Source organism: Paludisphaera rhizosphaerae (assembly GCF_011065895.1).
Lineage (GTDB): Bacteria > Planctomycetota > Planctomycetia > Isosphaerales > Isosphaeraceae > Paludisphaera > Paludisphaera rhizosphaerae.
In genome coordinates, this window is record NZ_JAALCR010000016.1 from 1 (window position 1) to 57671 (window position 57671).

Sequence of the window (57671 nt, forward strand, 5' to 3'; positions counted from 1 at the left end):
GGAGAGCGATAGCCAGGTGCCGGCTGTTCCTCACCGAGCACCTCCCAGACGCTCCAATCCCTTCACCATTCGCTACGCGAGAGCGTGTGAGGACGGGGTGGACCTCATTGGCGCGAGCCTCGACGAGACTCACCGATCTGTTCTCCGCGGGAGAAAACGCCGGCGACGGCCCGGGCGGCTCTCGCGAACATCCGCACGGGGAACGTCACGACCAGGATCAGCCGGATCAGCCAGACGAGCCGACGCAGGCCGCGCTGGGTTTTCTTGGTCTCCAACTCGTCGTCGCCGGTCCGCTCCGCGGGCGTCCGGCCCTGATCGTCCCGCAGGTCGGGGTCTGCCCCTCGGACGCGAAGGATCTCCGCCACGACCGAATTACCGCGGGCGATCGCCAGATGGAGGGGCGTCTGCAACCGCGCGTCGACTGCGTTGACGTCGGCGCCTCGATCCAGGAGCAGTTCGACGATGTCGGGGCTCGCTCGATAGGCCGCCCGATGCAAAGGCGTCTGTTCGGCTTCCACCTTGCCGCCGATGTGCCATCCTGCCCACGCCAGCAATGACGTGAGGGGCGCTCCCGTGGACGAGAGCCGCTCTTCCCTGGCGAGGCCTTTCCGGGTGCGGACGTCGACGGGGATGCCGCGATCCAGGAGCAGGGCCGCCGCGGCCTTGGAATGATCGTTGGCGGCGGAGTGCAGCGGCGTAAATCCCCGGAGGTCGCGGGCGTGCAGGTCGGCCCCCCGACGGATCAGCGCTTCGATCGCCTCGACCTTGTTGTCGCTGGCGGCCATGTGCAAAGGCCTCCAGCCGTCTGGCTCGGCCGCGTCGATGTCGGCTCCCGCGTCGATAAGGGCCCCGATCGCGGCTATGTCGCCGGCTTCGGCGGCCCTGTGCAGGGCGGTCCAGCCAGAAGCGTCGGCGGCCTCAAGCTCGGCGCCGGCTGCGACCAGCGCCTTGATCAGATCGACGCGACCTTCCTTCGCCGCCTCATGCAACGCCGTTGCGCTCTCCTCGTCCTTTGCACGGGCGAACTCCTCGTCCGTGAGGTCGGGGTCGACGTCGGGCAGCAATTTGCGCAAGGCCGCACGGGTCCGCTCGATCGACGAATCTCCGAGCGACTCGACCACGACCACATCCGGTTCGTCGATCGCCTTCGGCGGGAGGCCGATCTCCGATGCGATGGCCGTGAACCGCTCGGGGTCGGTGAACAGGGTGGCCGCGGACCAAGTCCTGGCCTGGACGGGGATGAATCGCCCACGCTCTCCGGCGTCCCTCAGAGCCGCATTGGCCGCCGCGGCCAGTTCGGCGTACCCGTGAGGGTTCCAATGAGCGGTCATGAATCGATAGAGCCGGTTTCGGTGCACGAACTGGACCGGGAAGTCGTCCTCGCGGCCGTCACTGGGCTGATAGACGGCCTCGGGGGCGAATGCGCCGCGGCTCGTGGCCGCGAACTCGTGGATCAACTCGTCGTAGGACATCGTCCTCTCGTCCTCATCCTGGACGAGGTGATGGAGCAGCCCCGCGGCATCGAAGGCGGCGCGGGCGCCCCAAGTGGGATCGGGGGTCTGGATGCGCTCGCACGATTCGCGGAGACTGGCGCCGGCCTTCCGCCCCTCGTCGGCGTCGACGAGTCCCGCCCCAACGATGCGCTCGACGACCGCCGAAGCTCGCTCGAATTCGGCGGCGCGATCGGTCGCGGCCGCCTCGTAGGATTCCAGTCGACCGATGATCTGCTCGAGCTGGTCCCGATCCTGCTCCGCCAGGGAAGAGGCCTGCTGGAGAGCCCTGAGAGTCTCCCAGGCCCGCTCCGAAAGCCGAGGATCGGGGCTGATCTGGGCGAACCTCTCAAGCATGAGCAGGCTGCCGCCGTCGAGTCGCTCCTCGCCGCGCGCGTTCAGGACGCCGATCGCATGATCGAGGACTTCCGGTCGTCGCTCCTCGGTGAGTTCCCAACGGATGCTCCAACCCACGACGGGGTGGGCGATCAATCGGAGGAACCGCTCGTCCGTCTCCGGCGGCTTCAACTCGGCGAGTAAGTCAACGGCCGAGTCGGCTACCAGACGATCCTCATGGCCGAGTAAGTCGAAGAGTCGGTTGGCGTCGGATTGGTCGAGGATGAGCGGTTCCGAAGCCCCGCCTCCCTTCGTCGCCTCCGCAAGGTGTTGGAGTTCCTCCAGGACCGAATGCAGGAGTTCTCCGTCTTCACTGCCCAGCAATTTGAGCAGGCAACTGAACGCTCGAGGACGATCGATCACCCCGAGGGCGGTCGAGGCGTACAGCCGCGTCCGTTCCACCTGCGCGCCGCAACCTTCCGCGATTGCTAGCAAACGAGGAGCGGCCTGATCCCGATTCCGGCGGAGCACGCCCCTCTCGGCCCGCGATACGCGAAACCTGGGCTCCTCGTCGTACTCCTCGTCTTCATCCGGGGCCGGCGCGGCGGCGATCCGCTCGAACATCCCCTCGATCAAAATCCGCTCGCCTTCGATCGCCGCGGCACGCGCGGCCACGATGGAGGCCTGATCTTCAGTCACCTGGAGTCGCATCTTCGTCGTCACTTGGTCTGAGGAGCCCAGTCGAACAAGGAGCTTGATCCAAGGGCCGTTGAGGGAGGCGTGCACGGCCGGATCACATCCCTGATCTTGCGCGAAGTCCGAGTGGCATGGCTACACGAGAGTGGCCATGCTGCCGCGTCAGGCTCTTTCGCGATCCCGAAGGGCAGGTGATGATGAGAACGGGGAATAGGACGGGGCGATGCGCTTTTGAGGAGGAATTGCCGTGGGTCGATCAGCTTGGCTCGTGGTCGCTGCGGTCGCCGCGGTGGTGTTGGCGGCGGGGGCGGGGATTGCGGACGGCGGGGGGCTGACGCTGCATCTCCGGTCGCGGGTCGTGGACGGGGACGGCAGGGGGGCGGTCCTCAAGCGGGAGGAGGACTGGGACCCGAAGAAGACGGCGATCATCGTCTGCGACATGTGGGACGACCACTGGTGCAAGTCGGCGGCGAGGCGCGTGGGGGAGATGGCGGGGCCGCTGGACGAGATGCTCAAGGCGGCGCGGGCTCGGGGGATCTTCGTGATCCACGCACCCAGCACGACCACGGAGTTCTACAAGGATACGCCTCAGCGGAAGCGGGCGCAGTCCGCGCCGTACGCGCCCACGCCGGCTCCGTTGGCCTCGTCGCCGCGATGGGGCACAGCCTGGTGCTGGCCTGACGGCAAGCATGAGGGCGTCCTGCCGATCGACGACTCCGACATGGGCTGCGACTGCGCCCAGAAGTGCGAGATCCGGTCCCCCTGGACGCGGCAGACCGCCGCCATCGAGATCGCCGAGGGAGACGCGATCACCGACGACGGTCAGGAGACCTGGAACCTGCTGGCCAGCCGGGGGATCGACAACGTCATCCTCTGCGGAGTGCACTTGAACATGTGCGTGCTCGGCCGACCGTTCGCCATCCGCCAGATGGCCACGCTCGGGAAGAAAGTCGCCCTGATCCGCGACCTGACCGACACGATGTACAACCCCGAACGCCCGCCTGGCGTCAGCCACTTCGCCGGCACCGACCTCGTCGTCGGCCACGTCGAGCGCTACTGGTGCCCGTCCTTCCTCAGCACCGACATCACCGGCAAGCCGCGCTTCCGATTCGCGGGGGACCGTCGGACGGAAGATTGACCTGAGCCGGGTGGAGCGATCGGCGGACCTCCTCTGCTGCCGCTTTCTCGCCTGGCGGCCCGGCGAGAGGAAGAGTCCGAGATCGACCTACGATCCGGCCTCCTGATCAACGGGTTGTCGGGGAGCAGCGTCCCCGCCGAAGGCTTGTCCGTGGAGTTTACTCGGACGAGGCGAGGATGATCATCGACCGGGCTCGGACGAGATAGGTCGACATGACGGCGATCTCAGGGCCTTCGTCGACTTCGACGTAGTCGTCGGGGGAAGCAAGCGCTGTGTCGACCACGCGTCGCCAGGGGCGTCCTGAGGGCGAGGCCGGGATATGAAACCGCTCGTCGCGATCGTCCGCGTTCATGGCCACGAAGAAATCGCGGTCGATCACCCCGGGCCGGTCGCAGCGGCGGCCGTCGAGGGCGAAGGCGAGCATGCGACTGCTGGGAGAGAAGTCTGGCTGAACGGGTAGAACACCGTGCCAGAAGATCTCGGGAGGGCTTCCCGACGCCTGCCCAAAGAAGCTCCGGCGTCGGAAGACGGGATGAGCCTTGCGCAGGGCGATCATCTTGCGGACGAAGCGGAGGAAGTCCTGATTGGCGTCGGCGAGGCTCCAGTCGACCCAACTGACGGGGTTGTCCTGGCACCAGGCGTTGTTGTTGCCTTGCTGGGTCCGCAGAATCTCATCGCCGCCGAGGATCATGGGAACGCCCTGCGAGATCAGGAGCGTCGCCATGAGGTTTCTGACCTGGCGACGCCGGATCTCAAGAACCGCCGGGTCGTCGGTCGGTCCTTCGACGCCGCAATTCCAGGAGAAGTTCGCGTCGTTGCCGTCGCGGTTCCCTTCGCCGTTGGCCTCGTTGTGCTTGTGGTCGTAGGAGACGAGGTCGAGCAGGGTGAAGCCGTCGTGGCAGGTGATGAAGTTGATCGAGTGCAATGGGCTGCGGCCCGTGTAGAGGTCGTCGGAGCCGCAGATTCGCGTCGCCAGGGCCGAGGTCATCCCCGGATCCCCCCTCCAGAAGCGCCTGATGTCGTCGCGATAGCGGCCGTTCCAGTCAGACCAGCGGGCGCCGCCTGGGAAGGTCCCCACCTGATAGAGACCCCCCGCATCCCAGGGCTCGGCGATCAGCTTGGTCCCATAGAGCAACGAATCCTCGGAGATCCGGTTGATCGTGGGAGGGTCGACCAAGACGTCCCCTCGACGGTCCCGGCCCAGGACCGACGCGAGGTCGAACCGGAAGCCGTCGACGCCCGCCTCGGCGACCCAGTTCCGCAGGCACCACAGCAGGAAGTTCCTGACGATGGGGTGGTCCGTGTTGAAGCTGTTGCCGCAACCGGAGAAGTTCAGGTAGCCTCCCCGCTCGTCGAGGATGTAATAGAGCCGGTTGTCGAAGCCTCGAAAGCTGTAGGTCGGTCCGTCGTCTCCGCCCTCCGCTGTGTGGTTGAAAACGATGTCGAGATAGACCTCGACTTCGTGCTCATGGAAGGCGTCGACCATCGCGCCGAATTCCTTCCACGCCTCGGAAGGGCCCGCCTTGACGGCGTAGTTCGCCTTGGGGGCGGAAAAGGCGATCGTGTTATATCCCCAGAAGTTCAGCAACCGCTCGCCGGTGAAGGGGTTGACGTAACTGCAGTCCGTCTCGTCGAATTCGTCGACGGGGAGCAGTTCGACGGCGGTCACTCCAAGCTCGTGCAGGTAGTCGATCTTCTCCGCGAGCCCAGCGAAGGTCCCCGGATCGGCGACGCCCGAGTTGGGGTGGATGGTGAAACCCCGGACGTGCAACTCGTAGACGATCGTATCCTCGAGCGGGGTTCCTGGGCCGACCACCGGCTCGCGCTCGGTCATCGCCTCGTTGATGAGGCTGCGCCTGGGGTTGGGCGAGCGGTCGCCCCAGTCGCCCCGGCAAGACACAGCGCGAGAGTAGGGGTCCAGCAGGATGACGCCGGAGTCGAAGCGATAGCCGTGGTTGTCGGGCCCGTCGACCCGGTAGCCGTAGCAGAACTCATCGGGGAGGCCGTCGATTCGGACGTGCCAGTGGTCCCCGGTTCGGTTGAGACGGGGGTCGAGTTGGACCTCGGTTTCGAACCCGACCGTTTGGGGATCTCCCAGCACGAGCCAGACCGCCGTGGCGTGGCGACAGACCACGGCGAAGTTCACGCCCCCCAGTTCCGTGATCGCCCCGAGCGGCAGCGGCCGGCCCCGCTTGACCGTGAGAACGCAGTCTCGGAAGACGTATTCGGCCTCAACGCCCTCGCCGGAGGTGATGCTGGAAATCGCCGTGGTCCTGTGAAAGGGGGACGGCCCGGGAGCATCACGGGGAGGGAGGCGACGGGTCGGGCCAAGAAGAACGCCGAACCATCACGCCCGACGGTGTGTCGGGTGGATCGTTCGGCGAGTGCGAACCAAGAGGGAAACGATCGAGGGAGAGGTCGATGCGGCGATAGATGACTCTTCTGTGGACGCCGCGACGGCTTCTGGGCGAATCAACGCTCGTTCGCGGTCCGGTCGGCGGTGCGGCCGTTGCGAGACGAGTTGGCGTAGGCGGCCGTCAGAGCCCCCAGCAGTGCGGCTCGGCGACCGGCACGGGCCGACTTCCCTCCGCGGCGGACGCGGGCGACAGCCCCGGCCCACTCGAAACCCGTCTGCGAGGTGGTCGACTTCTTACAATTATCGTCGCTCATCGAACAAACGCTCCCGAAAGCAGACACACCGCCGGAAACCCTCCGACGCTGCTCCACCCACTCCCTTGGTCCGCAGAGAATCCCAATTCCCCGCGGCTTGCCATGCCTGGCGAGACGCCGCCGTCGCACTCTGACTCGAACGTCGGTCGTCGACCTTTCCGCCCGTGAGTGCTCTCACGAGAAGGAACGTCAGGGAGCCGCTGGATCGCACGAATCCATGCGGAGGGGCCCCGCCGTCGGCGAACCGTAACAGAATCGGACGAAACCGGCAAAGACTTCAGCCGGGCGACCTCATAAAGGGCCTGAGAACTCGCGTCGAAGCGAGCCGAAGAGGCCGAATTCGGCGTTTCGACGACTCCACGCAAAGGAAATCTATCAGTCCTCTCGAAACGAGTCCAGGAAAAATGACGGATCCGTCGGTGTTTTCCGGGAGTCCGCATCACGCCATTCAAAGTGGCCTATTCTGGTGTCTCAACCAAGAACTTCCATAAGCCGATTCAGCAGGTTCCAGATCGTCGCCGCCGGAGCGGGAACGATGTCCTCAACCTGTCGAAGATCGGCCCCAAGCTGCTGGACGAGCATCATCAGCGTGCTGAATCCGTTGAAAACGCCGTGCATGGTGATCGCCGTCAACAGGCTGCCTGTTCGTTGATACACAACCCCCAGAATCATCGCGAAGAAGAACAGGGGAATGGGGGCGGGCCACTGGGCGATGTGCAGCGCCGCGAACAACGCCGAAGTCAAAACAACGGCCGGCCAGCAGACCTCGTTCAGCTCGTCCGTGTCGGAATCCTCGGGGGGCACGAATGGATTCCGGAACACTCGCGAGAGCCAGCCTTGCAAGACGCCTCGGAAGAGAGTCTCCTCTGCGATCGGGGCCAGGACGACGGCCGATACGAAGGCGAGAATCGCCGTTGCGGGCGAGAAGTGATCCTTCATCATCTTCTCGACGGGGTGCGACTCAGGACTGAAGAATCGCACCGCCAGGAACTGGACGATGTAGACGACCGGCGTGGCGATGAGCGCGGCGATGAATCCCGTCAGAATCTGCTCGGGCAACCTTCGGGTCGTGAGGCCGAGAGCTTCCAGGCCGACCCGGGAGCACCTGCGAAAGAACCAGGGGAAGGCCGACAGGAAGATCAGGATGTGGCAGGTGTTCAGGGTCATCAGGTCTCGAGCGGCCGCCGCTGTCTCGTTGGAGGCGTCGTCGGCGTGGCGGTCGGTCTCCTTCGCGACCTCCGCCTTCGGTTCAGCCGCGGGGTCGGATGCTTCGGTCTCCTTCGCGACCTCCGCCTTCGGTTCAGCCGCGGGTTCGGATGCTGGCGCTGCATCTTCCTTGGCATCGGCCGCGGCTGGAGGAGCTTCATCCCCGGCCTTCTCCACAGCCTTGCCATGATAGGCCTTGAGGGCCTCCTCAACCCGAATCCCGAGCAACTCGCGACAGGCCAGGGTCGCGGCCTGACTCGTAACGATGTAAAGAGCGATAATCGTCAAGATGGCTCCCAGCCCCCAGACCGCCGGTTGGAGACGGACAAAGGGGGGGCGAGGCAGGATAGGGAGATTGAGGGCCAGGCGCAGAACGGCCCACATCGAGTAGAGCAGCATCCCAGCGAGCATCGAGAGGAGGAGAATCGAGACGACGCTGAGGAGTCCCTGCTGGACGTGCAGAGCGACGGCGAGGGGAATGTACCCCTGATAAAGAGGGGGCGTCATGAGACCTCGCGAGAAGGGGGGGCGGTTCCACTCGTTCGATCGTAGCAGGCCCGCGGCGTGTCGGCCACCTTGAGAACTCGCCCCAAGGCTTCTAGAATCGGCGGATCGTCGACGTCGCCGCGAGGGCTCGCGGGGTCGACGGTGTCTCGGGAGCCTCGCGGAACGATGCTGGACGTGCAAGGGCAGTTGGAAATCCTGCGCCGGGGGGTCGAGCAGATCGTCCCCGAAGGCGAGTTCGTCAAGAAGCTGGAACGCTCGGTCCGCGAAAACCGCCCGCTGCGCGTGAAGTACGGCATCGACCCGACGGGCATCGACGTGCACCTCGGCCATACGGTCCCGCTCCGCAAGCTGCGGCAGTTTCAGGACCTCGGTCACACGGCCGTCATCATCATCGGCAACTACACGGCCCTGGTGGGCGACCCATCGGGACGGGACGAGACCCGATCGGCTCTGACGAAGGACCAGGTCGCGGAGAACGCCCGCGATTACCTCAAGCAGGTCGGTCGAATCATCGACCTGGAGAGGGCCGAGGTCCACCACAACGGCGACTGGTTCGGCAAGTGGGAGTTCCTGGACGTCCTCGACCTCATGCGGCGGATGACGTTGGGCCAGATCTCGGCTCGCGAGGACTTCGCCAAACGAATCGCCGCCGAGAAGCCCGTCTATCTTCACGAGTGCCTCTACCCGCTGATGCAGGGCTGGGACTCGGTCGAGATCAACGCCGACGTCGAACTCGGCGGCACGGAGCAACTCTTCAGCCTGATGGTCGCCCGCCAGCTCCAGCCCTTGCGAGAGCAGGATCCGCAGGTCGCCATGACGATGCCGATCCTCGTCGGCACGGATGGGACCCGTCGGATGGGGAAGAGCCTGGGGAATTACATCGGCGTGGCGGAATCGGCCCAGGACCAGTTCGGCAAGGTGATGAGCGTCCCCGACGAGCCGATGGCTCAGTATTTCACGCTGCTCACCGACCTGCCCGAAGCCCGAATCAAGGAACTCCTCGCTCCGGGGACCAACCCGAGAGACGCCAAGGAAGTGCTCGGCAAGGCGGTCGTCGCCCAGTATCACGGGGATGAGGCCGCCGAGGAAGCCGCCGCCGCCTTCCGCCGCCGCTCGGCCGGCGAGGATCCCCTGGAGATCCCCATCGCTTACCTCTCGGCCGACAAGCTCGACGCCGATGGGCGGATCCTGGCCCCGAACCTCATCAAGGAACTCGGCCTGGAGTCGAGCACGTCCAACGCCCGTCGGGTCATTGAAGGGGGAGGCGTCAATGTCGGCCCTCGGCGCGAGCCGATCTCCGACGTCAGGGCGATGGTCTCGGTGAGCGACGGTCTGATCGTGCGGGTCGGCAAGCGTAAGATCGCCGAGATCCGCCTCGTCTGAATTCAAAAGGCGACCTCCGTCGCCTCCAACGTCTCCTGCGAAGGGTGCAGTGTATGGCCGAGCACGGGATCGGGATCATTGGGTGCGGCATGATCGCGGAGTACCACGTCCGCGCGGTCAACGAAATCGACGGGGCCCGCGTCGTCGGTGCGTGCGACACGTCCGCCGCCCGTACCAAGGCTGAGAAGATCGCCGGGATGGCCGGCCACGACTGCCAGATCTACGACGACATCGCCCAGATGCTCGCGAATCCCGAGATCGACGTCGTCTGCGTCTGCACCCCCAGCGGGGCGCACATGGAGCCCTCCGTCCAGGCCGCCAGGGCGGGGAAGCACATCATCGTCGAGAAGCCGCTGGAGATTGATCTCAACCGCTGCGACGCGATCATCAACGCCTGCGACGAGGCCGGCGTGCGCCTCTGCGCGATCTTCCCCTCACGGTTCGCGCCAGCCAATCGACGTATCAAGGAGGCGATCGACTCCGGACGGTTCGGCAGACTCACCCTGGGCGACACCCACGTCAAGTGGTGGCGGACCCAGGAGTACTACGACTCCGGCGGCTGGCGCGGGACCTGGAAGCTCGACGGCGGCGGCGCCTTGATGAACCAGGCGATCCACAACGTCGACCTGATCTACTGGCTGATGGGAGACGTCGAGTCCGTCTTCGCCCACGCCGCGACGCTCGCCCACGTCCGCATCGAGGTCGAGGACACCATCGTCGCCACCGTTCGCTACAAGAGCGGAGCGCTGGGGACGATCCAGGCCGCCACGAGCGCCTATCCGGGGCTGGCGAAGCGGATCGAGGTCCACGGCGATCGGGGCTCGGCCCGTGTGGAGCAGGACGACCTGACGATGTGGGATTTCCAGGAGAAGATCCCCAGCGACAACATCATCCAGGCCGCCATCGCCGGCCGGTCGTCGGGGAACTCGGGCGCCAGCGACCCCCGCGGAATCAGCCACCTGGGACATCGCGAGCAGATCGAGGACTTCTTGAGGGCCATCGACGAGAACCGCGCCCCCTTCGTCGACGGTCGCGACGGCCGCAAGTCGGTCGAAATCATCCGCGCCATCTATCGCTCGGCCCGTGAAGGCAAGGCCATCACCTTGCCGCTCGCCGACGACCCGCCGTCGTTCTGACCGACCGCGGCGCGCCTTGACGGGTCCGAGGATCCCGGCCATACTCCCCCGGGACCTCGCGCCCATGGTCAAGGAGCGACCGAAGATGGCCCGGAATAAGATCAAACGGCCCTGGCTAGACTACCTCGTTTACCTCGTCGTCCGGGGCCTGGTCTTCACGGTCCAGTCGCTCTCCATCAGGCAATCCTACGCCCTGGCGCGAGGGATTGCCTGGATCATGTACACGGTCGACAAGCGACACCGAGTCGTCGGCCTGGAGAACCTGCGCATGGCGTACGGCGACGCCATGACCGAGGCCGAACGCGACGAGGTCGTCCGGGGCGTCTATCGGCACTTCTGCATGATGCTGATGGAGATCTTCCACACGCCCAAACGGATCAACCTCGAGAACTACCGGCAATATGCCAGGCTGACGGGGCACGGTCCGGTGCTCGACAGGATGATCTCCGGCGAGCCGATGATCCTGCTAACCGGCCACTACGGCAACTGGGAGATCGCCGGCTACCTGTTCGGCCTCTTCGGTTTCCCCACCTGGTCGGTGGCGCGGACCCTCGACAACCCCTACCTGGAGCGCTACCTCCGGACCTTCCGCGAGAGCACCGGCCAGAAGATGATCCCCAAGGCGGGCGGCTACGACCAGATCGTGGATGTGCTCCAGACCAGCAGGACGCTCTCGATGCTTGCCGACCAGGACGCCGGCCAGCGAGGGATGTTCGTCGACTTCTTCGGTCGACCGGCCTCGACCCACAAGGCGATCGCGCTGCTCGCCATCGAGCATCAGGCTCCGGTGGTCGTCGGCGTGGCCCGGCGCATCGGACCTGGGTTCCGCTACGAGCTGCGGTGCGCTCAGATCATCGAGCCGGGCGAATTCACCGGCGGTTCCGACGACGCCCGGCTGCTGACCCAGCGTTACACGAGCGCGCTCGAAGAGTTGATCCGCCAGGATCCCACGCAGTACCTCTGGTTGCACCGGCGATGGAAGCACCAGCCCGCCCCTCGCAAGAAGGGAGCGAGGCCGGAGGCGGCTCGAACCGAGGCCGCCGCCGGCTGAGAACGAGAACTCATTTCTCGAACATCTGCTCCACGGGAACGATCCGCACGCTGACATCCTTGAGCGGGAAGACCTCGATGAGCTTGTCCTGGTCGAGGATCTCCTGCGGCGTTCCCTGTGTGTCGTAGACGATCGGCGAGGGCTTGCCCGACGTCAGCAGCCCGCGCAACTCCTCTGCATTCCCGGCCACGATCGCGACCTTCATGCCGCTCGGCTTCAGATGCCTGCGCACGGCCGCGTTGACCTGGTCGACAGTCAGCTTCGGCAGTCGATCGGCCAGTTCGGTGACGAGGTCCTTGCGGCCGTAAAGGGTTCCTTCGATCGCGTAGCCGAGCCTTCGCGAGAGGGTCTGGACCCAGAGCTTGCTGTAATTCAGCAGGAACGAGCGAGTGGCCTCGAACTCCTCGGGGGTCATTCCCTTCTCGATCAGCCGATCCACCTCCCAGAGCGCCGCGCGAAGAGCGAACACCGCCTTGTCGGTCGGCACGGGGCGGATCCAGATCGAGAAATACTGCCGCGAGCGGTGATTGTTGGGGATCGGGAAGGTCGACTGGCCCTCCTGAATGAAGTCCTCGATGTAGGAATAGTCGCCGTAGTTGAGGCCCCGCTTTCCTCGGAGGTCCTGCATCAATCGGCCGTTGAAGGTGCGGTGCTCTCCCAGGAACGAATTGGCGACGGCCAGCGCATAAAAGTCGTCGTCAGTCCGCGTGACGTCGATCGGAAAGCCGATGGAGATGGCCGTGGCCTCAGCCGGCTTGGTGACGATCGTCACCTCCAGGCCCCTGGGAGGGCCGACCGGTGGAATCGTCGTCGGCTGAAGTTCCGAGACGCGAACCAGCGGGGAAAGGCCGTTCTCGATCAGCTTGACGGTCTCGGCGTTCGCCGCGCCGGCGAGTCCCAGAAACAGGCGGTCGCGCGTGTAATGCGTCCGGTGGAAGTCCTTCACGTCGTCGAGCGTGATCGCCTTCAGCCCCGCCACCAGCCCCTCGTCGGGTCGACCGTAGGGGTGGTTCTCGTACAGAGCGGACTGGAGCGTCCACTTCCCGAGCGCTTCGTCGTTGTCGCCTCGGAGAGTCTTGGTCAGGTGGTCCAGTGCTTCCTCACGGAGCCGATCAAAATCCTCGGGGGCGAACCGAGGCGAGGCGATCATCTCGGTCGCCAGGGGGATGTAGGAGCCCAGGTTGTCCTTGTGGACGTCGCCGCTGAACACGGAGACTTCTTTCAGGCAGTTGCCGTTCAACTCAGCGGCGATTGGAAAGAAGCGGTCGAGCACCTCTTCGTATTTGAGGGTCTTCGTGCCTCCCTGAGCCACCATCGCGGCGGTGAGGGCGGCAAGGCCTTCTTTCCCCTTGGGGTCGTCGGCCGAACCTACGCGGAAGACGAGGCGAAGCGATACGAGTGGACCCGACGAGGGAACCAGAACGACTCGCGCATCCGCGGGACCGTCGGCAAGGGCGGGAATCCCCACCGCTGAAGCGAGGAGCGAGGCGGCGATCGTCAGGCCGGACCTCAAGTACGACGTGTTGATCATTTGGATTCCCTCGTCTCCAGCGTGACGACCGTCTCGTTCGTCGCCGTGAAGTACTTCGATGCGACGCGTTGAAGGTCGGCCGGGGTCAGACGATCGTAGGCGGCGTACAGTTCGTTGAGCGCTTCGGGTCGGCCGTTGATCGCGATCGACTCCCCAACCGCCCTCGCCACGGAATCGGGACTGTCCAACTCGCCGGCGAAGGCGTAGCGGAGGTGCGACTTGATCGCGTTGAGACGATCCTCGGCGACCGGCTTCTCGGCGGCCTCCTTCAGCGCGTCCCGAATTCGTCGGCCGATCTCCGGCATGAATTCCACCTTTCGGCCGCGCGCCAGGATCGTGAAGAGATGAGGGTCGCGGTGTGGATCGATGAACGCGGTCAGCGTCTCGGCCTTCTGCTCGTCGAGGACTAGCGAGCGGTACAGCGGGCTGGTCTCGCCGAAGACGGCTTGCTGCAGCGCCCTGAGCGCAGGCACATCCGGATTGGCGGGATCAGAGGCTGGGGTGTGGTAGGTCAGTGCCAGGATCGGCAGCGTCGGCAGGGGCCAGGTCAACTCGGCCTTTCGAGGGCCGTCCTGCTCCGGCTCCTGGGGGATCTCGACGCTCTTGCCTCCTCGGGGCCAGGTCCCATAGGCGGTCTTCACGAGGTCGACGAGGACGTCGTGATCCACCTGGCCGGCGACGACGATCGTGCAGTTTTCCGGTCGATACCAGCGATCGAAGAAGACCTTGCTGTAGGCGTACTGATTCGGCATGTCCTTGATGTCAGCCAGGAAGCCGATCGTCGTGTGCTTGTAAGTGTGCGCCGTGAAGGCCGTGTCCGAGAGCGCCTCTTCCAGCTTGAGGAACGGAGAAGAGGAGCTTTTGTTGTACTCGCCGAGCACGGCGCGGGCTTCCTTCTGGAAGTCGGCCTCGTCGTACTTGAGGTTTCGGAAGCGGTCGGACTCGATCTCGACGGCCTTCGCCAGGGCCGTCGCCGGGATCGTCATGTGGTAGCACGTCCAGTCGTCGGTCGTGAACGCGTTGGAGTCGGCGCCGAGCGATTTGAGGACGTCGTTGTAGGCGTCCTGCGAGTACTTGTCGGTTCCGCGAAACATCATGTGTTCAAAGAAGTGGGCGAACCCGGACAGCCCCTTCTCAACCTCGTTCCGCGAGCCGGTGCGGACGACCGTGTAATAGGCGATGATCCCCGGCGAATCAAAGGGGATGCTGACAACCCCGAGGCCGTTCTCCAGCGTCGTCTTACGGATGGGGTAAGGGAACACCGGCGGTCGGCCGTCTTCAGCCCTGACCGTTGTGAATGCGCCGGCGAATCCGAAAACGGCGACCGCGCAAAGGAGCAAGCGTTTCATCGAATAAGGCACTCCTGCCTGGTCACTGGGATTCGAACGTTCGTTCGGGTCCGTCCGAGCCCATTCGCACCCGGAACGTCTTGCCGTCCGCGGGGACGGCGACGCGGATGTAGCGCCCACCGGCGGGGTCGGTGTTGGCGATAAGGGACGGGTCGGTGTTTTGATCCGCCGCCGTCTGGGCGTTCTTGTGCAATTGGTAGGCCGCCTGAACGGAGGGGATCGCCTTGATCCGGCGTACGGTCTCGGCCGCCCCCCCCTTGCGAGGGCCGTTGTCCATGATGGTGACGACCGGGGCGATCGTGCGAAGGAAGTCGGGATTGTTGGAGATGTCCATCCCGTGGTGGGTCACCTGGAACAGGTCGATCTTGCCGACGAGGTCCACCGGGCAGACCAAGCTCTTCTCGATGTTCCAGGTCAGGTCGCCGCAGTCGAGGAATTCGAAGGCCCCCTGGCGGAGCTTCAGCACGACGCTGCGCGCGTTGTCGGATTCGTCGACCGGATGATCGGGAGCCGCCGACTCGCACGAAGCATTCGCGGGAGCGCCGGTTGGAGCAGGAAGGACCTTACCGGACGCCGCGAGAACAACCGCGGTCGTCGTACCTCTCAGGGGGAGCGAATCGCCCGCTTTCAAGACGGACCGCTTCCCCTTGGACGCGTCACGATAGGCGACGCCGAGGGGGTCCTGCGACTTCGGGCCGTCGGGAAACTCCGCGCCGGCTTCGCCGTCTTCGGGGAGGCCCCGATCCCAGAATCGGCCGATCGCGGCGCGCTTCGCTAACCCGGCGACGCCGCCGTAATGGTCCATGTGCCAGTGCGTCGTCACCAGGTGGTCGATGCGATCGCAGCCGGCGTCCTTGAGCGCCTTCACGATCCTCTCGGGATCGCGGTCGTTCTGGCCAGGCCAACCGCTGTCCACAAGAATCGTCTCGCGTTCCGGGGTGACGACGAGGGTGGCCGCTCCTCCCAGGACGTCGACAAAGTAAATCTCAAGATCGGCGGCGGCCGCTCGACCCGAATCGAGGCAAGCGCATCCCGCCAGGACAGCGACCACCAAGGCACGTCCGAACCTCTGAATTTCACCTGTCCAGCCCAGATTCCTCATCTTCGCTCTCCCCCGAAGGTCCAGCACCCAACCGCTGGTCGCTCGTCCCGACGCGATCGTTGATCGTGACCCGGGGAAGAGAGGAAGGCAAGTATTCAGGATCGTAAAGTTTGGTGCGGTGGGCAGGTGTCTCTGTGTGCCTGTGATGGTTTGGGTGCTTGGGTTGATGGCGAGATTGAAGGAAAAAGTCGTCATCGCGTTGATTGGAGGCACATGCGGGACGCCGCGATGCCTGAAATCGCCGACTACGATCATCGTCGACTTGATTTTCGCAAATTCGACTCAACGAATGTCATGGAGAGATATAGAGTGAGGCCAGATTCATTGAGTTCTCTTCCAATACGCGGCGACTTAGATTTGGAAGCAAGGACGGGGATCTCTTTGAGAAATCCGTGGCGGATTCGTGTCGCCAGTCGATCCGAAGCACGGTTCTCAAAACGTCGCGTTGTGGATTAACGAAGTTATCGTAGTGAGATGATCCTGCTCATCCCCTTCGGGGTCGATCCGGGGCGTCTGGCGCCTAGTAGCGCGGGGGAATCGGGAACATGAACGGTATTACAATCCTCACCGTCACCAAGGATGCAGACTGGCTGGTAGGCATGAGACCCGCGCTGCATGCGGCCGGTCGAGGGCGGCTTGTCGTGGCGGACTCTGTCCAAGAGGCCGATCGGCTGCTGGAATTCGCGAAGCCGCGGTTCATCGTCGTCGACTGGGAGAACTCTCGTTGTCCCTCCGAAGAGCTTGCGGCTCTGCTGTGGAAGAACTCGATTCAGTCTCGGCCCGCTCTCGTGATGATCGTGGCCCACGACTATCGAGTGGACGAGGCGACGCAGCTTTTCCAGCTCGGCGTCGACGAGTACATCAGCGCCTCGGATCATGGCGATGCGCTGGTGACGATTCTCAAATCCCACAAGCCCCGAAACGCCGGCGCAGACCAGGCTGATCGGGCTCACGCAAGCGTCAACGAAGCGGCCAACGGACGCCTCGGCGCGTTCGACCCCGTGGGTCTGCTGCACTAAGCGCGATCCGACGAACCAAACTCAACAAGAAGGCCCGGCCGAAATCGGCCGGGCCTTCTTGTTTGAGTGACGGTCTCCGATCGAGGCGTCAGTGCCCGCCGCCTGCTGGCGCACCCGTGGGGATGGGGCCGGAATGGACGGAGGCGGGTGAGCGGTCGAGGCCCAGTGGGGCTCGCCCAGCCTTCACTTCATCGAGCCGTCGGCCGTACTTCTCGTACAGTTCGGTGTGTCGGCTTTCCGGCGTGACAGGCTTGCCGTCGATGAAGAGCAGTTGAACGCCGGTCGTCGGTTGCAGCACATGGCCTGAGGTCACGACGACGTTGGCGCGCTTGCCCGGTTCGAGCGTCCCCAACTGGTCGGCGATCCCCAGAATCTGTGCCGGGTAGAGCGTGACCGCCTTCAACCCTTCCTCCTCGGGGAGTCCGAACGCAACGGCGGTCGCCGCCTCGTAGGGAAGCAGCCGAGAGTTGCGCGGAGAGGATGCACCCGGCGCGGACCGGATGGCGAAGGGGACGCCGGCAGCCTGCAACTTGGCCGGGTTGGCGTAGGGGGCGTCATACGGGTCGTACTCCCTCGCCGGGAAGTTCAACGTGCCGGCGACGATGACCGGAACGCCCGCCTTCTTGATCTCGTCGGCGACCTTCCAGGCGTCGCCGGCTCCTGAAAGAGCCGCCTTGAGCTTGAGTTCCTTGATGAGCGCCAGGGCGTCCAGGATCTCAACCCGGTCCTCGGCGTGGAGGATCACCAGCTTCTCGCCCTTGGCGTAGGGGGCGAGAGCCTCCATCCTCGGGTCGACCTTGGGCGTGGACAGGTTCTTGGAGCGGGCCTCGGCGACGACCTCGCTATATCGCTTGGCCTTGAGGAACTGCTGCTTCAAGGCCTCCAGCAACTCCTTGCGGCGTGCGTTCGGGTCGGCGTTGTCGCCGCCGCCGGGACCTCCCGGGCCACCCTGCCTGGGCTGGCTGCCAAGCGGCCGGTGAACGTGGCGCGGGATGTTGACCGAGAGCGCGGCCGGGTCGATGAACGCCATCTCACGGGGCACCCAGCCGTTGAAGTTGGCGACGGCCGCCTGGCCGGAGATCGTCCCGCCGGAGGGCTCGACGAGCCCGGCGAGCACGCCGTTGGCCCGCGTGACGGCCACGTGGGCGCTGTCGGTCCTGAGGGCGGAGGCGGCGTGCAACTCGGGCTCGTAGCGACCGGCGTCGGCGAAATCGAGCGTCTCGTTGAGGCTGCCGATTTCCGCCAGCCCGACGCTCGTCCCCGCATCGATCAGACCCGGCCAGATGTCGAGTCCGCGCACGTCGATGGTTTGCGCCTCGGGCGGAATGGGAGTTCCGGCCGGTCCGACCGCGGCTATCTTGCCGCCGACGATGGCGAGCACGCCTCCCGGAATCGCGGGTCCGCTGACGGGATGCAGCGTACCGCCGACGAGTGCGTAGGCGTCCTTGGGCTGGGGCGTGAAAGTCAGGCTCGGATTGCGGGAAGCCTCGGGGGCCTGCGGCATCCGCGAGTGATCGCCGGGCCGCGAGACGAACTTGCCGTCGACGAGAGGCTGGCGCTGAAAGTAGACCTCACCTTCGATGATCGACATCTCGCATCGTGAGAAGGCATCGAACGGATGCCCGTTGAAGATGGCGACGTCGCCGTCCTTGCCGACCTCCAGCGAGCCGATCTGGTCCTCTCGACCCAGTTCGAGCGCCGGGTTCAGCGTGACGAACGCGAGAGCCTGCTCCTCGCTCGCACCGCCGTACTTCACCATCTTGGCGGCTTCGTGGTAGAGGTGGCGGATCAGCTCTTCGCTGTCGCTCTTGATGCTGACGGCCACGCCTGCGCGACTCATCAGCATCGCGTTGAACGGGATGGCGTCGTAGGCCTCGATCTTGTAGGCCCACCAGTCGGAGAATGTCGATGCGTGCGCGCCGTGGGCGGCGATCTCCGGAGCGACCTTGTACCCCTCCAGGACGTGCTGAAGCGACTGCACGCGGACGCCGTAGCGCTCGGTCGTCCGGAGCAGCATCAGGATCTCGTCCGCCCGATAGCAGTGGCTGTTGATCTTGATGGAACCGTCAAGGATCCGTTCCAGGGCTTCCAGTCGGAAATCGCGGCGAGGAGGCGGGCCGGCCTTCTCGCCCTCGGTCGCCACCTTCTCGTTGTAGAGCCGCCAGGCTTTCTTGTAGGCGAGCGCTTCCTCGAAGGCGCCCGCGATGACGGCCTCGACGCCCATTCGGGTGTTCGGGAACCGGCCCGTCGACCGCGTGACGTTCTCGCCGAGGGCGAATTTCACCCCCTGCATCCCTTCCCGGATGATGAGGTCGCGGCCGGGCAGGCCGTACTTGAGCTTGATGACGGCGTCCTGACCGCCGATCGTGTTCGCCGACCCGTGGAGTACGCGAGCGGTCGTCGTCCCACCGGCGAGGGCTCGGAAGATCGAGACGTCGTCGCCCGTGATGACGTCCTTCACGCGGACGTCTGGGACGACGGACAGAGTCCCCTCGTTGACGGCTCCCTGCACGGCGATGTGCGAGTGGGTGTCGATGGCTCCGGGGGCTGCGACCATCCCCTCACCGTCGATCACCGCGATGCCCTCGGCGGCGGTCACGTCGGGGCCGATCGCCTTGATCTTGCCCTTCTCGATCAGGATCGAGCCCTTGGGGATCGTCCCCTTCGTTCCCGTCAGGATGACGACGTTCTTGATGAGGACGTCGCCGCCCGTCTTGATCTGGGGCTTGCGGTTGGAATCCAACTCGGCCGCGACGTCGACGAACGGCGGGGGAGGGGGCTCCTTCGCCTTCTCATCCTTCTTCTCTTCGGGCTTCTTGTCGTCGGCCTTTTCGTCCTTGGCCGGTTCGTCCTTCTTCTCCTCTGGCTTGGCCTCAGTGGCCTCTTCGGCTTCGCCGGCCGGACGGGGGCGACCGCCGCGGGCTCCTGGACCGCCGGGACCGCCGGGGCCTCCGGGGCCGCGTCGGCCGAGCATCCGTCCCTCGCCGCCCGCGGGCTGTTCGTCGGCCTTGACCTCGAACTTGCGGCCGTTGATGAAGGTGTACTTGACCTTGGCCTTCTCGTCCTGGAACGGGGCTGAGAAGACGACGACGTGAGCGAGTTTGCCAGGCTCCAGCGTTCCCAACCGGCGATCGAGGCCCACGAGCTTCGCGGCCTCGACGGTCAAGGCCGCGAGCGCCTGGTCGGCGGTAAGGCCCTGAGCGATGAGCGCCCGGAGACGGGCGGGGACGTTCTCGATTCGGTCGACGCCCTCGGTTCCGATTGCGAACGGCACGCCCTCCTTGGCGAGCAGGGCGGCGGTGGCGACCTGAGCCTTCCAGTGGTCGAGGTACTCGGCATGGACTCGGAGTGGATCGTCGCGCTGAGCGTCGGGACGCTTGCGATACTCGTCCTCAGTGGGGACCTTGGGTTCCTCGGGGAAGTCGAGTCGCAGGACGACGGGGGTCTTTTCCGCCTTCAGTCGGTCGACGACCTTGTAAGCTTCGCGTCCGCCGACGATCACGGCCGTCGTGCCGAACTCCTGGGCCAGGTCGAGGGCACGGTGGATTTCATCGCGAGTCTCAGCCTGCCACCACACGGGGATCGACTTGGCGCGGGCGTTGGCGAGAACGTCGAGCGCCGGGTCGTCGGGCACGGGCTCCCCGCCGTGGGCCTTCTCATAAGCCATCCGTTTCTGATGGTGTTCGGCATCGCTCATCGCCTGCCGGAGGTGGGACACCGAACCCATGAGGACGCGTGGGTAAGGATTCTCCGAGGCCCCATCACGGCCGCCGAAGCCTCGTCCGCGAAAGCCGGCCGGAGGGGCGCCGGGCGTGTTCTGGCCTGTTCCCGCGGAGGGCTCCTGCGGCGGAGCCACCTGGATGTGCAGCGCGACGGGCGACTTGAGCAGCGCGTCGCGACGGGGGAGGCCGGAAAGGCTCACCACGGCGCTGCGGCCGGTCGCGATCGCACCCGCCGGCGCGGTGAGCATGTCCGTGAAGCCCAGGCGACGTCGCGGGTCGGCCAGCGCGTCGTTGAGGTCGAGGGCGTCGGCGACCTGGAATTCAGGCGTCAGTCCCTTGCGGTTGTCAGTCGGGGTGACGGCGAGGGTCGTCTCCGAGAGATCGACGGGGCGGCCCCGACCGGTGGTCGATCGTTCGACGCCCGCCTTCTGGCCGGCCGTTGTGTAGACGTCGATGAAGCCCGGGTAGACGATCAGACCCTTGCCGTCGACGATCTCGGCGTCGAACGGGACGGTCACCTCGGCGGCGGGACCGGCGGCTTCGATCAGGCCGCCTCGGATCACCAGCACGCCGTCGTCGACCACTTTGCCAGGGGCGATGAAGAGCTTGGCGCCTTTCACGGCGAAGGCGGCGGGGTAGTTCGGGTCGTCGTCGGCAAGCGACGCGGGAGCGATCGTCGAGAGCAGGAGGATCGGCAGAAGCAGTAATCGACCGACGCGGAAATGCGGACTCGATCGCGGACGAGAGGCCCCGATAGATGGGTCGTTCATGGATGTCCTCTTCAGAAATGCGGCTCGGGACGTCGTTCCCTGGCGATCGCAGCATCATAGTCGAACCCGCCCGCTCGACGCCATCGTTCAGGGTTTTCGATCAGCCCCAGGATGCGCCGGTGGAATCGAGTCGGGCGGAGCGTTGCTCACGTCCGCCGGGCGCGGCAGACTTGTCGAAAGCGTCCGCGTGGGCCGGGGATTTCCGTGGCCCAGGGCGTCGAGCCATCCTCAGGAGTCTGTCCGCCATGAGAAGACGTTCGATCCGAACTCTCGCCGCAGTCCTGATCCTCGTCGCCGCAGCCTCGGCGATTCGGGCGCAGACTCCGGCCGACTTCGCGCAGACAGGCGCGTACATCGCCTCGCTCCAGAACAAGGACGGCGGCTTCGGCTCCGCGCCGGGACAAGCCTCGACGCTGGGCTCGACAAGTTCGGCCCTGCGGATTCTGAAGTACGTCGGCGGTTCGGTCCCGGACGTCCTCAACTGCATCAAGTACGTGAAGTCCTGCCAGGTCGACGGCGGCTTCGCCCCGACGCCCGGCGGCAAGGCGGACTCGCTGACGACTTCGACAGGTCTGCTCGCCGCGGCTGAACTCAAGATCGTCGACAAGCCGCTCGTCGACTCCGCCATCGCCTACTTTCATGAGCATGCGAAGGAGGATGAGCAGGTCCGGATGGCGGTCGCCGCGATGGAGGCCGTCGACAGCCTATCGCCGGACTCCCCGCGTTGGATGGAGCAGATCCAGAAGCTGGGGAACCCTGACGGAACGTTCCGCGAGGGGCCCGGCCAGGCGTTCGCGGCCGGAACCGTCGCGGCGACCTTGCTTCGCGCGGGGGGCAGCCTGGTCAATCGCGACGCCGCCGTTTCCGCGATGAAGGCCGGACAGCAGGCCGACGGCGGTTGGTCCAAGGACGGCGGCCCATCGGATCTTGGCAGCTCGTATCGAATCATGCGGGCGCTTTACATGCTCAAGGAGAAGCCCGATCTCGACCGCCTTCGGTCGTTCATCGCCCGCTGCCGCAAGTCGGACGGGACCTATTCGACTACGCCCGACGGGCAGGGCAATCTCGGTGGGACGTACTTCGCATCGATCCTCACCAACTGGTCGCGCAAGCTCGACGGCGAGCCGCCCATCGTCGAGACCGCCGGGTTCGTTCCGCTCTTCAACGGCCGAGACCTCACGGGCTGGGAAGGCGACACGACTGTCTGGTCAGCGCGTGACGGCATGATCGTCGGCAAGTCGAACGGTTTGAAGAACAACGTCTTCCTGGCGACGAAGGAATCGTACCGCGACTTCGTCCTTTCGCTCAGCTTTCGGGTGATCGACGGGAAGGGGAACACGGGCGTCCAGTTTCGGAGCGTGCGGATCCCGGGCACAGAGATGTCCGGCTACCAGGCCGACATCGGCGAGGGGTACTGGGGGAGCCTCTATGACGAGTCGAGGCGCAAGAAGACGCTTGTGACGGCTTCGAAGGAGGCGCTTGAGAAGCTCAACAAGAAGGACTGGAACCAGTACGTCATCCGGGCGTTCGGCGACAAGATCACGACTTACCTCAACGGCGTCACCTCGGTCTCCTACACCGAGACCGACCCGACGGTGGCCCGCGACGGCCTGATCGCCTTGCAGGTCCACTCCGGCGGGCCGATGGAGGTGCAGTTCAAGGACGTGATGATTCAACGCGTCCCGTCGCCTGGCGTCTGGGCCGATCCGAAGGCGGCCGGCTTCCACCTCCGAACCGTCGCGACGCCTGAAGGCGATCGTAAGTACACGGTCTACGTGCCCCAGGGTTACGACGAATCGAAGACTTACCCCGGGGTCCTCTTTCTCCACGGCGCCGGCGAGCGTGGCGAGGATGGGACGATCCCCTCGCAGGTCGGCCTCGGGCCGGCGATCGTCCATCGCGGCGGAATCCCGGCGGTCGTGGTGTTTCCTCAGGCCCGGAAGACCTGGCAGTCGGACTCCGACGACGCCAAGGCCGCGCTCCAGGCGCTCGACGACGTGATGAAGGCTTACAAGGTCGACCCCGCGAGGATCGTCGTGACGGGTCTCTCTATGGGGGGGATGGGGACATGGAGCATTGGCGGCCAGAACCCTCAAAAGTTCGCTGCAGCCGTGCCGATCTGCGGGCCTGGCAAGCCTGAGGACGTCGTCAATCTTCTGAAGACCCCCATGCGGGCGTTTGTCGGCGACGACGACTCGCCCAAGCTTCACCTCGGCCTGCGAATGAATATCGAGGCCTTTCGTAACGCGGGGGGGCACCCTGGTTACACCGAGTATCGCAACGTCCCGCACAACAGCTGGGACCGCGCCTACAACGATCCCGAAACGATCGACTGGATGCTCACGCAGAAGCGACCCTGACGGGACCCCGGGAGGGCCTGCGAGGTCAGGGATTGACCTCGCGGCCCGACCAGCGGCCGAGGGAATCGGCCTCATACTTCCAGCGATGCTGAGGGGAGCCCTGAAGCTCCAGATGATCGACTTCGATCGCCGTGAGGATCATCAGGCAGAACGAGTCAACGGGGCGGGACGGGTCGGGCGCGGTGGTGGGGAAGCGGATCGAGAGGTTGCGTGGTTCTCCGGGCGTCGGCCAGGTGAAGCTGAGTCGCGTCTCATCGCTCAACTCAGCCCAGAGGTCTTCCCGCGCCTGACGCAGTTCGGGCTCAATCGATGCCTCGTCGACGAGGGCCAGGTAGCCTGCGAGGCGGAACTGTTCGCGGGTCTCCGGGAAGTACCAGCAGATCTCGCCGTAAGGATGGGCCTCGATTTCGGCGTGCTTGGCGCTTCGGCCGTCGGTGGTGAAGATCAGCTTCCGGGCGTCGTCGAGAAAGCCGCGGAAGACTACGGTGCGGATCGCGGGCCGGCCGTCGGAGCGAACCGTCGCCAACTGCACGAGTCGAAGCTCGGGGCGGTTCCGGTTGCGGTGCAGCGCCAGGTCGAGAGAAGGCCGCCAGATCTCCGCGGGCATGGGCCGACCCTCCTCAGCGAGGGGATGTGACGATCGAGGCCCGTCTGAGCAAGATCAGACGGGTGACCAACCTTCGGCAAGGCCGCCGCCGGCCGCCGGGTCGGCCGCGGCTTTCATTGCATCGTGGACGACCGTTTCCAGGACGTTGATGTACTCCAGGAAGCGGCGTCGGCCTCTCTCCGTGACCCGGCAGAGCGTTTGGGGCCGTTTCTTGTGGAAGCCCTTCCAGATCTCGACGAAGCCGGCCTCATGAAGGATCTGCAGGTGCCGGCTGAGATTGCCGTCGGTGAGCTGGCAGAGATCCTTCAGGTCTCCGAAGACGAGCCCGCGCGAGTGCGTCACCAGCGAGGTCATGATCCCCAGCCGCGCCTTTTCGTGGAAGATCCGTTCCAGCCCTTCGTAGGCGAATCGGCCGGTCGGCTCGTCGGGCCGGACGTCAGGCTGCGTCATGGGAGTCGCTCTCCAGGGTCCGATGGAGGATGGCGGCCGCCAGGAATTGCCCCACACTGAAGGGAAGTCCCATGGCGATCGGGTTCATGGCCCATTCGCCCTGAGCGGCGGCCAGAGTCGCCAGCCCGGTCAACCCATAGAAGACCGCAACCAGCAGCATCGGACGGGGCAGCAATCGCGACGTGGCGAAAATGCCCAGACTGTAAAAGATCTGCCAGAGACCCGGCAGAATCCAGACCAGCGTTGGGCAAGACCTCGCGATGACGAGGGTCGTCAGTCCTCCCGCCGCCAGGCACGGGGAAAACTGCTCCATCGCCAGAGCCGTCTGCTCGCGGGTGAGCGAGGAGTCGGAGGATCTCGCGTGGATCAGCATCTCGGCCACCGCCGATGCGCCGCTGACGACCGCCGCCCCGATCCAGAGCGTCAGGTACGCCGGATAGTTCTGCACCGGGTCCTTAACGGCTATCGCCTGCACCGTCGCGGCCGTCAGCGCCACGGCGCCGGAGAACGCTGCGGGGACCGCGCGATAACCTCGGAACACCTCGGTCCGCGCCATCTGCGTGCGGATCTCAGTGATCTGCACTAACGCTTCTTCGAGTTCCATTGGGCCTCTTCCGAGGGGCGCCCTCGACGTTCTCTTGCACCGGCCGCACCAGCGGCAGGGCTTTGGATTGTAAAGCCGGTTTGGCCTTGCGCCAAGAGCGTCGATGTGGGGCGACCCGGCGATCCGAAGCCGCCCCACTCGAACGGTGCTTACTTGGTGCCCAGGTTTTCGAACAGATAGAGTCCGCTCTTGCCGGGGCAGACGAGATCGATGTCGCCGTCGCCGTCGATGTCCACGGCGTCGACCTGGAGACCGGTCCCGGCCGTGCCGGCGGGGAAGTCCTTGAGAGCCCGACGATCGGGACCCTTTTCAGGAGCGTTCTTGGCCGGTTCGCCCTGGAAGATGACGTGCTTGGTCCAGGCCTTGGCCTTGGGGTCGAACTTGTACCAGGCGACGAGGGAGCCGTCGGTCGCGCCCGGCTCGATCTCGTGGGCGTAGACGCGCTTGCCGCTGATCAGTTCCTCGGCCTTGCCATCGCCGTCGACGTCCGCCCAGAGTTGGGTGTGGACGGAGGCGACGCGCTCGTCGATCGGCATCTTGGTCCAGACGGTCTTACCATCCGGGCCGGTCGACTGCTTGGCCCAGAAGAGGCCGAAGTTGTGGCCCATGCCGTAGACCAACTCAACCTTGCCGTCGCCGTCGAGGTCCTTCGCGGTGATCTGGATGCCGGTGGCGCCGAGGTTCCAGTCGGGGTGCCAGGCCCAGGTGTCGTTGGCGGGGTCGGAAGGCGCTTCAAACCAGCCCTTGGGGGTGAGCAGATCCGTGCGGCCGTCAAGGTTGACGTCGCCCGTGCCGACGCCGTGTCCCGCCGCGGCCGTTCCGAAGTCGTGCTTCTTGAATTCGACGCCCTTGCCGTCGGCCTTCTTCTTGACCTCGTACCAGACGACGACGTTGGTCGAGTTGGGCAGAATGTCGGGAACGCCGTCGCCCGAGAGGTCGACGGCGGCCGCGGCCTCGCTGGGGCCGGGCGTATCGATGAGGTGGTAGGTCCACTTCTCGCCGAGCTTGCCGGGGTTTTCGACCCAGCCGACGTCCTTCGAGAAGTACGCCGCGGTGACGAAGTCCTTGTCGCCATCGCCGTCGGCGTCGATCGGGATCACAGCGAAGTCGTTGAGGTAGGTCCCGGTTCGTGTGACCTCGCGAATCGGGTACTGGGTCCATTCCGGGGCCTTGTACCAGAAGCCGCCGGAGACGATGTCGAGCTTGCAGTCGCCGTCGACGTCCAACGCGCCGGCCGCTTCGAACTCACTGGTCGCGCCGATCGTGTGCTTCTTCCACTTGGGCTCATCGGCGGCGGCGGGCCACGACGCCCAGGCGGCGACGACGGCCGCCAACAGGATCCGTTGCATGAAGATCTCCCTGGCTGGAATGAAGGAAGGGGGCGGGTTCAGACGGTCGGCAGGACCCACGGCTTGCGGTATTCCTTCGTGAGGAACTGGTTCGCCTCGACGTGGTTGGTGATTCGTTCGGCGGCTGGATCCCAGGCGAGCTTCTCCCCCGTCCAGAGCGAGATGTTGCCCAACTCGCCGACGGTGGTCAGACGGTGGCCGTACTCGAAGTTGCAGGAGCAGGTCGCTCGGGTCCGGATGGCGTCGAGCCACTCGCGATGATGACCGACCGAACGGGGAAGGGTTTTGGGCACTTCGGCGATCGTCTTCCCCTTCACCGGGAAGATCTCATGGTGGGTGTAATTGGTAACGAGAGTCGCCTCGGTCCCCTGGAACATCACGCCCGACGGCTTCCCGTCGAAACCGTGGTCGCTGGCGTCGGTCTGGCTCCAGGCGAGGACGAAATGGTCGTCCCCCTTCTGGTATTCGTAGGAGACTTCCAGCGTGTCTGGGGTTTCAGCGTTGTCGTTCGAGGCGTAACGCCCGCCGGTGGCGCAGATGGTCCTGGGGGCGTCGACCTCCATCGACCAGTGGACGAGGTCGATCAGATGGCAGCAAAAGTCGGTAAGGATGCCGCCGCCGTAATCCCAGAACCAGCGCCAGTTGAAGGTGAAGCGGTTGGAATTGAACGGCCGCTCGGGGGCGGGGCCGAGCCAGAAATCATAATCGCAGCCGGGGGGCGGAGAGGCGTCGGCGGGGCGGCCCATGCTCTCTCGCGATGCGGCCATCCAGGCTCGGGTCTTGGTGATCTTGCCGAGGGCTCCCGAACGGACGATCTCAACCACCCGGTGGTAATTCTCGGTGGCGTGGATGAGGTTCCCCATCTGCGTGACCCGCTTGTACTTGGCAGCGGCGTCTGCGACCGCCCGTCCTTCGGCCACGCGATGGGAGAGCGGCTTCTCGCAGTAGACGTCCTTGCCCGCCTGGCAGGCCATGATGGTCGGGATCGCGTGCCAGTGGTCGGGCGTCGCGATCACGACGGCGTCAATGTCCTTGCGGTCGAGAACCTTGCGGAAGTCGCCGTAAGTTTCAGGCTTGCCGCCAGCCGCCTCCTTGGCGCGTCGAACGTGAGGTTCGTAGACGTCGCAGACCGCGGCGACCCGAACGTCGGGGAACTCCTTGAAGATGTTCAGAAGGCCGGACCCCATTCCTCCGACCCCGATGAACCCTAACGTGATCGCCTCGTTGGGCGAACCGCTGGGCTTGGGCGCCGCCGGCTCCTCCTGAGCGCTGCTCGACCGTGGAGCCAGACCCGCGGTCGCGGCTCCAAAGGCCGAATAGGCCAGCAACTCCCGCCTTGTCCATCGTTCGGTCATCACCCTCGCCTCCGAGATCGATGGTCCGCCCAGCCCACGCCTGGACCACGGCGGCACCTCAAGCTTCGTACCAGACCCCGGAGCGTTTCTCAAGCATCAACCGAGACACGCGTAAAGTCAGGTGCGCGCTAGACCTTCGCGGCCGTCGAGGATCGGCGAAGACCGAGGCCTTGAAACACCCAAAGACCCCGTGCAACTTTCTGGAGGGGGTTGGCGGGTACGGTACAACCCTCAGGCGCACGAGGCTGCTGAGAGAGTGAGAGAGGAGAGGAGTAGGAATAGCGACTCGTGGACGAAAATCCGAGGAACTATTCTCTTTACCAAGTCGCGATCGACTGGATATGCTACCTCTCCATCATTCGAAAGGCAGCTGAGAAACACCGACAAGCGCCTCGCGGGGCATCTCCTCTTCCCCTGCGACCGCGTTTTGGTCGTCGATGCTCGTATTGTTCATTCACCGAGTGCAGCGAGTCCAGATCACCCCTAAGAAAAACGGGGGGGGCGGAGAGTCGTTGAATGCCCCTTCTTGACGAGCCTCGCGTGGAATCCTACCTATTCCAGTGATGATGCGTCGCATTCTATGGGTGGGGGCCAGCCCTCGTCAAGCGTTCTCATTCAGATTCTCGCCGATTCGGTGCGTCCGTGATTGTTTTGGGCAACACGAAGCATTAACGACGACGCCAGAGAGATCGGGCGTTTTAAGGCAAGGCGGCTTTCATATCGGTGTTATTGGAGTGTGTGCATGTGGCGATTTGCAGCCTGGATGTTCGGTCTGATCTGGGCGGCGGCTTGCGTGGGCGGCTGCTCCGAGGCTTCCGACGTTCCTGCCAGCGCGGGACTCAAGGCGACCGTCTCGGGCGTCGTCGCGGTGAATGGTAAAGCCGTGACGGGAGGAACCCTGGTTTTCAAACCGAACCACGCCGACCCGAGCACGCCGACAGCGACGGCGACGGTCCAGAGCGATGGCAAATATACCGTCGAAACCTTCTCCGGCCCCTGCGAAGTCAGCTATGAAGGGCCCGGCTTCAAGAAAGACGCCGCCGTCGGCAAGGGGACTCGAACGATCTTTCTCGAAGAAGGCGAGAACACGTCCGACCTCGATTTCTGATTCTCGAGACCGTCAGATCCTTCCGCGATCGATCCTTGCGTCCGTTCTCCGCCACCCGTTTTGAGGAACCTCGATGAGACTGAGATTTGCAGCCGCCCTTCTCGGGGCCATGCTTCCCCTGGCCGTTCCCGCCGCCTTCGCGATGGCCGACGACCGCCCGGCCGACGCGATCCTGAAGGATCTGGACGCTCTCGAACGTCCCAAGCTCGACCCGGAGCAGCGTCGGGACGAGGCCGCTGTCGCCGCCTACTACCAGGCCGGCCAGAAGTACAGCCAGGAACGCTCGCGGCTGACCGTCGAACTCTTGAAGTCTCAGGCCGACCATCCCCGACTCCCCGGCCTCCTCATGGAGCGGTGGGGGAATCCCATGATTTCGTTGACGGTCACCCCGGAAGCCCTGATCAAGGAGGTCGATCAGGTTCTGGCGACCTTCAACGACGAGCAACTCAAACGGGCCGGCAATTTCGTCAAGGCTCGCGCCGCGCTTCAGATTCACAAGGACGATCCTGCCGCCGCGCTCGCGGCCGTCGACGAGTTCATCAACGCTGTTCCTCAGGATCAGCGGGCCGCCGGGCTGCTCTACGCGATCAGCCGCGGCCTGAAGGACGAGGCGAAACAGGCCGAGATCGAGGACCGAATCCTCAAGGACTTCCCCAACGCCTCGGTCGTCAGGTCGATCCAGGGCGTTCGGAAGCAGCGCGAGTCGATCGGCAAGCCCTTCGCTCTTGAGTTCACCGATGCGATCAACGGGAGCAACGTCTCGATTGCGGGCCTCAAGGGGAAGGTCGTGGTGATCGACTTCTGGGCCACCTGGTGCGGCCCTTGCGTCGCCGAGATGCCCCGCATGAAGAAGCTCTACGCCGAGTACAAGGACAAGGGCGTCGAGTTCCTCGGCGTCAGCCTCGATCAGCCCGAAGACAAGGGCGGCCTGAAGGCGCTCAAGGAATACGTCGCCAAGAACGAGATCGCCTGGCCGCAGTACTACCAGGGGAACTACTGGCAGAGCGAATTCAGCTCGTCATGGGGAATCAACGCGATTCCGGCTCTCTTCGTCGTCGACAAGGACGGGAACCTCGCCTCCGTCGAGGCTCGCCACCGGCTTGAGGCGTTGATTCCCGAACTCCTGGCCAAGGGAACGACCCCGACTCCCTGACTTTCGGCCGATCAACGAGCGGCGATATTTGAAGTTCATTTGAGGAAGTTATGCTTGGGGAGGCCGAATCGATATGCTACGATGTCTCCCCAGGCTGACTTCCTCCCTCTCCCTTCTCAGCTTTGGCTCAGGGCTCTGCTCGGGGTCGGGATTGATATCCTTCGAGCTGAGACGCTGCCGTCTGCTCGCCGCCTTCTCTCACTTTGACAAGGCCCGCACCGTTCTTGACCATCCTGGCGGCTCTCCGTCGTTCTTCATGCGACTCAGACCGCTGATCTTAGGCAACCCCGTCTATCTTCACGAACCGCGTCACGAGCTTGACCTCGGCGTGCGGCGCTCGTCGAGTTCGTCCTATCCCATCGTCCGTCCCCGTTGGAGAGGCTAGAGATGAGTATCGTTCCCTCGGTTCGACGCCCGGCTCCCCGTCGGGAGGCGTTCACCCTGATCGAATTGCTCGTGGTCATCGCGATTATCGCCGTGCTGATCGCTCTATTGCTGCCGGCCGTGCAGTCGGCCCGCGAAGCCGCACGTCGCGCTCAGTGCGTCAACAACATGAAGCAGCTCGGCCTCGGCATCATGAACTTTGAGAGCACCTTCGGCACCCTGCCGGCGGTGAACGCCGTCTATCGCATCGCGGCCGGCGCCCCGCTCATCATGGACAACACGGGCGGCATCTCCACCACGATTCCCGTGATCACCAGCCAGGTCGGCGGCTGGGCCATCCAGACCGTGGATTACATCGAGCAAGGCAACCTGCTGAACGATATCAAGGCGTCCCAAGCTTCGACCGACGTCGTGCCGCGTATGAACACGGTCTATACGACTTCGGTGGCGGTCTATCTCTGCCCGTCGGACGGCAACAATACGAAGGGCTACAACGTCACCAGCGGGACGATCACGAACAACTACAAGATGATCAACTACATTGCCTCCACGGGCAATGACGAATGGGCTCAGACGCTCAACGGGACGACTCTTCAGTTCGGCAACGCTCGCAACGGCATGTTTCCCCGCATGAACCGCGGCGGTACCACGAGCCCGCCGCCCTTCGTGACGATTGCCAGCGTCACCGACGGCATGAGCAACACGATCGCTCTGGGCGAACGTCCCGTCATCACCGGACAGGAATACAAGTCGGTGTGGTACTACGGCTACATGGAGGCTGTGGGAAGCCTCGCCGTGCCCGTCCCCACGGGCAGCTACACCTTCCGGGCGTGCACTCTGCCGATGCCTTACAAGTATGAGTCGGACCTGGGGACCACCACGGCCAAGACCTGCGCCTCGGGCCACATGTGGAGCAACCACCCGGGCGGCTCGAACTGGCTGTTCGGCGACGGCTCCGTGCGGTTCATGAAGTACTCGATGAGCCTGAACACGCTGGCGGCTCTCTCGAGCCGGAACGGCGGCGAGGTGATCTCGTCCGACGCGTATTGAGCCGCTTCGCAGTTTGAGGCGATGAAAAAAGAGCCCCGGGTCGCGACCTTCATCGCGGCCCGGGGCTTTGTCATTTTCAGTCGGTCGACGGCGATCAACCGAACTCGCGGTCGCGGATGATGCCCGGCTGCGGGATCGGGTACTTGCCGTTGGGGAGCGTCTGAAGCGGGGCGGCCCCGTTCATGGTCCAGCGCTCGAGTTCCGGCGCGAACTCGTGGGTGCAGTTGAGCATGTCGTCGAAGGTGATGGTCTCGCCGGTGTGGGCGGCCATTCGACCCATCGACGTCACCAGGCTGGCCTCGACGCCCCGCTTGACCTCGTTGTACGGGTGGTCGGTGCGGATAGCCTCGATCAGGTGGTCCCACTCAAGCTGGTAGGGGTTGGGCTCGGGCTGGGGGAAGGCCCAGATGAGGTCCTTCTTGGAGCCGATCTTCTGGCCCTTGTAGATGCGGCACTTGGCCGGCGAGTGGGCCGCCGTGGAGATCACGGCTGAATTCTTCGAACCGTGGGCGTAGCTGGCGAACTCCGACTTGCAGCCGTCGATATTACGGCCTTCCAGGAAGAACTTGGAGCCGTCCTCGAAGGTGTACTCGACCGAGTAGGTGTCGAAGTTCTGGTCGATGCAGTCGCCGCGGTAGGTCCGGGCGCCGCTGGCCTGGGCCTTGACCGGCCACGCGTCCTTCACCCAGCAGCACTCGTCGATGTTGTGGATGAGGAAGTCGCTGTAGCAGCCGCCGCTAGCCCACAGGAACCCGTGGAACTTGCGGATCTGGTAGAGCAGCTCGCTGATGTCGTTCGGCTTGGGCTGAACGAAGGCCGAGCCGACCGGGCCGGTCTGGCGGTAGGCCCGCATCGTGATGATGTCGCCGATCTCGCCGGCGCGGACCCGCTCGATCAACTCGCCGCGCGCCTTGCAGTGGCGGCACATCAGGCCGACGCCGACCTTCAGGTTCTTGGCAGCGGCCTTCTCGCCGAGTTCAAGCATCCGCTTGGAGGTGGGGCCGTCGACGGTGACGGGCTTCTCCATGAAGACGTTGACGCCCTTCTCGATGGCGTAGCCGAAGTGGAGCCAGCGGAAGGCCGGCGGGGTGGCGAAGATCGCAACGTCGCCGGGCTTGAGGCAGTCGATCGCCTTCTTGTAGGCGTCGAAGCCCAGGAATCGCCGTTCCTTGGGAACGTCGAGCTGCTTGGTCTCCTTGAATTCCTTGTCCAGCTGGTCGTAGCTGTTCTCCAACTTGTCGTTGAAGACGTCGGCCATGGCCACGAGCTTGATCGGGCCGCTGGTGGTCTTCAGGGCGTTCTCGGCCGCCCCGGTTCCCCGGCCGCCGGCCCCGATGAGAGCCACCTGGATCGTGTTGTCCTCGCCGGCATGGACGAGAGGGGTCGCGGCTTGCGCGACCGACACGGCCGCGGCGACGGCGCCGCCGGTCTTGATGAAGTCGCGGCGCGAAGCGCCGGCCTTGGGGTCTGTCATGGCTCGCTCCTGGGGGGGCTGTGTGCGGTTGGGAGGACTTCCGAGGTCAGCCGACCGATCGTCGCGTCCAGCCTCTCGCTCGACCCTTCGGCCGCAAGATGACCGATGCACGCGACGGGGAGGGATGGTGCTTGGCTCCGATTCGGGACTCCAGCACGGAGGAAAGCGACGGCCGAGAGGAGGGGCCGCACCGACTCCTGAACCCACAAGCGAGGTCGGGTTCCACTGCCGGCGTGCAAGGGCCCAGACCCTTCGACACGCCTGGATCATAACGCTCCACGTTCCTCGCACCAAAGGAATTCGGCGCTTTTCGGCCGCGTCGCGACCCGTGATGTTGAAACCCCCCGAGGAGAATGGATTCTGTTATCTTAGCGTCCTAACACGCCCCCCACCCTTTCGACGGAAGCGGGCGGCGATGGAGGAACGGCATGGCGACGGCGACCCAGGAAGTTCTCACGACCAGAAATCCGGCGACCGGCGAACCGGTGGGGCGAGTTGTCGCGACCGCTCCCGACGAGGTCGCGCGGGTCGTCGCCCTCGCTCGTGAGGCTCAATCGAAGTGGGTCGCTCGCCCATTGTCGGAGCGTCTCGCCTTTCTGGATCGCTGGCGGGCCGTTCTCAACCGCGACGCTGAGACTCTCGCCGACCTGATCCGGAGCGAGGTGGGGAAACCGACCATCGAAGCGATGGCCGCCGAGGTCGTGCCGACTCTGGACGCCCTCCGTTGGACCTCGCGCAATGCACGGTCTGCGCTCGCGGACGAGCGCCTGGGGCCTTCATGGCAGCGGATGCTGCTGATGCCGACAGGTCGACTTCGATGGGCGCCCGTCGGCCTCGTCGGGATGATCGGGACCTGGAACTATCCGTTGTTTCTCAGCGTTCCGGCGATCGCTCAGGCCCTTGCCGCGGGCTGTGGGATGGTCTGGAAGCCTTCCGAACTGGCGATCGCGACAGGAGAGATCGTTCAGGAGAGCCTGCGAGAGGCCGGCCTCCCCGAGGGCCTTGTCGGTATCGTTCATGGGAGGGGGGACGTCGGCCAGGCTCTCCTTGACGCTCCCATCGACAAGATGCTGTTCACTGGTGGAGTTCCAACGGGTCGGCAGGCGCTTCAGTCGGTTTCTGCCCGAGGAATCCCGGGCGTCGTGGAACTGTCCGGCTTCGATCCCGCGGTGATCCTTCCTGACGCTCCCCTGGAAAGCACGGTGCGGGCCCTGGTCTGGGGAGCGTTCGTCGGCTGCGGCCAGACGTGCGTGGCGGTCAAGCGAATCCTCGTCGTGGGAGACCCCGCGCCCTGGATTCAAGCAATGGCCCAGGCGATCTCGCAACTCCGAGTCGGTGATCCAGCTCGGCCGGATATCGACATCGGCCCGATGATTTCCGAGGCGGCGCGGTCCCGATTCGATCGCACGATCCACGAGACCGTGGAGGCTGGCGCGAGGATCGAGGCAGGGGGCCGTCCGATCGAGGGGAACGGTTCCTTTTATGCTCCAACCCTGCTTTCGGCCAGTTCCCCGGAGCCTGAGCGAACCCTTGAAGGCGTCTTCGGGCCCGTCGTCCTGATCCGAGGAGTCGCGACGATCGACGAGGCGATCGCGGCGGCGAACGGCTCCGAGATGGCTCTGGCAGCCTCGGTCTGGGGCCGGGACCGCTCAATCGCTCGGGCGGTCGCGCGGCGGATCACCGCCGGAACGGTCTCGGTCAACGATGCCGTGACGGCGACGGGAGCAGCGGCCGCTCCCTTCGGCGGCTTCAAGGCCAGCGGTTTCGGCCGGACTCACGGCGTCGTTGGGCTTCGCGAGTTCGCTGCTCCCCAGGTTCTCTTCGAACGAAGAGCGGGCGGTTACCGTCCCCAACTCTTCCCCTACGGCGCTTCGTTCGTCGGACGATTTCTGCGTATTTACCGACGTCTCTTTCACCCTCAGGCCTAGAATGAGCACGGGAGGACACTACCCATGAGCATCCGAACGATTCTCGCCGGGGTTTGCGCGCTTCTCGTCGGCGCCACGTTGACCGCGGCCGTCTATCGTATGGGAGGGACGGCCGGATCCCCGCCCCCCTCTCCGATCGTCACCCCTCCGACGACCACCAACGGGAGCCCGACCGAGATGCCGACTCAAGACGAAGCCCCCAAGCCTGCATCCACAGCCGAGCCGGCTGACGACGTCGTCGCAACGGGCCTTCCGAAAACGGAAGAGGAGTGGCGCAAGAAGCTGACTCCCGAGCAGTACCACGTCGTTCGCGAGAAGGGGACCGAGCGGGCGTTCACCGGCAAATACTGGAATCACAAGGAGGACGGCGTCTACCGCTGCGTCGGCTGCGGCGAGCCCCTCTTTGATTCCAACTCCAAGTTTGACTCCGGTTGCGGCTGGCCGAGCTTCTCCAAGCCGGTCGGCGACGGCAAGGAGATCAAAGAAGCCGTCGACAACAGCCTCTACATGACTCGCACTGAGGTCATGTGCCGGAAGTGCAACGCCCACCTCGGGCACGTCTTCGACGACGGTCCCGCGCCTACGAATCTGCGGTATTGCATCAATTCAGCCTCGATCGACTTCGAGAAGCGGCCGGACTCAGCCAAGAAGTCTGAGGGAGAAGCCGAAAAGAAACCTTGAAAACTGTGTCGCGGCTGAACCTTACGCGCGTTTCCGCCGCTTCGGCTTGTTCGGATGTTTCACAGGCTGTATATTTTCTGTAGAAACAGTCAAACCAGGCGAAGCGGTGACAAACGTGATGAACATGACGCCGGCCGCACAGAAGTTCGTGCTCCACTGGGGCGAGATGGGTCAGGCCTGGGGCATCAATCGAACGATGGCCCAGGTCCACGCCCTGCTGTTCATCGCACCGACCGCGCTGGATGCGGAGGAAATCAGCACCCTCCTGGACGTCAGCCGCTCGAACGTCTCGACGAGCCTTCGCGAGTTGATCACTTGGGGCGTCGTTCGCCGGGTGCACATCATCGGCGACCGCCGCGATCGGTTTGAGGCGCTGAAGGACGTCATGGATACGTTCCGCGTGATCATGGCGGAGCGTCGCCGTCGAGAGATGGACCCGACGATCTCGCTGCTGGAGCATTGCATCAGCGAGGCGAAGGCCGGCGGCGAGGGTGAAGCGTACACCCGCGAGCAGCTTGAGAAGATGCTCGCATTCACTCGCATGGTGACCGACTGGTACGGCCAGATCGAGAATCTGCCGACGCCGGCGATGCTCCGTCTCTTCCGAGGCGGGACCGTGATCGCGAAGCTCTTCTCGCGATCCGGGAAGAACGGCAAACCGGGATTCGACCCCGCTGACTCGGCGGAAGCCTGGGATGAGGACGAAGCCAGCTCCCCCGGCAAGTGATCGTCTCGCCTAGAAGGGCGTCTCCGATCGGGGCGTTTCCGGCTTCTGAGCGGGAGCTTCAGCCTTTGGGGCCGGCGTCGAAGTCGTAGTCTCGGCGGGCTGAAAGCTCGCGGCCGGCTTCTTCGCGGTCGCCTTTGCGGCTTCGGCTTCCTGTTTCTTGTGGCTTTCGAGGGCCTCGGCGAAGGCTCGGGATGCGTCGTTGTTGAGATAGCCGTCGATGAGTCCTTGCAGCTCGTCGAACACGGCCTGAAGGTGCCGCGTAAGGACGGTGGTCTTGGACGTTTCGTAAGACAGCTTCGTCGCTTCTTCCTTCAACTTCTTGACCGCGTCCGTGAAGGAGGGAGGCGGCGGCAGCAGGTCGTATTGCTTCAGGAGTTCCTGAAGGCCCGTCCAGTCGTCGCCCTCGACGCGAGACTGCATCAACCGTTCGAGCCTGCCGCGAAGGGCGACCTGATCGACGATCTGGTCGCGCAGGGCGTCGAGCTGGACCTGGTATTTGGAGGCGAGCGGGAGCGGATCGACGGGGATTTCCCGCTCCTCGGAACTCTCTCCCGGCATCATGGGGAACTCGGCCAACGGTTCGGAGTCGCCGGCGAGGAGCCGCAGCTTCACGACTCCGCGCGTCGGACCAAGTTCAACGGCGATGCGGCCGCTGCGGTCGGTCATCCCCACGTCTCGGATCGGGCCGTCGGGGGCGGGGCGTTCGGTGAGGGTGTATCCGGCCGCCGGCCCCTTCGTCGTGCGGTCGATGAACCGCAGGTGGATCGTCGAGTCGCCAGCCTTCATCCCGAGCGCCGCGAGGGTGTTCGGCCGGGCGATGCGCTGGGAGAGCGGGTCGCGGAAGGCGCTCACGATCGCGCAGCGGGCCGTCGAGCCCTCAACCGATTCGGCCGTGAGATAGGTGAAGGCGATTCGGGTGATCCGCACGGAATCGTCGCGCATCGTGACCAATCGAAGGGGGATGAACGTCGTCCCCTTGGCGACGACCGCCCCGAGCGGACTGGCCGGCGGGATCGCCGCCCCTTGCACCTTCAGCAAGGCTCGGCCCCCCTCCTGACCGACGATCAGCGCTGAGGGGTTGAACAGATCGGTGGTGAAGAGGAAGAACGCCCGGGGGGCGTCGAGCGGCGAGGGGACCGCGCGTCGTTGAAGAGGGCCAAGCCAGCGCGTGGCCGTGTCGTACTCCCGGCCGGTGAAAACCAGGTCGGCGTCGGCGGAGTCGACGGAGACCCAGACCAGCCAGACCTTGTCGAACGACGGGTCCAGCCCCTGCAATTCCTCGGCCTTGAGTCGTTCCAGGCCCTGGCCTGCCAAGGGGCTGGGCTTCTCCATTACCTCGATCGACCAGGAAGGACCGACGAACCGTCTGACCATCTCGTGCCAATCGGCGAGCAACCCGCTCCGTCGTCCGGCGTCGAATCGGGCGCCCGGGTCGAAGGCGAGATGAAGCGCGATCCGGTACGGCCGGTTCTCCATGGCCGGAGGAGTCTCTTCCGCCAGGCCGATGGAGAGCGAACCCAGGAGCAGAGCGAGGCCCGCGAGAATCGTTCGCATTACCAGGGATCCTTGGCGAACCACGGGGCGATCTCCCAGGTCTCGATACCTTGATACAGTCGATCGGTCGTCTCGGGAGGCCCTTTGAGCCGCTCACGCCAGGCGTAGCGAGCCGTCACCTGCCAGAGAGGAATCACCGGCAGTTCGTCTCGCAGCTCGCGGTCGATCTGAACGGCCATTCCGCGGGCGCTCGGCCATTCCGCAGCCTGTTCCAGTTGGAGGAGAAGCTGGAGGATTCGCGGACTGGCGGCCGAAGCCAAGGCGTTCGCCGACGGCGGTGCGTCGTAACCGGGACAGATCATCAACCCCGCGTCCAGAACGGGCTCGTCGCAACGGAGAACGCGGTAGGCCATGTCGAAACGTCGACCGGCGCGCAGTTCAGATTCGAGGCGAGCCGGGGCGACGGGGATTGCTTCGACCTCGATGCGGGCCACGCGGAACGCCTCGACGAGGCGGGGAACGACGGCCTCGACCTCGGCGACGGCCGGGTATTCGAGCTTGAGCTTGATTGCGGGAACTCCGAGCTCACCCCTTGCCAGCGAGGCGAGCGCGACGGCCAGAACGAGGTTCGACTCCAGCGGCTTGACTCCCGCCGCGTCGCCCGGGCCGCCGCGAGGAAAGACGCCGTCGGCCGGGCTGTCCAGGTCGGACGGAGATCCCTTGAGGATCGTTTCCTCCAGGAGAGTCCGCCGGTCGAGAGCATAGGAGAGAGCCCGACGGAGCGTCCGGTTTCGCAGGGCCGGCGAGCGACCGTCGAGCGCCAGCACGTGTACTGCCGGTTGCGCGAACGCTCCGACCGATACGCCGGGCGTCGCGGTGAGTTTCACCGCCTGGTCGGGTGGGACGTGGCCGAGAACGGTCACGTCGCCCCGATGGAAGGCCGCGAGAGCCTCCGCTGAGTTGGCGTATCGGAATTCCCGGATTCGACGAATTCGAGTCGGCGATCCGTTCGACGTGTCGCTCGCAAGCCGTAGGTCGAGCGAGCGGTCCGATGCGCTGAAGCAGACGAACGGACCTGAGCCCACGAGCCGCCGTTCCTTGGCCGAGAGGACGACGCGTCCGTCGAACCCCGCGTGAGCCGCGCCGATCGGAGCGTCGAGCCAGAAAGCAGGTTTCAACAGCGGCCGTCGGAGCCGCACCTCGACCTGACGTTCATCGATCGCCTGGACCTTGTCGAGCAGGTCGGCCCAGCGGGCCTGGTACTTGAGAGGGTTGCGGGGGTCGCAGCGGTCGACGAGGGAGCGAGCGACGTCCGTCGCCGAGACGTCGCGCGACCCGTCCGACCAGCGGATCCCTGGCTTCAGCCGGACGACCAGCCTCCGGCCCAGGTCGGTCGACTCCAACGCCTGAGCGAGTTGATCGGGGCGTTCCCCTCGCTTCGCTTCTTCCGAATCGTCGGCGAGGATCGGCCGAAAGAGCAGGGGGGCGACCCGTTCGTCGGACGGCGATCGCGTCCACGGGCCGACCGGGGACGCCACGTCGGTCACGGCCACGTCGAGCGTCGGATCCGTCTCGAACGCCTGGACGTACTGGGCTTCAAGTCCCTCCTGAGTCGGCCAGATTCGCAGGGCTTCGACCAGCGCGTCGAGTTTCTCCGCATTCGATCCGCCGCCGATATTCCCGGCGCGGGCCCTGGCCATCGCCTGGAATTTCTCCCTCAGTTCACGCGCCTGGCGGACGTCCCTGGAAATCTGCTCCAGTTCGTGAAGTAGTCTGCGGCCCTCGGGATAGAGTTCCAGGCCGATGGCGTTCTCGATGCGGCCCGCGTAGGCGGCGGCGATCTGATCCACGAGCCCCGGGTAGTCGGGCTGCTCGGCGTGCAACTGGCGCAGGATGCGAAGGCCCCGCGAAACGTCACCGTCGCCGAGAGCCTGTTTCCCTTCCGCGAAGAGAAGTCCATGCACGTGGTCGGCCAACCCCGGCCACTTCGGGTCGCGCTGCTGGACTCGCAGGTAGAGTTCGAAGGCCCTCGTGTAGTCTCGCGCCTGGCGAAGTCGGTCCCCTTCGGCGAGCAGGATGTCCTCGAAGTATTCGATTTTTTTGATATGCGCACGCTTGATTTTGAAGTCGCGCGTGTCGCCTCGGCCCGTCGAGGCCTCCTGGGAGAGGTGGACGGTGATCTGCGTCTCGGGGCCCGGAGGCTCGTCCTTCTTCGCCTCGTAGGCTTCAAATCGGTTCTTCTCGCCGGGGAGCCCAACGTTCCCCTCCATGGGAATCCTCGTTCCGGAGGCGCGAGCCTTTTCATCGGCGCGCGGGATCGGAGGCAGCGGCCGAGGACTGACGGGTTCGACGAAAATGACCGAATCGTCCTGGAGCGTGATCCGGTCGAAGGGGAACGAGCGGATGAGGTCGCTCGGGAGGACGACGCCCGAGGGACGCGCTGACTCCTGTCCCCTCGCCGTCGCGAGCGTTAGCAACTGAGAGGTCGCCGTTGCTGTGGCGAAGAGGATGAGCAGCCGAGGTCTCTGAACCATCACGGCTTCGCCTCCTGGGATTGGTCCAGGTTCAGGAGTTGAAGGACGCCTCGACCGGACGGCACAAGCACGTCCGGGCCGACGGCGATCAGGCCGCCGACAGGCTGGACGCCCAGGTCGATCGCGGCCGTTTCATGCCCGTCGGCGACCGAGAGCCCGCGCGCATGGCCGGCGCGATCGAGGACCCAGAGAAGCTCGCGCCGAATCAGCGGTGACCCGACGGCCGGTGCGCCCAGCGAGACAGACCAGACGCGCCGGCCGTCGCGTTCGACGAGCGAAACTCCCCCCGAGGCGTCGAAGACGACGACTCGGCCGTCGACGGCGTGGGGGGCGTCGAGCAACGGCGCCGCGAGCTTCCAAACGCCGATCGGACTGAGGTCGCGAGCCGCAAGCGAGCGTACGTCGCCGGCCTCCGTCGCCACCACGACGGCCGAGGCCGTGCAGGCGGGGGCGGCGATGATCTTCTGGTCGAGGGTCGTCTCCGCCTGGACGGCGATCCGGGGCGCTGGCGAACTCTGCACGGCCAGCCGGCGGATTCGGCCGGCGTCGTCGGCCAGGATGATCGAGTCGTCGTCCAGTGGGGCCGGATCAAGCCATCGCCCGACGCGGTCGCGCTCGAATTCCGGGACGAGCGGCTCGGCGGTTGATCTTCCCGTGGACGGGTCGACCAGGTAGGCCCGGCCGTCCTCGGCCGCCACGAACAGAGCGCCCGCCCAGGGGAGAGGCCTTGCCGCCGGAGACGCGGGAAGCTCCGCCTTCAACCAGTCTCCTGGGCTTATGGGATCCGCCGACCAGACCTGGTTTCCGCCAGGGCCGGGGGCGATCAGATCGAGCTTGTCGCCCTCGCGCGACAGGCGGAGCAGGGGGCCGTTCGGAGCGTGGGGATCGCCGGGTTTCGGCAAGAGCGCCGAGGCGAAGCCGCCGCGTTCCAATTCCGTGCGGCTGATTTGAAGACGTCTGCCGGCCTGATCGACGGTTCTCAGATTTTCGCCGTCGTTCTCTGCGACCAAAGGCGACGGCCAGGCGGCGCCCAGGACGGTCTGCCACTCGACCTTGCCGGTCGTCGGGTCGACGCCTCGAAGCGCGACGCCACCGCCCGCCGCCCGGTTCGACAATACGACGCGCTTCGCGGCGGTTTGGATCGGGGCCGAGGCCATTCCCACGTCGCCGAACAGGAATCTCCCGGCGAGCCGACCTCCCTCGGCGTCAACGTCGAACCGACCGGTTCGGCCGGCGGTGATCCAGATCTCGCGTTCGGTCGGGGCGTATCCGAAAGCAGGGCCCGAGGGTTCCGCATCAGGACTGAGCTTGGCGATCGATCGCAGAGGAGTCGCGCTGGAGTAGTCGCCGGCGGCGAAGACTTGCATCCCGCCACGATCGCCGATCGCCCAGACCGACGAGCCCGACGTCGGCGGGGTCGCCCAGGTCCAGCCGGGATTGTCGATCGACTGCACGGCGCGGGGCCTGGCGCCGTCGTCGTCCAGCACCAGAACACGCCAGCGGCCGTCGGCGATCCGGTCGTTCTCCGCGACGATCAGGAACCTTCCCAGTCGAGCCGGTGCGCAGGGGATCGACCCCTCGGCGTGGCCGAGATACTGGACGTCGACGCACGCAAAGGGATCTCGGCTGATCGTGAAGAGGCAGTCCTTCCGGCCCATCATGTAGAGGAATCGCCCCGACTCGTCGCCGACCGGGGTCTGTGCGACCGGAAAGGCCAGATCAATGGCGGCGACGACCTCGCCCGTGCTCAGGGACAACACCACCAGCTTGCCCGACGGGATCGATTGATAGACGTGCTCACCCAGGACGAGCGGGGATGCGTCTACCGGTTCGCCGAGCGGCTGGCGCCAGATGAGCCGGCCGGTGCGGGCGTCTCGTCGCGCCAACTCGTTGCGACGGGCGTCGAACATCAGGACGCTGGGATCGCCGGGGACGGGCGTCGGCGCGAACGGCGAGGCAAGGCCGACCGTCGTCCGCCAGACCGGAGCCCCCGTTCGAGAGTCCAGCGCGTAGGCCGCACCTTCCGCCAGGGCGTAAGCGAGGGCGTCCGGCGGGGGAGCATCCTGGGAGACGTCCGTCCGCGATCGCAGGACCAACGAGGTCGGAGCACCAAGTGGGTCGGGGTCTTCCTCAAGGAGAGCAGGACGCCGACTGGGGTCGACCTTGACCGCCTGACGCATCAGGTCGTTGGCTTTCACCATGCGCTCGACGACGGCCGCGTCGGTCGACAGATCTCCGTACGCTTCCACGAGCGCGTCGCGGGCCTTGTAGACCTGAGCGGCCGACTTCGCATCGAGGCCGCGGTCCATCGCCGTCAAGGTGGCGGCGCGCGTCTCGGCCTTGCGGATCGTGGCTCGGGCCTCGTTGAGCAGGTCGGGGAATCGCGATTTCGTCAGAATGGCCGGCGACATCTCACCGGCGATCTGGGCATGAAGCGCCGCTGCCGATTGGGCTTCGGCCAGCATTTTCGCATCGGCGGCTCGTCGGGCCCGATCCGCCAGTCCCTCCCCGATTCGGACCACCAGATCGCCAAGCTCGGATTTCTCATCGCGGTACTCGGGGAGCTCGCTCGTCTGTTCGAACATCTCGCGGGCGGCTTCCAGGGCCCGCGACCAGGTGGCTCCCGAGATTGTGATGTACTGCCTCACGTTCGCCAGGGCTCGGAGCGTCGTCGCCTTGCCGGCTCGCACGTCTTCCGGATTTTTGGCGAGAAACGCGTCGAACTCGCGAATCGCGGTCAGGTTGTCGCCGTCCTCCATAAGCTCGACGGCGCGGTTGTAGGTGCGGGAGGCGATGGTCTTGTTGATGATCGAATGAAGCCAGAAACCCATGCCGATCAGCGCGGCCAGCAGCGCGACGAGGGCCAGCACCGTCGGCGAGGAAGCGACAACCTCGCGCCCCGGCGGAGCCTCGGCCTCACGGGCCTTTCTCCAGCGATCGCGGAGCCGGGCGAACAGGCCGGACGTCTTCGCTTCCGGCTTGCGGCGAGATGGATTCCCATGGGGCTTCAGGTCGGTCGGCGGGGGGGGCGCTTCGATCTCGAGGTCGGCGAGCAGATCGTCGCGTTCGAAAATCGAGGGTTTCGAATGCGGCGCCGCGGGTAAGACCTTGGCCTCCACGGAAGACGATGCGGGCGGTCCCGACAGGACCTTGGTCGCCTCTTCTCTGGGCTTCGGCTTGCGAGTCCGCACAGGTGCGCGGGAGACAGGCTCAGCGGTCGGCAGGTCGTCGAGGCGCATCACGAAGATGCGGCTGCCGCCGATCTGCAACTCGTCTCCCTGGTGGAGGCTCGCCGAGACGACCCTGCGGCCGTTGATCTCCAGGAACTCGGCGTCGGGAGAGGCGTCGACCTTGAATTTGCTCCCCTTCCAACGGATGCGGCCGTGGACGGGGCAGACGCCCTCACCCTGGACGACGACGTCGCAGGATGGACTCGAACCGAGCAAGGCCGGATGGCTCCGGTCGAGCTCGACGAATCGCACACGGCCGTCGGCGTCGTGGATCTCAAGCGTGGCCATGAGACGTTGGTCCACTCCGCTGTGGGGCGTGACGGGTCATCGGAGCGTCTCCTGCGCGGCGACCTTGAAGTCGTAGCCTTCCCCCTTGGGAACGACCGCGAACCGGGTCGCGCGGATCTCGGCGGGAGTCCGTCCGCGGTAGCGCTGTTCGAGTTCGGCCAGCCGCTGTTCGACGCCCGCCGGGTAGAACTGGAAGACGGTCCCCTCGCCGACGTCGATCCCCGCCTTGCGGAGCAGGGCGATGTCGGAGGCCTTGCGGGCCTTCCCTTCCCAGATGAAGTAAAGCCGTCCTTCGCCGCCGCTGCCCCCGTTGCGACGCGTCGGATTGGGACTGGAGAAGTTGGAGGCGTAGACCAGCAGGTCTTTGCCGGCCACGACGGCCAACTCAACGCCCAGAGCGTCGAGTTGGCGGGCGTATTCCTCGGGCCGTTGGCCCTCGGGGTAAAGGATGCTCCAGCGGTTTTCGCGACTGACGCCGCCGTCGCCCGGACCGAAACCCAGCCCGGGGCCTCCGGAACCCAGCTTCGACGCTCGCTTTCCGGTGGCCACAGCGGAACCGTTGGGCATGGCCGGTCCCACGTCCATCTCGGCAACGGACTTGCCGGCGTCAAGCGCGGCGTCGAGCATCGCTCCGGGGGTCGTCTGGACCGACGGCTGCTCGAACTCGCCGGGAGATTCTTCGTTGTTCGAGGCCATGGGAGCCGCGTCCGCGCCGGGCACGTCGACCTTTTCCGTCGAGCCGGGGGTTCCCTCGGGCGCTCCACCGCCGCCGCCGAAGACCTCGACGATCTGGAGCGGAGACGTGACTCGCGACGCGTATTCCTGGTTTGTGACGAAGATCAAGGCCATCCAGCCGACGACCAGCATTGCACCCAGAATGACGGCCATCAGAAACGACGTCACCCGGTCGTAGGCCGACTCGCCCAGGATGCGGGGGTTGCGGTCGGCGGCGGCCGGTCCTTTTCGAGAGTCGAGCGTGGCTGTCGCGCTCACGGCTTACCTCCTGCGGGGGCGGCGGCGCGAGCGGCGTCGGTCGGCGAGGAGTCGAGCGGTTTGACGGCGTCGTACCAGGCTCGCCAGCGCTCCGCCGCGGCGCGGCGGGCTTCCGGCGGCGAGCCGGCCTCCGGGCCGAAGCCCTCCAGCTTCCGGCTGATCAACTGCAAGCCCTGCCGAGCCGCGACGACGACGCGGTCGTCGCCGTCTTCGAGCGCCGTGATCAGGCTTGGGGCCGCGTCGAGATCCCCGCAGCGGCCGAGGGCCCACGCCGCGACCTCCCGCACTCCAGGGTCGCGCGCCCGGAGCATCCGTCGGAACCGGTCCTTGTGAGGCCGGAGCGCCGTCGGGCCTTGCTTCTGGTAGCGGTCGAGCACCCCGGCGAGCGCCGAGTCGGCGTCGGTGACGCGCGGGTCTTCGAGCACGTCGAGCATCCCCTCGACGGCTCCGTTCATCGGACGGCTGATGATCCGCCCGCCGGCGACCGTCATCGTCGTCAGGTCGCTGGGGAGACCTCTCCCGCCCAGGAGCGTCCCGGAGCCGAGCTTCCGGATGTCGACGCGTTGGATGGTCTTCTTGGTGGACTTGGTGAGGAAGAGCATGGCCCAGACCGTCGTCACATCGTCCGTATAGGGGGAGAAGCTCCAGGAGCCGTCGGGCTTTTGGGACGATCGGATGTAGGCCGCCCCTCGCTGGTACCAGTCGATTTTCCCGATGGCATCGCGGTCGGAGAGAGCTCCGATACGTTCGATACCGTACAGCCCGTAGAAGACGGACTTGCCGAACGACTGGGTGTTCGCGGTGTTAAAGTTGGCGCTGATCCAGTTCATCCCGCGTGCGACCGCCGCGTTGATCTGGGCGGCCGTCGTGACGGGATTGAAATCGGTCCGCGGGCCGGAGTCGTCGACGGGCGTGAGGTAGGGGTTCACTCCCTTGCGGAACCTTCCATAAGCTTCCAACTGGCGGCGACAGATGAGTAGGCTGCCGACGCCCGCGGCGGTCATGGAGACCGTCTCCGGCTCGCCCTGGTCTCGGTGGTAGTTCCAGCTTCCTCCCGGCGCCTGAACCGAGAGGTACCATTGCGCCGCCCGGTCCCAGACGGAAGGGGGAATGTCGACGCCGTTGTTTTCGCACTCCCAGAGGCCGAGTACGGCGTACTGGGAAATGGAAGTGTCGCCGAAGGGACGGGGATCGTAGTCCCAACTGCCGTTGGCTTTTTGTTTGGACATGAGATAGGCGGCGACGGCGTCCAGCATGCTGCCGCGGTCGGCGGCGTCCAGGTTCGCCAGCGCAAGCGCGACGACGCCGGCCTCGTAAATGTCGTACCCGGCGCTTCGGTCGGGTTTGTAACCGCCGCTGACGAACCGCGAGCGGATCTTGTTGAGGCAGGCCGACAGGGCAGGGTCCGTGGGAGGGACCTCAGCCTTGATGAGGCCGAGAGCGATCATGGCCGTCTCGCCCACCTGCTTTCCCGAGTGGACGTTGCGGAGGTACTGGACGCCGGCGATGACCGCCGGATCCTGCTGCTCCGGAGCCGTTGCGCGGACGGAGCCGACCATCGCCGCGACCGCAGCGATGGCGAGGAGTGCTCGTCGAAGTCGGAGGGTCGCGAACATGTTCGTCACCGATAGCCTGAGTCGGCATTTCCGCTTTGCACGAGATTGGTAGTCCTATGATTCTAACGTCGTCCTGGGCCGATGACCTGAGCAGCCTCAACGATTTTCGGAATCGTGCGTTCGGATCATCCGAAGCTTGGGACGCTTACGGCTGGTCAGCCGGTTCACATCCTGATAAAACAGGACGCGTTGGGCGGTCGCGGGCGACGGCCGATGAGGGCCTCGGCGCAATCCTTTGCTGACGATCTCGGTGGCCCCCGCCCCCGACGGCCCACACACCACCTCTCCCACGCCATAATCTCGTTCCCACGCGCTCTGGTTCGTGGGGTCTTCCACTTCGCGCAAACCCGGTCCGCCGAATCGCCGCCCATGCAACCGACCCATTCGGAAGAGAGCGCCGCGCTGTTCAGTGGATACGACGTCGCGGCCTACGACGAGATGTTCGGAACGGAGAACTCCGTTCGGAACCACTACGCCCCGCTCTACGACCGCCTGAACAACCTGGGACCCGCCGAAATCGAGCGGCGTCACAAGGTGGCGGATCTTACGATGCGCAACCAGGGCATCACCTTCACGGTCTACGGCCGCGACCAGGGGGTGGAACGAATCATCCCCTTCGATCCGATACCCCGGCTGATCTCCAGCCAGGAATGGGACCGTATCGACCGCGGGCTCAAACAGCGCGTTCGCGCCCTTAACCTGTTTATACGCGACGTCTACCACAACCGTTCGATCCTGAAGGATCGGATCATCCCCGCCGAGTTGATCTTCGGAGCCTCGGGGTATCGTCGCGATTGCGTCGGCCTGCGGGTTCCCAAGGACATTTACGTCCACGTCTCGGGAATCGACCTGATCCGCGACGCCTCCGGCGAGTATCTCGTTCTGGAGGACAACTGCCGCACCCCCTCGGGCGTCAGCTACGTCCTCAAGAACCGGCAGGTGATGAAGCAGATCTTTCCGTTCCTGTTCGAGGAATACAACGTCCGCCCGGTCGACGACTATACGGACATCCTGCTCTCCGTCCTGCGGAACATCGCCCCCGACGGCTGCGACGATCCCTCGGTCGTCGTGCTGACGCCGGGCATGTACAACTCGGCCTATTACGAACATAGCTTCCTGGCCCGTCAGATGGGCGTCGACCTCGTCGAGGGCCGCGACCTTGTATACGACCGGGGACAGATCTTCCGGCGCACCACGCGAGGGCTGCAACGAGTCGACGTGATCTACCGTCGCCTCGACGACGACTTCCTCGACCCGCTGGCCTTCCGACCGGACAGCATTCTGGGCGTCGCCGGCTTGATGGGGGCTTACCGCGCCGGCAACGTCGGCCTGGCGAACTCCCTCGGAACCGGGGTGGCCGACGACAAGGGGATCTATCCGTTCCTCCCCGACGTCATCAAGTACTACCTCGGCGAGGTGCCCATCCTCAACAACGTCGAGACGTTCCGGCCGCTGATTCCCTCTCACCGCCAGCACATCCTCCAGAACCTCGAGTCGCTGGTGGTGAAGGCGGTGGACGCCTCTGGCGGGTATGGGATGCTCATCGGCCCATCCTCGACCAAGGCTCAGCGAGAAGAGTTCCGCCGCAAGATCGAGGACAATCCACGGGCCTATATCGCCCAGCCGACAATCCAGCTCAGTCGTCATCCCACCTTCGTGGAAGGCCGGCTCGACGGCCGTCACGTGGACCTGAGGCCCTTCGTCCTCTACGGCGAGGAAATCTTCGTCCTGCCTGGCGGTCTGACTCGGGTGGCCCTTCCTAAAGGGAGCCTGGTGGTGAACAGCTCGCAGGGAGGCGGCACCAAGGACACCTGGGTCCTCCACGACTCGGCCGATCATCGCCGGGCGTCGGGGCGGCCGACCGCCGGGGGGAGGGCCTGAGATGCTCAGCCGTGTCGCCGAGAGCCTGTACTGGATGGGGCGATATATCGAGCGGGCCGAGAACGTCGCCCGTCTGCTCGACATCGGCCTGTTCATGGAACTCGACGCCGACGTCGGGCTGGACGAGGGGCTCGGGCCGGTTGAAATCGCGCTCACGATCCTCGCCTGCCGCGACGCATTCCCCATGGAGGTCGGCCCGCCGTCGCGCGAGGCCGTCCTGCGCTTCCTCACGTTCGATCGGAGCAACTCGCAGTCGATCCTCAGCATGATCGCCCGCGCCCGCGAGAACGCCCGAGGAACTCAGGAAGCCATTGGCGTCGACGTCTGGAGCGAGGTCAACCGCCTCTACCTGTTCCTCGGCGGCACGCGCGCCCAGAAGCGGTTTGTTCGCGAACCATCCAGCCTCTTCAACTACATCAAGAACTCATGCCTGCTGATCGACGGCATGATTCAGAACACCTTGCCGCGGGACGAGGTGTTCCATTTTCTGGAGTTGGGTCGGCACCTGGAGCGGATCGACGTACTTTGTCGAATCCTTCGCGCCAAGTGTCCAGGGTTGAGCAAGCCGATCAACGGTGAAGACTCGCCGATGCATCTCGTCCACTGGACGAGTCTGCTGCGAAGCTGCTCCGCCCACGGCCCGTTCCTCCGCTCCGAACGCGAACGCGTCGAGGCGGAAGGGGTCATCCGGTTCCTCGTTCTCGATTCCGACTTCCCCCGATCCATCCGCTACGGGGCCGCTCGCTGCCACGAGTCGCTGGAGGCGATCTCCGGCGGCGACGAGGAAGCGTACGGCTGCGAGGCCGAGCGGATCCTCGGCCGCCTCGAAAGCGACCTGCGCTACCTCGACGTGGCGGAGATTTTCGATCGCGGTCTGCTCCAGTTTCTGGACTCTCTCCAGATCTCGTGCCACCGCGTCAGCGACGAGATCCAGCGCTCCTTCTTCCTGATGTAACCCGAACGACGTCGACGAGCCGAGGGGGCGAATCCCAATGCTGCTCCGCGTTCAGCACGAGACGAAGCTGACCTACTCCAACGACGTCGCCGAGACCGTCTTCGAGGTCCGCATGGGTCCTCCCTCCGAGGAGGATCAGACCTGTCTCGGATACCGTCTGCGGATCACGCCGGCCTCGCCGGTCACCGTCTATCAGGACGGCTTCGGCAACCGCGTCGATCTTTTCAATCTTTACGCCCCTTATCGCGAACTGCTGATCCGTGCGACCAGCGTGGTTAGGACCCATCGCACAGCCGGGGGACCCAGGCTCGCCGAGGTTCCCTTCGAGCCCGAGGCCGAGGAATTCCAGGCCATCGAGGCTCTGGAGTATCGGCTTCCAACCAGTCTCGTCGGCCGCAGCGCTGAGCTGACCAGCTTTGTTGAAAGCATTCCTCAACCGTCCGGCTCGCTGCTGGAAGTCGTCGAGCAGTTGATGTCGGCCACGCGTTCGCGGCTGATCTATGAGAAGAAGGTGACCTCCGCGCGGACGCCGGTCGACGAGGCGCTGGCGCTGGGGAGGGGAGTCTGCCAGGACTTTGCTCACCTGTTCCTCGGCGCATGTCGGGGCTTCGGACTCCCGGCCCGCTATGTCAGCGGCTACATCCACGAGCCTGGCGAGATCGCGACCCATGCCTGGTGTCAGGTCTGGGCCGGTCGGAACGGCTGGGTCGACGTCGACCCGACCCGCGGCGAGATCGTCGGCGACGACTACGTCCGCATCGCCCTAGGTCGCGACTACCTCGACGTTCCTCCCAACCGAGGCATCTACCGCGGACAGTCCGACGAAACGATCAACGTCGCGGTGAAGGTGGAGAACATCCAGCGGATGCCCTCCGACTGGGGCGAATGGTCGGAAGGCTCGGACGCGCCCTGGTCGGCGGCCTCGTGGATCCAGTCGGAACGCCAACATCAGCGTGGGCGTCTCTCACAGATGCTCTCGCAGTCGCAGGCCACCTTCCGGCAGCAGCAGAGTCAGCAACAGCAGACTCCGTAACGGGGAAAGTCCCTCAAACCCCGGCGGCGGCCTCGTCGGCTTCCCGATCTCCGGTCTGGGAGATCGAAGCGTCGTAGCTCGTGCCGCGCCACGCGACCTTTCCGGTGAAGCACATCCAGATCGCGCGGATCAGGATGTAGTCGGTGATGAGGTTTCCCAGAGGGAACGTGGCCACGTATTTCGAATCAGGCACCGAGACGTCGTAGACCAGGCGGAACACCGCGTACATCAAGGCGTGGTGAGCCAACGACAGACCCAGCAGCCACCACGCGAAAACGCCCCCCCGACCGCTCCCCAGCATTCCCATGGCCACGAGCAGGACGACGTGGCCGCTCTGGCAGAAGACGAGCGGGTCCAGGAGTTTCAGGAGGAGCCGCCAGGGTTTTCGGTCGAGCGCGTCGAAGAAGATCCGACTCCATCCCCGGACGAGTTGCCCCAGCGAGGCGTACATCCGGCACGAGATCAGCCCCTTGGTGATCCCCAATCGAATCGGCATTCCCAGGCCCTTGACCTTCTGGGCCATGCCGATGTCCTCGACGAACCGATCACGAACCGCGCGATGACCGCCGGCCGCGTCGTAGGCGGCTCGGGTGACGAGGATCGACTGCCCGTTGGCGAAGGCCAGCGGACAGGCGTCGTCGTTGATCTTGCGGGGGGGGAACGACGTCATCAGGACGATCCCCGCCAGCGGCTGGACGACCTGCTCCCAGAACGTCTCGCAACGCAGCTCCGGGAGGACGCTCACCAGCGCTGCGTTGTTCGACCGGGCGTATTCGAGCATCACGTTCAGAAAGCCTGGCTCGGGCTTCACGTCGGCGTCCAGGAACCAGAGCCATTCGCCGCGGGCCGACGCTGAATGTCGATGCAGAACGTACGTCTTCCCCGTCCACCCCGGCGGCAGCCGATCGTTCTGGAGGACGCGTATGCGCGGATCCGCCGCCTCGTGGCGACGCGCGATCTCCAACGTCCGATCTTGACTGCGGTCGTCGACGATCAGGATCTCCAGGTCGGGATACTCCTGGGCTCGAACGGCCGATAGGCACTCGTCGAGCATCGCCTCCTCGTCCTTCGCCGGGATGATCGCGGAGACGAGGGGATGGGCCGCACTCGCAAGTCGCGGCGAGTCGGGCGTCAGGGGGCGGTCCTGGCCGAGAATGATCTTCAGGGCGATCCAGCGGAGGGGCCAGATCAGGATGATCGCCGCGTAGGCGTAAAGGATATACGTCTCAACGCGGGTCATCGAGGGACCTCCGCCTCATCATTCATCGGCTCGTCGAAGCCTTCCAGGTCGATGGCTCTCGGCAGGGCGAGCCGCCCCAGGACCATCGCCCCCAGCCAGAATGGAGCGACGCCTCCCAGGCTTGGGTCGATGAGTATTCCATAGGCGAGCCCCAATGGCAGAGCGCACCAGCCAAGGACCGCCGTCCCCACTCGGGAAGTGAAATACCGCCGTGCTCGCGTCGTGGGGGGCTCGAGCCGCCGTCGCCCCCCAAGCTGCCTGAGGACCAACATCGCGAAGGCGAAGAGTCCGAACAGCCCTCCGAGCAACACCTTCTTGAGCAACCCCCGATCGAGGTCCGTCTCGATCCCCTCCCAGCGTCTCAGGAGCAATCCTGTCGCCGCGATGGCGAGGCCGTCGACGATCATGACGTTGAGGACGACGGACCGCGTGCGTTCCAGGCATCGGGAAGCGGAGGGTTCCAGCCCGTTCGAAGTGGAGTCAGGGAGAGTCATGGCGTCCCTGCGTCCGAGAAGCCTGATGCTGTCGGTAGAGTCCAGCGATCACCTCGATCTGTCCGATCGGTCGGCCGGTCTCGCGGGCGATCTCCTGGGGCGAGCGACCAGCCTGGATGAGCGCCCAAACGTCGCCGTGCTTCTCGGCCAGGTTGGCCGCGTCGTCAGGGGATTCCGCCGCCGTCAGGTCGGGGACGGAGATCAGGTCGTCGATCACAGCCGGCCCCTTGCGCGAGTTGACCGACGCATCGTGTTCCAGCCGTCGCAATTCATAGGCGAGTTGCACCAAACGCTGCTCGGTCGCCTCCTGGGCGCGAACCAGGCCGTCCATTCTCCGGACGAGGTACAGACCCGTGCCGGCGGAGAGAACCACCAGCGCCAGCAGGCTTCCCAGGCACGTAGCGACCCAGAAGTATGACTCCGACATGTTCAACCGGTCCTTCCCGCCGTCCGGTCAATGAGCGTGAGGGTGCTCGTGGTCCTGGGGCGTCGTGTGGGGGGGCGAGAGAGCCGCTTCGGTCGTCCTCCGAGCGTAGGCCGCGTGGGCCGCGTCGAAGACCTGGCGAAGCGGGACGCCGTGCTCGGAGGCGATTCGAGCGCAGTCGTCGTACTCGGCGCTGAAGGTCGGCGGCCGGTTATCCAGCCAGCCGAGTTTCCCACGGACGACGCCGAACTCCGTCTCGACCTCGACGGCCTTGCGATTCAGTTTATGACGACTGACTGGGAACCGACGGACTCCCAGCGTGGTCGTCTCACGGAAGAGGATCTCCTCCATCGCGGGGATCTTGGTCTCGTCGCAGAGTACGCTGACCATCACGCCCGGTCGGTTCTTCTTCATCTGAATCGGCGTGGTGAAAACGTCGAGCGCGCCGGCTTCCATCAGTTTGATCGTCGTGTATCCGACAACCTCGCCGGGCAGGTCGTCGAGGTTCGTCTCCAGCATGAAGACCCGGTCCGCATTGGGCGAATCAGCCAGGACGCCGACGAACAGCCGCAGGATGTTCGCCTGGCCGGCGACTTCTCGGGTCCCCGCGCCCAGCCCGATCGACTCGACGGTCAGCGGGGGGAGGGGGCCGAACCGTTCAGCGATGGTGGTCACGATCGCGGCGCCTGTCGGGGTGGTCATCTCCATCTCGATCGGCGAGTCGGCCAGGGGAACTCCCTTGAGGATCTCGGCCGTCGCCGGCGCGGGGAGGGGCATCCGGCCATGTTCGGCCTTGATCCACCCGCGACCCGGAGGAACCGCGCTGCATTCAAAGCGGTCGACGCCCAGAAGATCCAGACCGACGGCTGAGCCGACGATGTCGATGATCGAATCGACCGCGCCGACCTCGTGGAAGTGGATCTTCGCAAGGTCGACGCCGTGGACTCGCGCCTCCGCTTCGCCCAGCTTCAGGAAGATGCTGCGTGCCAGTTCTTTCTGAGAGGCCGTCAGCGAGGCCTTGTCGATGATCGACTCGATTTGCCGCCAGTGGCGATGGGCGTGTTCACGAGGCGTCTCGACACGGGCGTAGGTGGCTCGGAAGCCTCCGCGACGCACGGTCTCGAATGACAGTTCGCCGGGCAGTTCCAGGCTCTTGACGGCCTGGACGATCGCCCGGCCGTCGACCCCGGCGTCGACCAGCGCTCCGAGCGTCATGTCGCCCGAAACACCACTGAAACAGTCGAAATAGCCGACGCGCACGACCCGGCTCCTCATCCCAGTTACTGACGCTCGAAGGACTTCCATTCTATCCCCGACGACGCCGGTCGCAACCCGCCGTCGACTCGGTTAGCGCGGCCTTCAGGCGTCGAGGTACTCCTCGCCTTCCAGCCCTTGGATGTATTCGAGGGCTTCTTCCAGCGTTACGACGTCGACGCCGGTCGCGCGACCGGCGTCGTCGCATTCGCGGAGAAGTTTCAGGTCATCGGCGTACTCGGACTCGTCAATCTCTCGACGCTGCTTCGCCCCCAGAGCGCGGCGGCGGTCGGGAAGGAGGTCCATGTGGTGAGCGATCAACCAGAGGGTGCGCTCGGTCACTGCGCCGCGGAGACCGTCGACGGCTGCTGCGACGTGGTCCTTGGGATCGATCGCCTTGCCCACGTCGTGAAGCAGAGCGGCCAGAAGGAACTCCTCGTCGTAGGGGTGGGCTTCGCGGGCGAGTTGGAAGACCTGCAGGCTGTGGTAGAGGGCGTCTCCCTCGGGATGCTTGGCGGGATCCTGCTTGACCGACTCGAGAGGGCCGAGTCTCAAGCGATAGACGGCGAAGCGATCGATCGACTCAGCGAGCGAGGCCGCGGGCGGGGGTTCGTCGTTCTCGTCCTCCGACTCGGTTTCCTCTTCTTCCTCGTCGGACCGCTGTTTCTGGAGGAAGACGAGTTGATCGCGAACCTCGTCGTCCGAGGGGAGGTCGCCGGGGCGGACGCGATGGCCCAAAACTGCTGCCGCCTTGCGTTTGGCGGCGTAATAGTCGGCCTCCGAGGCGGTCTGGAGCTGGTCGAGCGGGATCGGATCATCTCGGCCCACGTTAAAGGCGTCGAGCATGCGCCGGGCGGCCTCAAGCGCGATCTGTTGTCGCAGTCGAGAGGTGGCGGGGCCGTTTCGAAACTGTCGTTTGTACTTGTCGTGCATGATCGGCGATTCTACCAAAAAGCCGGGGCCCGCCGATCCCCCGAAGGAGGAACGGCGGGCCGGCGTCGAGTCGCCGCGAAGATCGAAGCTCAGACAGAGAATCCGACAAGCTTCGCGATGATCGCGTCGAGGATCGGCTTCAGCTTCTCGCCCACGCCGGGGATCTCCAGCACCTTGGCGACGACGCCCTTGAGGGTGTCGAGGTGATCGACGGTCACCTTGGCGACTGTCGCCTTGGCTTCGGCGGGAATCTTGTCCCACAGGGCCTTGACCGTATCGAGTTCCGTGCTCAGGGCGGTGAGTTTGGGAGCCTCGGCCTCAGCGGTCGGCACGTCCTTGACGAGGGCGAGCGCGTTGGTGACGCCCGTATAAACTTCGGTCAGCCCCTTCGACACCGCGTCGACCGTCGGGATCGCGAGCTTGGGCTCGGCCGGAGCGATTTCCACAGGAGTGAGCGGCTTGGGGGCTTCGGCCGACGGTGTGGTGGCCGCCGCTGGCGCAGGAGCAGGGGCGGGCGCGACCGGCTCTTCCGCCGGCTTCATGAAGAAATATAGGCCCGCGGCGATCAGGCCGAGCGCCAGCAAGGGGAGCAGCCAGCCGGGCAGGGCGGGTTCCTCGACCTTGGTCGTCGTCACGTGTTTCGTCGTCGGCGTCGAGGAGGGCGGGGAGGTCAGGTCGGCGAGCGACAGGCCGGCGGGAATGGCCTTGGTGATGTTGGGCTTTTCGGCCGTCAGTAGGCTCGTCAGGTTGGCCGGTGTGAGACCGCCCTTCCCCTTGAGCTGGGCGGCCAGGACGCTGAGGATCAAGGGGCCGACGTAGCTCAGCAGGGTCTTGATCGCCGGCAATCCGATGCCCACGAATTTCGACAGAATGTTGAGCAGGGTCGAGAGGTTCGGGCCCAAAAGCGAACCCAGAATGTCGCCGCCGGAGGGAGGTGTTGGAGTCGCCCCCGGGGTCTTCAGCGTGGCGACGGGATCGGTTCCCTCAAAGTCCCTCAGGGCGCCCAGCAGTCCGTCGAGGCCCTTGCCGCTCAGGGCGGAGTTCGCGATCATCGCGAGGACCGACGGGATTGCGGCGTTGGTCGCCGTCCGCGTCTTCTCCGACGACTCTCCGATCACGCCGCTCAGCTTGTCCAGGACCTCGCTGGTCAGTTGGCTCTTGATCAGGTCGACGATGCTCATGTTCGTTAGCTCCCGATGTCGATCCAGGTGCGCTGACGATTCGATGTGATGCACGAGACTCGACGACGACGTCGTCGATAGATTTGACGCTTGTTAGCATTTGTTACTCTGCGCAGGGGCCGGAGCAAGGGGCCGCTCCCCCTGTCACCGCATTTTCACGAACTTTGATTGGCGCTTCTCGAGTGCGTGTGCCTATGCTTGCGACGCCGTCGGAACCTTTGCGGCCAGGGCCTCCTCGGCGACCTTCTGGACGGCGCGAAGGTCGAGCTTTCCACTTCCGAGCATGGGGATTTCATCGACCTTCACCATGTTCTCTCGACGCGGGATGAAGAGGTTCGGGAGGCCCATCTGGGAGAGCCGCTTGAGGGCCTCATCGACCTTGGCGTCGTCGAGCGTCGTCAGCACGACGAGTTTCTCGCCCTTCTTCGCGTCGCCCAGGGCGGTGACGGCGAACTGCTGGGTCTGCGATCCGACCGCTTCGTGGAGAGCCTCCTCGACGCGGCCGTGAGGCACCATCTCGCCGCCGATCTTGGAGAACCGCGAGAGCCTTCCCGTGATCTTCAGGAACCCGTCTTCGCTGAGCATTCCCTGGTCGCCCGTGTTGTACCAGCCGTCGATGAACGCCTTCTCGGTGAGATCCGGCCTGCCGAGATATCCCGACATCACGTTCGGGCCCTTCACGAGGACGAGCCCTTCTTGATTGGCCCCCTGGGTCTCATAAGTCGTCGGGGATACGACTTTGACCGCCACGCCGGGGATCGGCTGGCCGACGGTTCCGCGCCGGCATCCCGGCTGGAAGAACCCGGGGGCTCGGTAGTCGAACGTGTTCACGGCGACGAACGGCGAACACTCCGTGACGCCGTACCCTTCCATCGGCCGGATTCCGAAGCCGTCCTCGACGGCCGCCGCCAGCGAGTTGGGGAGCCGCTCCGCGCCGGCGAGCACCAGTCGCAACGATCCGAACTGCGATGGCGGCACGCGACGAAGGTAAAGCTGCAGAAACGTGGGCGTCGCCATGAGGACGGTGACGCGGAACTTCTCCACAAGTTGTCCCACCGCCACGGCCTCCAACGGCGAGGGGTGGAAGGCCGAGCCCATGCCGGTCGTTTTCCCGAACCAGAACATCGAGTACCCGAAGGCATGGAACATCGGCAGGATCATCGCCAGCCGATCGTGGGGCAGGATGCGGTACGTCCGCCTGGTCGATTCGATGTCCGAAACGATGTTGTAGTGCGTCAGCGGCACGCCCTTGGGGTCGCCCGTGCTGCCGCTGCTGAAGATGATCGTCGCGATGTCGCTCAACTCGACGGGTCGCCTCGCTCCTGCATAACGCTCCATTCGACTGATCGGTGCGAACAAGGCGACCGCCAGCGCCCGAAGCCGGTCGCCTCGGGTGATTCCGGCCATCTCGTCCTCGGCGAAGATCAAATCAACGCCTTCGGGCGCTTCCAGCTTTCCCTTATCCAGGAATCGCTTGCTGGTGATCAGAGTCTTGAGCCCCGACTGTCGCGCGGCCGACTCCATACCCGCTCGCCCCGCCGTGAAATTCAGATTCACGACCCCCTTGCCCGCGAAGGACGCCGCCAGGTTGATCACGGCGGAACCGATGCTCGCCGGCAGCAGCACACCGACGTTCTCCTGCCCCTCCCACCGCGGCTGGATCCGCTTGCCGAATGCGAGCGCGGCGGCGAGTGCCTTGATGTACGACAACGACGGCCGTTGCAGGTCCATCAGGGCCCCGCGGAAGGGATGTCGACGGACCTGTCGGACGAAGCCGTGGTGCAG

Annotated in this window: 41 protein-coding genes (1 of these 41 running past the window's edge); 15 read left to right on the forward strand and 26 right to left on the reverse strand. The window is 65.2% G+C overall.

The features are described 5' to 3' along the window. Positions 1–104: 104 nt before the first annotated feature. Positions 105–2525 (reverse strand): ankyrin repeat domain-containing protein, encoded by a 2421-nt coding sequence (locus G5C50_RS20240; RefSeq protein WP_165072330.1) that lies wholly within the window; start codon positions 2523–2525, stop codon positions 105–107. Between the two features lie 244 nt (positions 2526–2769). Between G5C50_RS20240 and G5C50_RS20245 the strand changes: the two genes are divergently transcribed. Next, positions 2770–3660 (forward strand): cysteine hydrolase family protein, encoded by an 891-nt coding sequence (locus G5C50_RS20245; RefSeq protein ID WP_206107777.1) that lies wholly within the window; start codon positions 2770–2772, stop codon positions 3658–3660. A 157-nt stretch (positions 3661–3817) separates the two neighbouring features. On the opposite strand, the gene glgX is transcribed toward G5C50_RS20245, so the two are convergent. The 3 genes from glgX to G5C50_RS20260 all read right to left on the reverse strand — a co-directional run bounded on the left by glgX (position 3818) and on the right by G5C50_RS20260 (position 8043). Beyond that, the gene (gene glgX / locus G5C50_RS20250) at positions 3818–5923 is read right to left on the reverse strand and encodes a glycogen debranching protein GlgX (protein WP_206107785.1); all 2106 of its coding nucleotides are present in this window, start codon (positions 5921–5923) and stop codon (positions 3818–3820) included. A 209-nt stretch (positions 5924–6132) separates the two neighbouring features. Beyond that, positions 6133–6330, reverse strand: coding sequence for a hypothetical protein (locus tag G5C50_RS20255; protein ID WP_165072332.1), 198 nt, complete (start codon positions 6328–6330; stop codon positions 6133–6135). Between the two features lie 471 nt (positions 6331–6801). After that, positions 6802–8043: a CPBP family intramembrane glutamic endopeptidase gene (locus tag G5C50_RS20260; protein WP_165072334.1), complete on the reverse strand. Its 1242-nt coding sequence runs from the start codon at positions 8041–8043 to the stop codon at positions 6802–6804. Positions 8044–8208: 165 nt separating this feature from the next. Between G5C50_RS20260 and tyrS the strand changes: the two genes are divergently transcribed. The 3 genes from tyrS (at position 8209) to G5C50_RS20275 (ending at position 11613) form a co-directional block, all read left to right on the forward strand. Beyond that, on the forward strand, positions 8209–9426 hold the full coding sequence (tyrS, locus tag G5C50_RS20265; protein ID WP_165072335.1) for a tyrosine--tRNA ligase: 1218 nt from the start codon (positions 8209–8211) through the stop codon (positions 9424–9426). Between the two features lie 53 nt (positions 9427–9479). Next, positions 9480–10562: a Gfo/Idh/MocA family protein gene (locus tag G5C50_RS20270; protein ID WP_165072337.1), complete on the forward strand. Its 1083-nt coding sequence runs from the start codon at positions 9480–9482 to the stop codon at positions 10560–10562. A gap of 85 nt (positions 10563–10647) precedes the next feature. Beyond that, complete coding sequence (locus G5C50_RS20275; protein ID WP_165072339.1) at positions 10648–11613, forward strand: lysophospholipid acyltransferase family protein; 966 nt, start codon at positions 10648–10650, stop codon at positions 11611–11613. A gap of 10 nt (positions 11614–11623) precedes the next feature. Here G5C50_RS20275 and G5C50_RS20280 read toward each other — a convergent pair whose 3' ends face one another. The 3 genes from G5C50_RS20280 to G5C50_RS20290 are packed head-to-tail and all read right to left on the reverse strand — an operon-like array spanning position 11624 to position 15544. Beyond that, the gene (locus tag G5C50_RS20280) at positions 11624–13144 is read right to left on the reverse strand and encodes a M16 family metallopeptidase (protein ID WP_240907289.1); all 1521 of its coding nucleotides are present in this window, start codon (positions 13142–13144) and stop codon (positions 11624–11626) included. After that, positions 13141–14493: a M16 family metallopeptidase gene (locus G5C50_RS20285; protein WP_165072341.1), complete on the reverse strand. Its 1353-nt coding sequence runs from the start codon at positions 14491–14493 to the stop codon at positions 13141–13143. Before G5C50_RS20285 ends, G5C50_RS20280 begins: the two co-directional genes overlap by 4 nt. 22 nt (positions 14494–14515) lie before the next feature. After that, the gene (locus tag G5C50_RS20290; protein ID WP_240907290.1) at positions 14516–15544 is read right to left on the reverse strand and encodes a ComEC/Rec2 family competence protein; all 1029 of its coding nucleotides are present in this window, start codon (positions 15542–15544) and stop codon (positions 14516–14518) included. Positions 15545–16140: 596 nt separating this feature from the next. Here G5C50_RS20290 and G5C50_RS20295 point away from each other — a divergent pair. Further along, entirely contained in the window at positions 16141–16614 is a 474-nt protein-coding gene (locus G5C50_RS20295; protein WP_165072344.1) for a response regulator, read from the forward strand. 88 nt (positions 16615–16702) lie between these two features. On the opposite strand, the gene G5C50_RS20300 is transcribed toward G5C50_RS20295, so the two are convergent. Further along, the gene (locus tag G5C50_RS20300; protein ID WP_165072346.1) at positions 16703–21106 is read right to left on the reverse strand and encodes an amidohydrolase family protein; all 4404 of its coding nucleotides are present in this window, start codon (positions 21104–21106) and stop codon (positions 16703–16705) included. A 245-nt stretch (positions 21107–21351) separates the two neighbouring features. On the opposite strand from G5C50_RS20300, the gene G5C50_RS20305 reads away from it, so the two are divergent. Continuing rightward, the gene (locus tag G5C50_RS20305) at positions 21352–23466 is read left to right on the forward strand and encodes a family 16 glycoside hydrolase (RefSeq protein ID WP_165072348.1); all 2115 of its coding nucleotides are present in this window, start codon (positions 21352–21354) and stop codon (positions 23464–23466) included. Between the two features lie 25 nt (positions 23467–23491). Here G5C50_RS20305 and G5C50_RS20310 read toward each other — a convergent pair whose 3' ends face one another. The 5 genes from G5C50_RS20310 to G5C50_RS20330 form a co-directional block, all read right to left on the reverse strand. Further along, entirely contained in the window at positions 23492–24073 is a 582-nt protein-coding gene (locus tag G5C50_RS20310) for an Npun_F5749 family FMN-dependent PPOX-type flavoprotein (protein ID WP_165072350.1), read from the reverse strand. A gap of 54 nt (positions 24074–24127) precedes the next feature. Next, positions 24128–24523 carry a transcriptional regulator gene (locus G5C50_RS20315; protein WP_165072352.1) on the reverse strand — a complete coding sequence of 132 codons (396 nt, stop codon included), beginning with the start codon at positions 24521–24523 and terminating at the stop codon, positions 24128–24130. Further along, positions 24510–25127, reverse strand: a complete 618-nt coding sequence (locus G5C50_RS20320; RefSeq protein ID WP_165072354.1) for a hypothetical protein — start codon at positions 25125–25127, stop codon at positions 24510–24512. Before G5C50_RS20320 ends, G5C50_RS20315 begins: the two co-directional genes overlap by 14 nt. A gap of 149 nt (positions 25128–25276) precedes the next feature. Beyond that, complete coding sequence (locus G5C50_RS20325) at positions 25277–26476, reverse strand: FG-GAP repeat domain-containing protein (protein ID WP_165072356.1); 1200 nt, start codon at positions 26474–26476, stop codon at positions 25277–25279. Between the two features lie 38 nt (positions 26477–26514). After that, entirely contained in the window at positions 26515–27831 is a 1317-nt protein-coding gene (locus tag G5C50_RS20330) for a Gfo/Idh/MocA family protein (RefSeq protein ID WP_165072358.1), read from the reverse strand. A 742-nt stretch (positions 27832–28573) separates the two neighbouring features. Here G5C50_RS20330 and G5C50_RS20335 point away from each other — a divergent pair. The 3 genes from G5C50_RS20335 to G5C50_RS20345 all read left to right on the forward strand — a co-directional run bounded on the left by G5C50_RS20335 (position 28574) and on the right by G5C50_RS20345 (position 31526). Beyond that, positions 28574–28939 carry a hypothetical protein gene (locus tag G5C50_RS20335; protein WP_165072360.1) on the forward strand — a complete coding sequence of 122 codons (366 nt, stop codon included), beginning with the start codon at positions 28574–28576 and terminating at the stop codon, positions 28937–28939. 73 nt (positions 28940–29012) lie between these two features. Further along, complete coding sequence (locus G5C50_RS20340; RefSeq protein WP_165072362.1) at positions 29013–30092, forward strand: TlpA family protein disulfide reductase; 1080 nt, start codon at positions 29013–29015, stop codon at positions 30090–30092. A 387-nt stretch (positions 30093–30479) separates the two neighbouring features. After that, complete coding sequence (locus tag G5C50_RS20345; RefSeq protein WP_165072579.1) at positions 30480–31526, forward strand: DUF1559 domain-containing protein; 1047 nt, start codon at positions 30480–30482, stop codon at positions 31524–31526. A gap of 94 nt (positions 31527–31620) precedes the next feature. Here G5C50_RS20345 and G5C50_RS20350 read toward each other — a convergent pair whose 3' ends face one another. Beyond that, positions 31621–33000 carry a Gfo/Idh/MocA family protein gene (locus tag G5C50_RS20350; RefSeq protein ID WP_165072364.1) on the reverse strand — a complete coding sequence of 460 codons (1380 nt, stop codon included), beginning with the start codon at positions 32998–33000 and terminating at the stop codon, positions 31621–31623. A gap of 428 nt (positions 33001–33428) precedes the next feature. Here G5C50_RS20350 and G5C50_RS20355 point away from each other — a divergent pair, with 428 nt between their 5' ends. From G5C50_RS20355 to G5C50_RS20365, 3 genes are all read left to right on the forward strand, one after another. Further along, positions 33429–34928: an aldehyde dehydrogenase family protein gene (locus G5C50_RS20355; protein ID WP_165072366.1), complete on the forward strand. Its 1500-nt coding sequence runs from the start codon at positions 33429–33431 to the stop codon at positions 34926–34928. Between the two features lie 177 nt (positions 34929–35105). Continuing rightward, the gene (msrB, locus tag G5C50_RS20360) at positions 35106–35609 is read left to right on the forward strand and encodes a peptide-methionine (R)-S-oxide reductase MsrB (protein WP_165072581.1); all 504 of its coding nucleotides are present in this window, start codon (positions 35106–35108) and stop codon (positions 35607–35609) included. A gap of 118 nt (positions 35610–35727) precedes the next feature. Continuing rightward, positions 35728–36336: a GbsR/MarR family transcriptional regulator gene (locus G5C50_RS20365; RefSeq protein ID WP_240907292.1), complete on the forward strand. Its 609-nt coding sequence runs from the start codon at positions 35728–35730 to the stop codon at positions 36334–36336. 9 nt (positions 36337–36345) lie between these two features. Here the strand turns inward: G5C50_RS20365 and G5C50_RS20370 are convergent, their stop codons facing one another. The 5 genes from G5C50_RS20370 to G5C50_RS20390 are packed head-to-tail and all read right to left on the reverse strand — an operon-like array spanning position 36346 to position 46491. Continuing rightward, positions 36346–37890 carry a hypothetical protein gene (locus G5C50_RS20370; protein WP_165072368.1) on the reverse strand — a complete coding sequence of 515 codons (1545 nt, stop codon included), beginning with the start codon at positions 37888–37890 and terminating at the stop codon, positions 36346–36348. Next, entirely contained in the window at positions 37890–40364 is a 2475-nt protein-coding gene (locus G5C50_RS20375) for an ABC transporter substrate-binding protein (protein WP_165072370.1), read from the reverse strand. Before G5C50_RS20375 ends, G5C50_RS20370 begins: the two co-directional genes overlap by 1 nt. Next, positions 40364–43882 carry an outer membrane protein assembly factor BamB family protein gene (locus G5C50_RS20380; RefSeq protein ID WP_165072372.1) on the reverse strand — a complete coding sequence of 1173 codons (3519 nt, stop codon included), beginning with the start codon at positions 43880–43882 and terminating at the stop codon, positions 40364–40366. Before G5C50_RS20380 ends, G5C50_RS20375 begins: the two co-directional genes overlap by 1 nt. 36 nt (positions 43883–43918) lie before the next feature. Then, the gene (locus G5C50_RS20385; RefSeq protein WP_165072374.1) at positions 43919–44875 is read right to left on the reverse strand and encodes a hypothetical protein; all 957 of its coding nucleotides are present in this window, start codon (positions 44873–44875) and stop codon (positions 43919–43921) included. Next, positions 44872–46491 (reverse strand): HEAT repeat domain-containing protein, encoded by a 1620-nt coding sequence (locus G5C50_RS20390; RefSeq protein WP_165072376.1) that lies wholly within the window; start codon positions 46489–46491, stop codon positions 44872–44874. The genes G5C50_RS20385 and G5C50_RS20390 overlap by 4 nt, the downstream gene beginning before the upstream one ends. Positions 46492–46860: 369 nt before the next feature. Here G5C50_RS20390 and G5C50_RS20395 point away from each other — a divergent pair, with 369 nt between their 5' ends. From G5C50_RS20395 to G5C50_RS20405, 3 genes are read left to right on the forward strand one after another with little or no spacing between them, the layout of a single operon-like run. Then, complete coding sequence (locus G5C50_RS20395; RefSeq protein WP_165072378.1) at positions 46861–48372, forward strand: circularly permuted type 2 ATP-grasp protein; 1512 nt, start codon at positions 46861–46863, stop codon at positions 48370–48372. A gap of 1 nt (position 48373) precedes the next feature. Further along, positions 48374–49327: an alpha-E domain-containing protein gene (locus tag G5C50_RS20400; RefSeq protein WP_165072380.1), complete on the forward strand. Its 954-nt coding sequence runs from the start codon at positions 48374–48376 to the stop codon at positions 49325–49327. Positions 49328–49364: 37 nt separating this feature from the next. Beyond that, positions 49365–50360 carry a transglutaminase family protein gene (locus G5C50_RS20405; RefSeq protein ID WP_165072382.1) on the forward strand — a complete coding sequence of 332 codons (996 nt, stop codon included), beginning with the start codon at positions 49365–49367 and terminating at the stop codon, positions 50358–50360. A gap of 13 nt (positions 50361–50373) precedes the next feature. On the opposite strand, the gene G5C50_RS20410 is transcribed toward G5C50_RS20405, so the two are convergent. The 7 genes from G5C50_RS20410 to G5C50_RS20440 form a co-directional block, all read right to left on the reverse strand. Further along, a complete protein-coding gene (locus tag G5C50_RS20410) occupies positions 50374–51600 on the reverse strand; it encodes a glycosyltransferase (RefSeq protein ID WP_165072384.1) in 1227 nt (408 codons plus the stop codon). Next, complete coding sequence (locus tag G5C50_RS20415) at positions 51597–52094, reverse strand: hypothetical protein (RefSeq protein ID WP_165072386.1); 498 nt, start codon at positions 52092–52094, stop codon at positions 51597–51599. Before G5C50_RS20415 ends, G5C50_RS20410 begins: the two co-directional genes overlap by 4 nt. Continuing rightward, on the reverse strand, positions 52081–52521 hold the full coding sequence (locus G5C50_RS20420; protein ID WP_165072388.1) for a hypothetical protein: 441 nt from the start codon (positions 52519–52521) through the stop codon (positions 52081–52083). The genes G5C50_RS20415 and G5C50_RS20420 overlap by 14 nt, the downstream gene beginning before the upstream one ends. Before the next feature lie 27 nt (positions 52522–52548). After that, positions 52549–53778, reverse strand: a complete 1230-nt coding sequence (gene larC / locus G5C50_RS20425; RefSeq protein WP_165072391.1) for a nickel pincer cofactor biosynthesis protein LarC — start codon at positions 53776–53778, stop codon at positions 52549–52551. Between the two features lie 99 nt (positions 53779–53877). Further along, on the reverse strand, positions 53878–54705 hold the full coding sequence (locus tag G5C50_RS20430; RefSeq protein WP_165072393.1) for an HD domain-containing protein: 828 nt from the start codon (positions 54703–54705) through the stop codon (positions 53878–53880). Between the two features lie 89 nt (positions 54706–54794). Continuing rightward, positions 54795–55886: a DUF937 domain-containing protein gene (locus G5C50_RS20435; RefSeq protein WP_165072395.1), complete on the reverse strand. Its 1092-nt coding sequence runs from the start codon at positions 55884–55886 to the stop codon at positions 54795–54797. A 192-nt stretch (positions 55887–56078) separates the two neighbouring features. Then, positions 56079–57671, reverse strand: partial view of an MFS transporter gene (locus tag G5C50_RS20440; RefSeq protein ID WP_206107778.1) — the end only. It continues 1854 nt past the right edge of the window; 1593 of the gene's 3447 nt are visible here — the last part of the coding sequence; its start codon lies off the right edge, out of view — the gene reads right to left on this strand; the stop codon is at positions 56079–56081.

What these genes read in the sequence shown, in the direction of transcription:
- G5C50_RS20255 (WP_165072332.1), bottom strand. Translation starts at nt 6,330, where the DNA reads ATGAGCGACGATAATTGTAAGAAGTCGACCACCTCGCAGACGGGTTTC.
- G5C50_RS20260 (WP_165072334.1), bottom strand. Translation starts at nt 8,043, where the DNA reads ATGACGCCCCCTCTTTATCAGGGGTACATTCCCCTCGCCGTCGCTCTG.
- tyrS (WP_165072335.1), top strand. Translation starts at nt 8,209, where the DNA reads ATGCTGGACGTGCAAGGGCAGTTGGAAATCCTGCGCCGGGGGGTCGAG.
- G5C50_RS20270 (WP_165072337.1), top strand. Translation starts at nt 9,480, where the DNA reads ATGGCCGAGCACGGGATCGGGATCATTGGGTGCGGCATGATCGCGGAG.
- G5C50_RS20275 (WP_165072339.1), top strand. Translation starts at nt 10,648, where the DNA reads ATGGCCCGGAATAAGATCAAACGGCCCTGGCTAGACTACCTCGTTTAC.
- G5C50_RS20280 (WP_240907289.1), bottom strand. Translation starts at nt 13,144, where the DNA reads ATGATCAACACGTCGTACTTGAGGTCCGGCCTGACGATCGCCGCCTCG.
- G5C50_RS20285 (WP_165072341.1), bottom strand. Translation starts at nt 14,493, where the DNA reads ATGAAACGCTTGCTCCTTTGCGCGGTCGCCGTTTTCGGATTCGCCGGC.
- G5C50_RS20295 (WP_165072344.1), top strand. Translation starts at nt 16,141, where the DNA reads ATGAACGGTATTACAATCCTCACCGTCACCAAGGATGCAGACTGGCTG.
- G5C50_RS20300 (WP_165072346.1), bottom strand. Translation starts at nt 21,106, where the DNA reads ATGAACGACCCATCTATCGGGGCCTCTCGTCCGCGATCGAGTCCGCAT.
- G5C50_RS20305 (WP_165072348.1), top strand. Translation starts at nt 21,352, where the DNA reads ATGAGAAGACGTTCGATCCGAACTCTCGCCGCAGTCCTGATCCTCGTC.
- G5C50_RS20310 (WP_165072350.1), bottom strand. Translation starts at nt 24,073, where the DNA reads ATGCCCGCGGAGATCTGGCGGCCTTCTCTCGACCTGGCGCTGCACCGC.
- G5C50_RS20315 (WP_165072352.1), bottom strand. Translation starts at nt 24,523, where the DNA reads ATGACGCAGCCTGACGTCCGGCCCGACGAGCCGACCGGCCGATTCGCC.
- G5C50_RS20320 (WP_165072354.1), bottom strand. Translation starts at nt 25,127, where the DNA reads ATGGAACTCGAAGAAGCGTTAGTGCAGATCACTGAGATCCGCACGCAG.
- G5C50_RS20325 (WP_165072356.1), bottom strand. Translation starts at nt 26,476, where the DNA reads ATGCAACGGATCCTGTTGGCGGCCGTCGTCGCCGCCTGGGCGTCGTGG.
- G5C50_RS20330 (WP_165072358.1), bottom strand. Translation starts at nt 27,831, where the DNA reads ATGACCGAACGATGGACAAGGCGGGAGTTGCTGGCCTATTCGGCCTTT.
- G5C50_RS20335 (WP_165072360.1), top strand. Translation starts at nt 28,574, where the DNA reads ATGTGGCGATTTGCAGCCTGGATGTTCGGTCTGATCTGGGCGGCGGCT.
- G5C50_RS20340 (WP_165072362.1), top strand. Translation starts at nt 29,013, where the DNA reads ATGAGACTGAGATTTGCAGCCGCCCTTCTCGGGGCCATGCTTCCCCTG.
- G5C50_RS20345 (WP_165072579.1), top strand. Translation starts at nt 30,480, where the DNA reads ATGAGTATCGTTCCCTCGGTTCGACGCCCGGCTCCCCGTCGGGAGGCG.
- G5C50_RS20350 (WP_165072364.1), bottom strand. Translation starts at nt 33,000, where the DNA reads ATGACAGACCCCAAGGCCGGCGCTTCGCGCCGCGACTTCATCAAGACC.
- G5C50_RS20355 (WP_165072366.1), top strand. Translation starts at nt 33,429, where the DNA reads ATGGCGACGGCGACCCAGGAAGTTCTCACGACCAGAAATCCGGCGACC.
- msrB (WP_165072581.1), top strand. Translation starts at nt 35,106, where the DNA reads ATGCCGACTCAAGACGAAGCCCCCAAGCCTGCATCCACAGCCGAGCCG.
- G5C50_RS20365 (WP_240907292.1), top strand. Translation starts at nt 35,728, where the DNA reads ATGAACATGACGCCGGCCGCACAGAAGTTCGTGCTCCACTGGGGCGAG.
- G5C50_RS20370 (WP_165072368.1), bottom strand. Translation starts at nt 37,890, where the DNA reads ATGCGAACGATTCTCGCGGGCCTCGCTCTGCTCCTGGGTTCGCTCTCC.
- G5C50_RS20375 (WP_165072370.1), bottom strand. Translation starts at nt 40,364, where the DNA reads ATGGTTCAGAGACCTCGGCTGCTCATCCTCTTCGCCACAGCAACGGCG.
- G5C50_RS20380 (WP_165072372.1), bottom strand. Translation starts at nt 43,882, where the DNA reads ATGGCCACGCTTGAGATCCACGACGCCGACGGCCGTGTGCGATTCGTC.
- G5C50_RS20390 (WP_165072376.1), bottom strand. Translation starts at nt 46,491, where the DNA reads ATGTTCGCGACCCTCCGACTTCGACGAGCACTCCTCGCCATCGCTGCG.
- G5C50_RS20395 (WP_165072378.1), top strand. Translation starts at nt 46,861, where the DNA reads ATGCAACCGACCCATTCGGAAGAGAGCGCCGCGCTGTTCAGTGGATAC.
- G5C50_RS20400 (WP_165072380.1), top strand. Translation starts at nt 48,374, where the DNA reads ATGCTCAGCCGTGTCGCCGAGAGCCTGTACTGGATGGGGCGATATATC.
- G5C50_RS20405 (WP_165072382.1), top strand. Translation starts at nt 49,365, where the DNA reads ATGCTGCTCCGCGTTCAGCACGAGACGAAGCTGACCTACTCCAACGAC.
- G5C50_RS20410 (WP_165072384.1), bottom strand. Translation starts at nt 51,600, where the DNA reads ATGACCCGCGTTGAGACGTATATCCTTTACGCCTACGCGGCGATCATC.
- G5C50_RS20415 (WP_165072386.1), bottom strand. Translation starts at nt 52,094, where the DNA reads ATGACTCTCCCTGACTCCACTTCGAACGGGCTGGAACCCTCCGCTTCC.
- G5C50_RS20420 (WP_165072388.1), bottom strand. Translation starts at nt 52,521, where the DNA reads ATGTCGGAGTCATACTTCTGGGTCGCTACGTGCCTGGGAAGCCTGCTG.
- G5C50_RS20430 (WP_165072393.1), bottom strand. Translation starts at nt 54,705, where the DNA reads ATGCACGACAAGTACAAACGACAGTTTCGAAACGGCCCCGCCACCTCT.
- G5C50_RS20435 (WP_165072395.1), bottom strand. Translation starts at nt 55,886, where the DNA reads ATGAGCATCGTCGACCTGATCAAGAGCCAACTGACCAGCGAGGTCCTG.